This is a genomic window from Erwinia billingiae Eb661 (assembly GCF_000196615.1).
Taxonomy (GTDB): domain Bacteria; phylum Pseudomonadota; class Gammaproteobacteria; order Enterobacterales; family Enterobacteriaceae; genus Erwinia; species Erwinia billingiae.
Genome location: NC_014306.1, coordinates 1,603,715 through 1,660,577 on the forward strand (window position 1 = coordinate 1,603,715; position 56,863 = coordinate 1,660,577).

The 56,863-nt window shown below is 55.2% G+C and carries 54 protein-coding genes and 2 pseudogenes (2 of these 56 cut by a window edge); 35 read left to right on the forward strand and 21 right to left on the reverse strand.

Going from position 1 to position 56,863, the window contains the following annotated elements; translation table 11 throughout:
- Positions 1-515: the 3' end of an imidazolonepropionase gene (gene hutI / locus EBC_RS08835; protein WP_013201443.1), read on the forward strand. Its footprint begins 706 nt before the window's first position; only the last 515 of its 1,221 coding nucleotides appear in the window; the start codon falls outside the window, past its left edge; the stop codon is at positions 513-515.
- Positions 512-1,291 carry an N-formylglutamate deformylase gene (hutG, locus tag EBC_RS08840; RefSeq protein ID WP_013201444.1) on the forward strand — a complete coding sequence of 260 codons (780 nt, stop codon included), beginning with the start codon at positions 512-514 and terminating at the stop codon, positions 1,289-1,291. Before hutI ends, hutG begins: the two co-directional genes overlap by 4 nt.
- Before the next feature lie 39 nt (positions 1,292-1,330).
- On the opposite strand, the gene hutC is transcribed toward hutG, so the two are convergent.
- A complete protein-coding gene (gene hutC / locus EBC_RS08845) occupies positions 1,331-2,059 on the reverse strand; it encodes a histidine utilization repressor (protein ID WP_407919945.1) in 729 nt (242 codons plus the stop codon).
- A 461-nt stretch (positions 2,060-2,520) separates the two neighbouring features.
- On the opposite strand from hutC, the gene EBC_RS08850 reads away from it, so the two are divergent.
- Genes EBC_RS08850 through EBC_RS08870 form a run of 5 tightly spaced genes read left to right on the forward strand, consistent with a single transcriptional unit; the run spans position 2,521 to position 7,147 of the window.
- Positions 2,521-3,378 (forward strand): transporter substrate-binding domain-containing protein, encoded by an 858-nt coding sequence (locus EBC_RS08850; protein ID WP_013201446.1) that lies wholly within the window; start codon positions 2,521-2,523, stop codon positions 3,376-3,378.
- Between the two features lie 16 nt (positions 3,379-3,394).
- Positions 3,395-4,111: an ABC transporter permease gene (locus EBC_RS08855; RefSeq protein WP_013201447.1), complete on the forward strand. Its 717-nt coding sequence runs from the start codon at positions 3,395-3,397 to the stop codon at positions 4,109-4,111.
- A 12-nt stretch (positions 4,112-4,123) separates the two neighbouring features.
- The gene (locus EBC_RS08860) at positions 4,124-4,867 is read left to right on the forward strand and encodes an ABC transporter permease (protein ID WP_013201448.1); all 744 of its coding nucleotides are present in this window, start codon (positions 4,124-4,126) and stop codon (positions 4,865-4,867) included.
- The gene (locus tag EBC_RS08865) at positions 4,860-5,642 is read left to right on the forward strand and encodes an ABC transporter ATP-binding protein (RefSeq protein WP_013201449.1); all 783 of its coding nucleotides are present in this window, start codon (positions 4,860-4,862) and stop codon (positions 5,640-5,642) included. The genes EBC_RS08860 and EBC_RS08865 overlap by 8 nt, the downstream gene beginning before the upstream one ends.
- Positions 5,643-5,644: 2 nt before the next feature.
- Positions 5,645-7,147 (forward strand): HAL/PAL/TAL family ammonia-lyase, encoded by a 1,503-nt coding sequence (locus tag EBC_RS08870; protein ID WP_013201450.1) that lies wholly within the window; start codon positions 5,645-5,647, stop codon positions 7,145-7,147.
- A gap of 330 nt (positions 7,148-7,477) precedes the next feature.
- On the opposite strand, the gene EBC_RS08875 is transcribed toward EBC_RS08870, so the two are convergent.
- The gene (locus EBC_RS08875; RefSeq protein ID WP_013201451.1) at positions 7,478-8,107 is read right to left on the reverse strand and encodes a flavin reductase family protein; all 630 of its coding nucleotides are present in this window, start codon (positions 8,105-8,107) and stop codon (positions 7,478-7,480) included.
- 126 nt (positions 8,108-8,233) lie between these two features.
- On the opposite strand from EBC_RS08875, the gene rlmF reads away from it, so the two are divergent.
- Positions 8,234-9,166 carry a 23S rRNA (adenine(1618)-N(6))-methyltransferase RlmF gene (rlmF, locus tag EBC_RS08880; protein ID WP_013201452.1) on the forward strand — a complete coding sequence of 311 codons (933 nt, stop codon included), beginning with the start codon at positions 8,234-8,236 and terminating at the stop codon, positions 9,164-9,166.
- Here the strand turns inward: rlmF and ybiO are convergent.
- The 7 genes from ybiO to rhtA form a co-directional block, all read right to left on the reverse strand.
- A complete protein-coding gene (gene ybiO / locus EBC_RS08885) occupies positions 9,163-11,430 on the reverse strand; it encodes a mechanosensitive channel protein (protein ID WP_013201453.1) in 2,268 nt (755 codons plus the stop codon). The two genes, rlmF and ybiO, sit on opposite strands and share 4 nt — an antisense overlap.
- 133 nt (positions 11,431-11,563) lie before the next feature.
- Positions 11,564-12,286, reverse strand: coding sequence for a glutamine ABC transporter ATP-binding protein GlnQ (gene glnQ / locus EBC_RS08890; protein ID WP_013201454.1), 723 nt, complete (start codon positions 12,284-12,286; stop codon positions 11,564-11,566).
- Positions 12,283-12,942, reverse strand: coding sequence for a glutamine ABC transporter permease GlnP (glnP, locus tag EBC_RS08895; protein WP_013201455.1), 660 nt, complete (start codon positions 12,940-12,942; stop codon positions 12,283-12,285). The genes glnQ and glnP overlap by 4 nt, the downstream gene beginning before the upstream one ends.
- Before the next feature lie 88 nt (positions 12,943-13,030).
- Positions 13,031-13,777 carry a glutamine ABC transporter substrate-binding protein GlnH gene (gene glnH / locus EBC_RS08900; RefSeq protein ID WP_013201456.1) on the reverse strand — a complete coding sequence of 249 codons (747 nt, stop codon included), beginning with the start codon at positions 13,775-13,777 and terminating at the stop codon, positions 13,031-13,033.
- Positions 13,778-14,074: 297 nt separating this feature from the next.
- Entirely contained in the window at positions 14,075-14,338 is a 264-nt protein-coding gene (locus tag EBC_RS08905) for a DksA/TraR family C4-type zinc finger protein (protein ID WP_013201457.1), read from the reverse strand.
- An 88-nt stretch (positions 14,339-14,426) separates the two neighbouring features.
- Entirely contained in the window at positions 14,427-14,930 is a 504-nt protein-coding gene (gene dps / locus EBC_RS08910) for a DNA starvation/stationary phase protection protein Dps (RefSeq protein ID WP_013201458.1), read from the reverse strand.
- A gap of 386 nt (positions 14,931-15,316) precedes the next feature.
- Positions 15,317-16,210, reverse strand: a complete 894-nt coding sequence (gene rhtA, locus EBC_RS08915) for a threonine/homoserine exporter RhtA (RefSeq protein WP_013201459.1) — start codon at positions 16,208-16,210, stop codon at positions 15,317-15,319.
- Positions 16,211-16,575: 365 nt separating this feature from the next.
- Here rhtA and ompX point away from each other — a divergent pair, with 365 nt between their 5' ends.
- The 7 genes from ompX (at position 16,576) to EBC_RS08950 (ending at position 25,106) form a co-directional block, all read left to right on the forward strand.
- Entirely contained in the window at positions 16,576-17,091 is a 516-nt protein-coding gene (gene ompX / locus EBC_RS08920) for an outer membrane protein OmpX (RefSeq protein ID WP_013201460.1), read from the forward strand.
- A 190-nt stretch (positions 17,092-17,281) separates the two neighbouring features.
- Complete coding sequence (gene mntR, locus EBC_RS08925; protein WP_013201461.1) at positions 17,282-17,734, forward strand: manganese-binding transcriptional regulator MntR; 453 nt, start codon at positions 17,282-17,284, stop codon at positions 17,732-17,734.
- A 25-nt stretch (positions 17,735-17,759) separates the two neighbouring features.
- Entirely contained in the window at positions 17,760-18,875 is a 1,116-nt protein-coding gene (locus tag EBC_RS08930; protein WP_013201462.1) for an SLC13 family permease, read from the forward strand.
- 198 nt (positions 18,876-19,073) lie between these two features.
- Positions 19,074-20,228 (forward strand): HlyD family secretion protein, encoded by a 1,155-nt coding sequence (locus EBC_RS08935; protein ID WP_013201463.1) that lies wholly within the window; start codon positions 19,074-19,076, stop codon positions 20,226-20,228.
- Positions 20,225-21,793 (forward strand): DHA2 family efflux MFS transporter permease subunit, encoded by a 1,569-nt coding sequence (locus tag EBC_RS08940; RefSeq protein WP_013201464.1) that lies wholly within the window; start codon positions 20,225-20,227, stop codon positions 21,791-21,793. The genes EBC_RS08935 and EBC_RS08940 overlap by 4 nt, the downstream gene beginning before the upstream one ends.
- A 1-nt stretch (position 21,794) precedes the next feature.
- Complete coding sequence (locus tag EBC_RS08945; protein WP_013201465.1) at positions 21,795-23,348, forward strand: efflux transporter outer membrane subunit; 1,554 nt, start codon at positions 21,795-21,797, stop codon at positions 23,346-23,348.
- 165 nt (positions 23,349-23,513) lie between these two features.
- Positions 23,514-25,106: an ABC-F family ATPase gene (locus EBC_RS08950; RefSeq protein ID WP_041691954.1), complete on the forward strand. Its 1,593-nt coding sequence runs from the start codon at positions 23,514-23,516 to the stop codon at positions 25,104-25,106.
- Between the two features lie 51 nt (positions 25,107-25,157).
- Here the strand turns inward: EBC_RS08950 and EBC_RS08955 are convergent, their stop codons facing one another.
- From EBC_RS08955 to moeA, 3 genes are all read right to left on the reverse strand, one after another.
- Positions 25,158-26,720: a sensor domain-containing diguanylate cyclase gene (locus tag EBC_RS08955; RefSeq protein WP_013201467.1), complete on the reverse strand. Its 1,563-nt coding sequence runs from the start codon at positions 26,718-26,720 to the stop codon at positions 25,158-25,160.
- Positions 26,721-26,857: 137 nt separating this feature from the next.
- On the reverse strand, positions 26,858-27,610 hold the full coding sequence (moeB, locus tag EBC_RS08960; RefSeq protein WP_013201468.1) for a molybdopterin-synthase adenylyltransferase MoeB: 753 nt from the start codon (positions 27,608-27,610) through the stop codon (positions 26,858-26,860).
- A gap of 1 nt (position 27,611) precedes the next feature.
- Complete coding sequence (moeA, locus tag EBC_RS08965; protein ID WP_013201469.1) at positions 27,612-28,844, reverse strand: molybdopterin molybdotransferase MoeA; 1,233 nt, start codon at positions 28,842-28,844, stop codon at positions 27,612-27,614.
- Between the two features lie 252 nt (positions 28,845-29,096).
- Between moeA and EBC_RS08970 the strand changes: the two genes are divergently transcribed.
- From EBC_RS08970 to EBC_RS08995, 6 genes are all read left to right on the forward strand, one after another.
- Positions 29,097-30,059, forward strand: a complete 963-nt coding sequence (locus EBC_RS08970; protein WP_013201470.1) for an isoaspartyl peptidase/L-asparaginase — start codon at positions 29,097-29,099, stop codon at positions 30,057-30,059.
- A 9-nt stretch (positions 30,060-30,068) separates the two neighbouring features.
- Entirely contained in the window at positions 30,069-31,925 is a 1,857-nt protein-coding gene (gene gsiA / locus EBC_RS08975; RefSeq protein ID WP_013201471.1) for a glutathione ABC transporter ATP-binding protein GsiA, read from the forward strand.
- Positions 31,926-31,973: 48 nt separating this feature from the next.
- The gene (gene gsiB, locus EBC_RS08980; RefSeq protein WP_041692250.1) at positions 31,974-33,509 is read left to right on the forward strand and encodes a glutathione ABC transporter substrate-binding protein GsiB; all 1,536 of its coding nucleotides are present in this window, start codon (positions 31,974-31,976) and stop codon (positions 33,507-33,509) included.
- 66 nt (positions 33,510-33,575) lie between these two features.
- Entirely contained in the window at positions 33,576-34,496 is a 921-nt protein-coding gene (gsiC, locus tag EBC_RS08985) for a glutathione ABC transporter permease GsiC (RefSeq protein ID WP_013201473.1), read from the forward strand.
- A gap of 9 nt (positions 34,497-34,505) precedes the next feature.
- Positions 34,506-35,411, forward strand: coding sequence for a glutathione ABC transporter permease GsiD (gene gsiD / locus EBC_RS08990; protein WP_013201474.1), 906 nt, complete (start codon positions 34,506-34,508; stop codon positions 35,409-35,411).
- A gap of 77 nt (positions 35,412-35,488) precedes the next feature.
- A complete protein-coding gene (locus tag EBC_RS08995; RefSeq protein WP_013201475.1) occupies positions 35,489-35,938 on the forward strand; it encodes a DUF4385 domain-containing protein in 450 nt (149 codons plus the stop codon).
- Between the two features lie 51 nt (positions 35,939-35,989).
- Here the strand turns inward: EBC_RS08995 and rimO are convergent, their stop codons facing one another.
- Complete coding sequence (gene rimO, locus EBC_RS09000; protein ID WP_013201476.1) at positions 35,990-37,318, reverse strand: 30S ribosomal protein S12 methylthiotransferase RimO; 1,329 nt, start codon at positions 37,316-37,318, stop codon at positions 35,990-35,992.
- A 250-nt stretch (positions 37,319-37,568) separates the two neighbouring features.
- On the opposite strand from rimO, the gene EBC_RS09005 reads away from it, so the two are divergent.
- From EBC_RS09005 to EBC_RS09015, 3 genes are all read left to right on the forward strand, one after another.
- Positions 37,569-37,898, forward strand: coding sequence for a DUF1493 family protein (locus tag EBC_RS09005; RefSeq protein WP_013201477.1), 330 nt, complete (start codon positions 37,569-37,571; stop codon positions 37,896-37,898).
- Positions 37,899-38,103: 205 nt separating this feature from the next.
- Entirely contained in the window at positions 38,104-38,766 is a 663-nt protein-coding gene (locus EBC_RS09010; RefSeq protein ID WP_013201478.1) for a DUF3313 domain-containing protein, read from the forward strand.
- A gap of 115 nt (positions 38,767-38,881) precedes the next feature.
- Positions 38,882-39,994, forward strand: coding sequence for a PQQ-dependent sugar dehydrogenase (locus EBC_RS09015; protein WP_013201479.1), 1,113 nt, complete (start codon positions 38,882-38,884; stop codon positions 39,992-39,994).
- A 68-nt stretch (positions 39,995-40,062) separates the two neighbouring features.
- Here the strand turns inward: EBC_RS09015 and EBC_RS09020 are convergent, their stop codons facing one another.
- Positions 40,063-40,719 (reverse strand): HAD family hydrolase, encoded by a 657-nt coding sequence (locus EBC_RS09020; protein WP_013201480.1) that lies wholly within the window; start codon positions 40,717-40,719, stop codon positions 40,063-40,065.
- A 273-nt stretch (positions 40,720-40,992) separates the two neighbouring features.
- Between EBC_RS09020 and EBC_RS09025 the strand changes: the two genes are divergently transcribed.
- Positions 40,993-42,195: a serine hydrolase gene (locus EBC_RS09025; protein ID WP_013201481.1), complete on the forward strand. Its 1,203-nt coding sequence runs from the start codon at positions 40,993-40,995 to the stop codon at positions 42,193-42,195.
- A 53-nt stretch (positions 42,196-42,248) separates the two neighbouring features.
- On the opposite strand, the gene EBC_RS09030 is transcribed toward EBC_RS09025, so the two are convergent.
- Together EBC_RS09030 and ybjG are read right to left on the reverse strand one after the other, a co-directional pair.
- Positions 42,249-43,532 (reverse strand): HAAAP family serine/threonine permease, encoded by a 1,284-nt coding sequence (locus EBC_RS09030; protein WP_013201482.1) that lies wholly within the window; start codon positions 43,530-43,532, stop codon positions 42,249-42,251.
- Between the two features lie 492 nt (positions 43,533-44,024).
- Entirely contained in the window at positions 44,025-44,630 is a 606-nt protein-coding gene (gene ybjG / locus EBC_RS09035) for an undecaprenyl-diphosphate phosphatase (protein WP_013201483.1), read from the reverse strand.
- A gap of 876 nt (positions 44,631-45,506) precedes the next feature.
- Here ybjG and ybjM point away from each other — a divergent pair.
- Positions 45,507-45,872 (forward strand): inner membrane protein YbjM, encoded by a 366-nt coding sequence (gene ybjM / locus EBC_RS09040; RefSeq protein ID WP_105759691.1) that lies wholly within the window; start codon positions 45,507-45,509, stop codon positions 45,870-45,872.
- A 125-nt stretch (positions 45,873-45,997) separates the two neighbouring features.
- On the opposite strand, the gene EBC_RS09045 is transcribed toward ybjM, so the two are convergent.
- Positions 45,998-46,261 (reverse strand): GrxA family glutaredoxin, encoded by a 264-nt coding sequence (locus EBC_RS09045; protein ID WP_013201485.1) that lies wholly within the window; start codon positions 46,259-46,261, stop codon positions 45,998-46,000.
- 200 nt (positions 46,262-46,461) lie between these two features.
- Between EBC_RS09045 and EBC_RS09050 the strand changes: the two genes are divergently transcribed.
- The 8 genes from EBC_RS09050 (at position 46,462) to potI (ending at position 53,541) form a co-directional block, all read left to right on the forward strand.
- Positions 46,462-46,743, forward strand: coding sequence for a DUF1418 family protein (locus EBC_RS09050; RefSeq protein WP_013201486.1), 282 nt, complete (start codon positions 46,462-46,464; stop codon positions 46,741-46,743).
- The gene (gene nfsA / locus EBC_RS09055) at positions 46,727-47,449 is read left to right on the forward strand and encodes an oxygen-insensitive NADPH nitroreductase (RefSeq protein WP_013201487.1); all 723 of its coding nucleotides are present in this window, start codon (positions 46,727-46,729) and stop codon (positions 47,447-47,449) included. The genes EBC_RS09050 and nfsA overlap by 17 nt, the downstream gene beginning before the upstream one ends.
- 17 nt (positions 47,450-47,466) lie before the next feature.
- Positions 47,467-48,369, forward strand: coding sequence for a 30S ribosomal protein S6--L-glutamate ligase (rimK, locus tag EBC_RS09060; RefSeq protein ID WP_013201488.1), 903 nt, complete (start codon positions 47,467-47,469; stop codon positions 48,367-48,369).
- An 86-nt stretch (positions 48,370-48,455) separates the two neighbouring features.
- Positions 48,456-48,935, forward strand: coding sequence for a YbjN domain-containing protein (locus EBC_RS09065; protein ID WP_013201489.1), 480 nt, complete (start codon positions 48,456-48,458; stop codon positions 48,933-48,935).
- 429 nt (positions 48,936-49,364) lie between these two features.
- A complete protein-coding gene (potF, locus tag EBC_RS09070; RefSeq protein WP_013201490.1) occupies positions 49,365-50,474 on the forward strand; it encodes a spermidine/putrescine ABC transporter substrate-binding protein PotF in 1,110 nt (369 codons plus the stop codon).
- A gap of 121 nt (positions 50,475-50,595) precedes the next feature.
- Positions 50,596-51,729: a putrescine ABC transporter ATP-binding subunit PotG gene (potG, locus tag EBC_RS09075; protein WP_157868053.1), complete on the forward strand. Its 1,134-nt coding sequence runs from the start codon at positions 50,596-50,598 to the stop codon at positions 51,727-51,729.
- A gap of 10 nt (positions 51,730-51,739) precedes the next feature.
- The gene (gene potH, locus EBC_RS09080) at positions 51,740-52,702 is read left to right on the forward strand and encodes a putrescine ABC transporter permease PotH (RefSeq protein ID WP_013201492.1); all 963 of its coding nucleotides are present in this window, start codon (positions 51,740-51,742) and stop codon (positions 52,700-52,702) included.
- Positions 52,699-53,541: a putrescine ABC transporter permease PotI gene (gene potI / locus EBC_RS09085; protein WP_013201493.1), complete on the forward strand. Its 843-nt coding sequence runs from the start codon at positions 52,699-52,701 to the stop codon at positions 53,539-53,541. The genes potH and potI overlap by 4 nt, the downstream gene beginning before the upstream one ends.
- Before the next feature lie 79 nt (positions 53,542-53,620).
- Here potI and EBC_RS09090 read toward each other — a convergent pair whose 3' ends face one another.
- From EBC_RS09090 to EBC_RS09095, 3 genes and pseudogenes are all read right to left on the reverse strand, one after another.
- Positions 53,621-54,724: a M20 peptidase aminoacylase family protein gene (locus EBC_RS09090; protein WP_013201494.1), complete on the reverse strand. Its 1,104-nt coding sequence runs from the start codon at positions 54,722-54,724 to the stop codon at positions 53,621-53,623.
- Positions 54,725-54,748: 24 nt separating this feature from the next.
- Positions 54,749-54,993 (reverse strand): annotated as a pseudogene (locus tag EBC_RS25735) (hypothetical protein).
- A pseudogene (locus EBC_RS09095) lies at positions 54,979-55,284 on the reverse strand (nucleoside recognition domain-containing protein); the annotation flags it as partial. The pseudogenes EBC_RS09095 and EBC_RS25735, both read right to left, overlap by 15 nt.
- A 399-nt stretch (positions 55,285-55,683) precedes the next feature.
- On the opposite strand from EBC_RS09095, the gene EBC_RS09100 reads away from it, so the two are divergent.
- Positions 55,684-56,163, forward strand: a complete 480-nt coding sequence (locus EBC_RS09100; RefSeq protein ID WP_013201496.1) for a YbjO family protein — start codon at positions 55,684-55,686, stop codon at positions 56,161-56,163.
- Between the two features lie 60 nt (positions 56,164-56,223).
- Here the strand turns inward: EBC_RS09100 and EBC_RS09105 are convergent, their stop codons facing one another.
- Positions 56,224-56,863, reverse strand: partial view of a transporter substrate-binding domain-containing protein gene (locus tag EBC_RS09105; protein ID WP_013201497.1) — the 3' portion only. Its footprint extends 98 nt past the window's final position; only the last 640 of its 738 coding nucleotides appear in the window; the start codon falls outside the window, past its right edge; its stop codon occupies positions 56,224-56,226.

Consider the following 56,863-nt stretch of genomic DNA (forward strand, 5'->3'; position numbering starts at 1 on the left):
GGATGCCGGTGAAACTGCATGCCGAACAGCTCTCTTCCCTCGGTGGGAGTTCGCTGGCGGCGAAGTTTAACGCGCTGTCTGCTGACCACCTGGAATATGCCACCGAAGCGGATGTGGCCGCGATGGCCGCAAGCGGCACCGTGGCCGTCTTGCTACCCGGCGCTTTCTACCTGCTGCGTGAAAAACAGGTGCCGCCGGTGGCGCTGTTCCGCCAGTACAAAGTGCCGATGGCGCTGGCCAGCGATGCCAATCCGGGCACCTCGCCCGCGCTGTCATTACGCCTGATGCTGAATATGGGCTGCACGCTGTTCGGTATGACGCCGGAAGAAGCGCTGGCGGGAGCCACGCTGCATGGCGCAAGGGCGCTGGGCCTGGCGGATACGCAGGGATCGCTTGAGACCGGCAAATACGCTGATTTCGTTCACTGGCCGCTCAAGCGCCCGGCGGAACTGGTTTACTGGCTTGGCGGGCAATTGCCTTGTCAGGTGATCTTCAGAGGAGAGGCAATTCGATGAAACCATTTGAGTTTACCCAGGGTTCGCTACCCTTACTGGTCAGCATCCCGCATGCCGGCACCGCGCTGACACCCGAAGTCGAACAGGGCCTGAGTGAAGCGGCTCGCGGCCTGCCGGACACCGACTGGCATATCCCCCAGCTGTATGATTTTGTCCGTGAGATGGGTGCCAGCGTGCTGGTGGCCAACTATTCCCGTTTTGTAATCGACATGAACCGACCGCCGGACAACGAGGCGCTGTACACCACCGCCACCACCGGGCTCTATCCCGAAACGCTGTTTGACGGTACGCCAACCTTCAAGCCCGGCATGACGCCGAGCGATGCGCAGCGGCTGGGCTATCTGGCGACTCTCTGGACGCCATACCATCAGCAAATCCAAAAGGAGCTGGCGCGAATTAAGCAGAAGTTTGGCTATGCACTGCTGTTTGATGCGCACTCCATCGCCTCGGTGATCCCGCGTCTGTTCGACGGCCAGCTGCCGGATGTGAATCTGGGTACCAATGGCGGCCTGAGCTGTAGCCCGGCCATCGCCGAAGGGTTGACGGAGATTTGTGCCGCGCAATCCAGCTTCAGCTGGGTGATGAACGGGCGCTTTAAGGGTGGCTACATCACCCGCGCTTACGGTAAGCCGGAAGAAAATCAGCATGCGGTGCAGCTGGAGCTGGCCCAGTGCAATTACATGGATGAGACGCCGCCGTTTAACTGGCGCGGCGATAAGGCCAGCACGCTGCAACCGCTGCTGAAGCAACTTATCGACCGGATGCTAAAGCGCTAACCTCACTAGCCTGTTCAATCAGCAGGCTGGCTTAATCCCCTAATTCTGCGGCTGGAAACGGCCGAACATCTTATAGCGCGCGCCCGGATACAGCAGGCGTGCGCAGGTCACCACCGCCTGCTGATGCCAGGTGCGGCGCTGAATTTGCAGGCAGGGTTCGCCCACCGCAATCTGCAGCAACTGCCGCTCCTCTTCCGTGGCGCTCACCGCTTCCACCACATGCTCGCCGGCGGTTAACGGCGCAATCCCGGTCAGATAAGCAAAGGGCGTTCCCTGGGTAAAATCCTGCTGAAGATAGTCAGGGGCGACCCGCGGATTAACCTGACGATCCTCTAACTGCACCGGTATCTCGTTATCAAAATGGATAATGCGCGAGTGAAACAGGACTGCCCCCACGCTGATGCCCAGCGCCTGGGCGGCGACAAACTCGGCCTTTTCCTCACGCAGGAACAGCACCTCGCTGGCGTGACGATGTCCCCGGCTGGCAATCTCATCGGCAATGTTATGCACCTCCAGCATCGGCGTGAACGCCTTTAACTCGGCGACAAACGTGCCGACGCCCTGCAGGCGCATCAGAAACCCTTCGCTGGTCAGCTCCCGCAGCGCACGGTTGATGGTCATTCTGCTGACGCCCAGTTCCACCACCATTTCACTTTCCGAGGGAACGCGCTGATGGGGTTGCCAGTGTCCGGCGCGGATCAGGTTGATGATGCCTTGTTTGACCTGTTGATAGAGCGGGGCGGGTTCATTGCTGAGCAGGGTAATCATCTCGGAGAGCGCTTTGTGGTCTGACACTGCGGATACCTTTTTGCGGGCTGAGGAGAAAGTGTACACAGTGTATCTGACGGTACAACAGACATTTTTTGCCGCCGTTAGCCGCACTTAACCGTGCCGTTTTGGTGCGTATTGCCTTCTTCTGGTGCAAAAGGTTGATGTCGTTACCAGGCTAAACGGCTGTTTGGCTCAGACGTGTCTTGTTTTAGCAGGGGTGAGCCGGTAAGGGTGAAAATGGCATAAAAATTGCTCTGGTTGTATGTACAAGACATAACAACTGATGACAACAAGTCATTAACATAGAGTGCGTCACAGTTTTGTCTTTGGTCGCGGGAATAGTCACGGCTTTACTTGTATATACATGACATAGCTACTTCACCTCTGTGCGGGTTTAACAGAGACAAACTCAGGGTTGCGCCGTCAGTTGTGCCACCCCTTTTCTCCAGGAGCGCTTGATGAAACATCCGTTAGTCCGTCGGGTACTGGTTACCTCCCTTGTTACTTCAGCCTTGCTTTGCGCCGTCTCTGTTCAGGCGAAAGAGTGGAAATCGATCACCATTGCCACCGAAGGCAGCTACGAACCCTGGAACATGACGTTGCCAGGCGGCAAGCTCAGCGGCTTTGAGCCAGAGCTGATGGCTGACCTGTGCCAGCGGATGAAAATCAGCTGCAAGCTGGTGGTGCAGAACTGGGATGGGATGATTGCCGGTATGCAGGCCGGGAAATACGACGTGATCATGGATGCGATCGTCATCACCCCGGACCGCCGCAAGGTAATTGACTTCACCGTGCCGTACGCCTCAACGCCGGCCAGCTTTATTACCACCAAAAGCGGCGGCGTGCTGCCGGCGGGCACCGGCGCTGCCGGGATCATCAAACTGCATGACGATGCGAAAGAAATCGAACCGGCGATTGCCAGCCTGAAAGCGGCGCTGAAGGGCAAAACCATCGGCATCGCCTCCGGCACGGTGTACACCCCATTTATTGATAAGTACTTCAAGGATGTGGCGACCGTGCGCGAGTACAACGCGTCGGCGGATGCGATCCTCGATTTGCAGGCCGAACGTATTGACGCGGTGTTTGACGATGTGACCTTTGCCACCTCGATTCTCAGCAAGCCGGAGAACAAGGATCTTCAGCTGGGCGGCACGCAGTTGGGCGGTCCGATCTGGGGTGAAGGCGAAGCGCTGGGCATCCGTAAATCTGACAACGATCTGAAAGCCAAACTGGATGAGGCGATCAAAGCGGCGCTGGCGGATGGCACGGTGAAAAAGCTCAGCCAAAAATGGTTTAAAACTGACGTAACGCCGTAGGCGGGGAGAAGCAACAATGGCCAATCTTGGGTTTGGTGAAAATGGCTGGGGAGGCTTAATCCTGAGTGCAACGCTGACCACATTACTGCTTTCGCTGGTGGCGATGATGGTCGGTGCGGTAGTGGGCAGCGGCGTGGCGGCAGCCAAGCTTTCTCCCAGACGTCCGGTGCGCTGGCTGGGTGACGGCTATTCAGTGATTTTCCGCGGCATTCCGGAACTGCTGATTATCTACCTGTTCTATTTCGGTGGCTCCGGGCTGATTACCCAGATTGGTCAGATGTTTGGTGCTGATGGCTTTATCGAGGTGCCGCCGTTTCTGATTGGCGCGCTGGCGATCGGCCTGATTTCCGCCTCGTATCAGGCGGAAGTCTTTCGCGCGGGCCGACTGGCGCTCAATTCCGGCGAGATCGAAGCGGCACAGGCCATCGGCATGCCGAAGTGGCGCATTCTGCAACGCATTATTCTGCCGCAGGTGGTGCGTTACGCGCTGCCGGGCCTGTCCAATGTCTGGCAGATGAGCCTGAAGGATTCGGCGCTGATCTCGGTGACCGGCATCGTGGAGTTGATGCGTGCCAGCCAGGTGGCGGCCGGTTCCACCCGGCAGTACTTCACCTTTTATCTGATTGGCGGCACCTGTTATCTGCTGCTGACGGTGCTCTCGAACACCGCCTTTAAAAAGGCGGAACAACGGCTGGGGCGCGCACATCAAAGCCGCACTGCGGCCCACAGCTAAAGGAGAGGCCCGATGATTGATTTTGCTTTTTTGACCGATACCTTCCTCAAACTCGCGGCCGCGCTGCCGGTGACGCTGGGGCTTTTTTTCGCGTCATTTGTGCTGGGCGGTCTGCTGGCACTGGTGATCCTGGCGATGCGTATGAGCCGCAACCCGCTGCTCAGCGGCTTCGCCCGTCTGTATATTCTGGTTTTCCGCGGCTCACCGCTGATGATCCAGCTGTTCCTGATCTATTACGGCCTGGGGCAGTTCGAGGTGATCCGCCACAGCTTTGTCTGGCCGGTGCTGCGTGAGCCGTTCTTCTGCGCCGTGGTGGCGCTGGCACTCTGTACCGCGTCTTACACCGCCGAAATTTTCCGTGGTGGCCTGCTGGCGATCCCTTCCGGGCAGATTGAAGCCGGAATGGCCTGCGGCATGTCCCGCTGGCTGCTGCTGCGCCGGATTATCGCGCCCATCATGCTGCGCTATGCGCTGCCGGCCTATTCTACCGAAGCGATCCTGCTGGTGAAGTCCACCGCGCTCGCCAGCCTGGTGACGGTATGGGATGTCACCGGCGTGGCGCAACAGATTATTCAGCGTACGTACCGCACGATGGAGGTGTTCGTCTGTGCGGCGCTGATTTACCTGATCCTCAATTTTATCATCGTCCAAATCTATGCCTGGATTGAGCGCAGGCTGTCGCCACGTCTGCGCCCGGTGGAGGCCGATGTGCCGCTGCCTGTTCCCCCTGTGATTGCCGGAGAGAAACATGACTGATTACGCCCCAATTACCCTGTCGATGAACGACATCCGCAAGTCTTTCGGCTCGCTTGAAGTATTAAAAGGCATTTCGCTGGAGGCGAGAAAGGGCGACGTGATCTCGATCCTCGGCGCAAGCGGTTCCGGCAAAAGTACCTTTCTGCGCTGCATCAATCTGCTGGAAACGCCGGACTCGGGCGTGGTCAGCGTGGCGGGCGAAACTATCGAGATGAAGCGCCACGCGCGCGGGCATCAGCTGGCGGCCAACCATCGCCAGGTGGAGTCGCTGCGTTCCCGGCTGGGAATGGTCTTTCAGAGCTTCAATCTGTGGTCGCATATGACCGTGCTGCAAAACGTGATTGAAGGGCCGCTGTATGTGCTGAAGCGCAGCAAGAAAGAGTGCATTGCGCAGGCGGAAAAAATTCTCGACCGCGTCGGATTGCTGAACCGCAAAGATTTCTATCCTTCGCAGCTGTCGGGTGGTCAGCAACAGCGGGTGGCGATTGCCCGCGCGCTGGCGATGGAGCCGGAAGTGATGCTGTTTGATGAGCCGACGTCCGCGCTGGATCCCGAGCTGGTCGGCGATGTGCTGAAAGTGATGCGCAGCCTGGCCGAAGAGGGCCGTACCATGCTGGTGGTTACCCATGAAATGGGGTTTGCCCGTAACGTGTCGAACCGCGTGGTGTTTATGCATCAGGGCACCATCGACTGCCAGGGCACGCCGGAAGAGATGTTTGGCGAACAGGGATCGCCGCGTTTCCAACAGTTTATTTCCAGTCATCGGGCGGGCTGACCATGAGCACAACAGAGCAGGTCACCTGGGGCGATACGCGCCTGAACTGGCAGGACGTGGTGCAGGTGGCGAAATCCTCCGCCAGCCTGCAACTGAGTGCCGCCGCCTGGCAGCGCATCTATGCCGCGCGCGACATTGTCAGCCGCATCGTCAGCGATAAGCAGATCGCCTATGGCATCAACACCGGACTGGGCGCGCTGTGCAATATCACTCTGGAAGACGATCAGCTCAGCCAGCTGTCACGCAATACGCTGCTGAGCCATGCCTGTGGCGTTGGGCCTAAACTGCCGGATGTGCAGGTCAGGGCGATTATCTGCGCTGCCATTGGCAACTACAGCCACGGTAAATCCGGCGTTTCGCCAGAAATTGTGCAGGGGCTGCTGTCGTTACTGAATCGCGGCATTACCCCACAGGTGCCGACGCAAGGATCGGTTGGCTACCTGACGCATATGGCCCATGTCGGGCTGGCGCTGATTGGCGTCGGCCACGTCAGTTATCGCGGGCAAATTGTGCCGGCCACGGAAGCGCTGGCGGCCGAAGATTTGCCGCTGTGTCGGTTAGGCGCGAAAGATGGCCTGAGCCTGGTGAACGGCACGCCCTGTATGACCGGACTCTCCTGCCTGGCGCTGGAAGAAGCAAGCCGCTTATTTGCCTGGGCAGACGTCACCGGGGCGATGAGTTTTGAAGCCTTGCGCGGCCAGCTCGACGCCTTTGATGCCGAGATCCTGGCACTCAAAGGCAGCGCCAACGTGCAGATTGTGGGGGAACGGCTGCGTGGCCTGCTGGCGGGCAGCCAGATTATCGCCGAGAGCAAAGGTATCCGCACCCAGGATGCTCTGAGCCTGCGATCGATGCCGCAAATCCACGGTGCCAGCCGCGATCAGTTTGATTACGCGGCCCGGCAGATTGAAACAGAGCTGAATGCCGCCACTGACAACCCGCTGGTGCTGGGAACGGCTGAGCAGTGGCGCGTGGTGTCACAGGCCAACCCGCACGGTCAGTCCGTGGCGCTGGCCGCCGATGCGTTAGCCATTGCGGTGGCCGAAGCCGGCAGCGTGGCGGAGCGCCGCCTCGATCGCCTGATCAACCCGCTGGTCAGCGGCCTGCCCGCCTTCCTGGTGGCTGAACCGGGCGTCAACTCCGGCATGATGATTGCGCAATACGTTGCCGCCTCACTGTGCGGCGAGAACCGCCAGCTGGCACAGCCCGCGGTACTGGATAACTACGTCACCTCCGGCCTGCAGGAAGACCACCTGAGCATGGGCACCAGCGCGGCATTAAAGCTGCTGAAACTCACCGACAACACCGTACAGATTTTGGCTATCGAATACCTGCTTGCCGCCCAGGCGCTGGACTTCCATAACTCTGAACACGCGGGCGAGGGCACGCAACGTGCCTGGCGATTGCTGAGACAGACTGTCGCAACCTGGCGGGAAGATCGCTGGCTGGCACCCGAGATCGAAAAAGCCGCCCACCTGATCCGAACCCAGCATATTGCGGTGTGAAAGTGACTACATATGAACGCTCATGTCGGTCTTAAAACTTTCCCACCCAGCCACAATCTCCACAACAACGCCGAACCACGGAGCAGGTTTTGACCTGTGCAGCCACCCAGCTCCCCAACAACACAGAAGCTTAAGGGTGGCGGCATAGGGCACCTTAGCCGGGTGTATGCAGCAGGGATGCTGCATCCAAGCCTACAAGGATGTATTTACGGCGTCCCGGATAAGGTGCCCTATGTCGACGCCGAACTACGGAGCAGGTTTTGACCTTTGCTGACGCCGTACCCCGGAACAGGTTTTGACCTGTGCCCTTAACCTCATTCCTCAAAAACCCTATCGACGCGCATCCGGCCGAATCAAATCGAAACGCAACTCCTCGCTGATCCCGTAATACGCACTTGGCCCACCGGCCCTCAGAATCGGATTGGCCTTCGCCGTCTGGTAAATGCCGTCTTCCAACAACCTCGGATCAATGTGGATCGCGACCACTTCGCCAAACACCATCCACTGCTCCAACTTCTCGCCGTTGACCCCTTCCAACTGCAACACCTGCGTCAACTTGCACTCAAAATTGACCGGACTTTCAGCGACCATGCTCACCGCCACCTGCGTGCCCGGCAACACGGTTAACCCGGCCAGCGCGAACTCATCCTCATCTCGCGCAACCGAGGCAGAACTCTCGTTCATCGCTTCCGCTAACTCACGCGTCGCCAGATTCCAGACAAACTCGCCGGTTTCAACAATGTTGGCCACACTGTCTTTCCAACCCTGACTCGAAAAGCCAATGATCGGCGGCTTATAGTTGAAACAGTTGAAAAAACTGTATGGCGCCAGATTGCGATCGCCGCTGGCACTCTGTGAACTGATCCACCCTATCGGCCGCGGACCGATAATGGCGTTTAAAGGATCGTGCGGTAAACCATGACCAAGACGGGGTTGATACGAGTAACGGGATTGGGACATCAGGACACCTTTATCTTTACGGGAATCGCACAGTGTAGAACAACTGTTCGCGGAAAAAAGTCGGGAAGTGTTTACGATCTTTACCTTAGCAGGTATCTTACGCGGCTTCAGACAAGAGAGCCGCTCATGAAATACACCGCCGAAAAAACACAGCTTCATCCCCGTAACCGTCACCGCGCGCGTTATGACTTCCCCGCGCTGATCGCCAGCTTTCCTCCGCTGGCAGACTTTGTGGCCGTTAACCAACACGGTGATGAATCGGTGAACTTTGCCGATCCGGCGGCGGTGCGTACCCTGAATCAGGCGCTCCTGCAGCACTTTTATCAGATCGCTAACTGGACCATCCCGGAAGGCTTCCTTTGCCCACCGGTGCCGGGCCGCGCTGACTATGTTCACCATCTTGCCGACCTTTTGGCGGAAGATAATAAGCGTTCTGTGCCGCGCGACATCACCGTACTGGATATCGGCTGTGGCGCAAACTGCATCTATCCACTGATCGGTTTCCGCGAATACGGCTGGCGCTTCACCGGTAGCGAAGTTAATGAAGAAGCGATGAAGGCCGCAAACGCCATTATTGCCGCTAACCCAGACCTCAACCGCGGCGTTCGCCTGCGTCGTCAGAAAGACAGCAGCCTGATGTTCAGCGGCATCATCCACAAAAACGAATTCTTCCATGCGGTGATGTGTAATCCGCCGTTCCACGCCTCTGCCGGCGATGCCCAACAGGGTACCCAGCGTAAAGTGCGTAACCTTGGCTTGGCGAAAAACTCTCCGCTCAACTTCGGCGGCCAGCAGGATGAACTCTGGTGTGAAGGCGGCGAAAAAGGCTTTATCAGCCGCATGATCGCCGAAAGCGTTAACTTCTCCCGCCAGTGCGTCTGGTTCACGTCTCTGGTATCCCGCAAAGAAAACCTGCCGGACATCTGGCGCGCACTGGAAGAGCACGAAGTCGTTGCCTACCGCACCATCGAAATGGCGCAGGGGCAAAAACAGAGCCGCATCATCGCCTGGACCTTTATGGAAAAACCGGCGCGTGAACGTCAGATGGGCCGCGTTTAATCCGGCGCAGGTAACGACTGGACGCTGGCGGCACCGTCAATCTCGCTACCGGTCTGCATCACCTGCACGGTCTGATGCGGCGCTCTGATACCGGCCGCATCAAAATGTTTCTTCACCATGTTGTCCAGCGCGAAGCGAACCGTCCACTGCTTCAGCGGCTGCGTGGTGAAAGACACCCGCACCGTAAAGCCCTGATTGGTCAGCCCAACCAGCCCGGCAAAGGACGGCTCGCCAATCACCATCCCGCGAATATCCGTATCCTGCATCAACTCCTCAACGGCCGCCTGTAAAATGCTGTTCACCCGCTCGCTGTCCTCCCGCCGATCGACATCGTAATTCGCCACGAACGAGCCAATGCCACGCACAAAGTTGGCGAAGGTGGTGATCGAAGACCAGGGAATGATGTGATACGCACCGGTATCCTGCCGCACGCCGACCGAACGAATCGACATCCGCTCTACGGTGCCGGTGATCGCGCCGATAGTCACCAAATCCCCGGTATTCATGCCGTTCTCAAACTGGATGAAAATCCCGGTGATAATATCTTTCACCAGCGTCTGCGAACCAAAAGAGACCGCCAGACCTAACGCTCCGGCACCCGCCAATAATGGCGCAATGTTTACACCAATTTCTGACAACAGGATCATGATGGTAATGGTGCTGATCACCACCGCCAGTGCATTGCGGAACAGGGTCAACAGCGTGCGTGTTCGGGCGCTGGGCATCGGGCGACCGTGGGAATCGGACGCCAGACGGCTCTCAATCAGACTCGCCAGCAGCGTCCAGCCGACGGCGGAGAAGAACAGGATCATCACGATGCGGATAATCACATCCACCAGCTTCACGCCCGCGCCGACCGTCAGCCAGTGCCAGAGATCAAACAGATTCCACGCGTTCAGCAACAGCAAACTCACGGCGAACACCGTCAGCGTGCGCGCCAGCTTTAACATCACCGAAATCCAGCCGTTCACCCGCTGCTGTAACTCGGGATAGTTGCGCCGTAAGTCAGGCGACAGAATGATGGTTTTGGAAATCCAGCGGGTCAGGATGCCCGACACCAGTGCGCCGATGCCGATAATCGCCAGCGAACGCACCGTTGCGGACATCATAAACTTCAGGCTGTCGCCGGGATTGAACATCGAAAACAGGAACAGGGCGATAAAATAGGCGCTGGCCAGCCAGTGCCAGACCAGCGCAAACGCGCGGATAAACAGCGAGAAGAACGACAGGGAACGGTCGGCAAGATTCACCAACTCGCGCTGAATATTGCGACGGTTGTGGAAAATCAGATACAACGCCCAGACGGTAATCAGCCCCATCACAATCACGTTAACCAGCGCGGCCACCTGGACATTGACCTGATTGGAAACAATCGGCACCACCACTAGCAAACCATAGCCAATCAGTCCGCTCAACCAGCTCAGGCGCGTGTTCCAGTACGCGGCGCGGTCATCAGCCAGATGGAAGAAACGCAGCTGAGGATAGCGTGGACAGAACATCAGCCGCAGGATCGCCTTAAAGAATTCAATCAGCGCAAAGGCATTCAGGAACAACCCTTGCTGATAGGCAATGGTGCGGTTGCCGGCATTCAGCGCGTCACTGAGGATTTGCCCGACAAACAGCGCGATACCCAACAACAGCAGATCGATAATAAACGCGCCAAGGATCATGCCGGGCAGATGCAGCCAGTTGGTGCGGTCGCTGTTTTTCACCCGTCCCCATTGCCCCATCCGGCGGTAAACCGGCGTCATTGCCCAACCGATCAGCCAGTAAAAGGCGAACAGCGCTACGGCCAGCATCGAAAAGTGGCTCAGGGCGGTGAAGAACGTGTGCTGATTAAAGGGTTTGTGCGGGGCATCGGCAATATTGCGTTGCAGCGTTTCGACTTTGGTCAGGAACTCCCCGCCAAAGTGGCGGCTGACGTCGGTAACGCTCTCCAGCACCGTTTTATCATCATCCACTGCAGGTGGTGTCAGTACCGGTTCCGGCGCGCTGGCAGGCGTCTCTGAGGCGCTTCTGAGCTGGTCAATCAGCGCCTGACGCGACCGATCGTTCTGCAGGATGTTGGCTAACGCGGCATAGGCGGCCTTTTGCTCGGCAGGGTCAGGTTGATCCTGCTGGCTGGTCGCGCTGTGTTGCTGGGTTTGCGAAGCCGCCACGGCAGCGGCGGGAAGCGACACGGCGTGCGTCGGTGCGGTAAACAGTGTTACGACAAAAAAAAGCCACCTGAAGGCATAGCGCCAGGGTGGAGAGGGTACCCACATCGTGTTCTCCAAGTGCGGCGCGAGAAAGCATCAGCCAGAAAGTATAGTCGGCTCAGCGTCAGCAAAAGGTAAAGAGGGCACGTTAAGATAAGGTGGGTGAAAAACAGGGCGAACCGATGTTCGCCCCGGGGGATCAGGAAACGTGCTGCAGGAATTCGCGCAGACGGGCACTCGGCGGGTTGTCGATCAACTCATCCGGGTTGCCATCTTCCGCAATACGGCCTTTATCGATAAAGATCAGACGCGAGGCGACCTTCTTGGCAAAGCCCACTTCGTGGGTGACGATCACCATGGTCATGCCTTCTTCCGCCAGATCCTGCATCACTTTCAACACTTCATGACGCAATTCCGGGTCCAGCGCCGAGGTCGGCTCATCAAACAGCATCATTTTTGGCTTCACCGCCAGCGCACGGGCAATCGCCACGCGCTGCTGCTGTCCACCGGACAACTCAGACGGGAAGTGATGGGCACGTTCGGCCAGGCCAACTTTGCCCAGCAGCTCTTTCGCCAGACGATGCGCCTCGGCTTTTTTAGTGCCGCGCACGCGGATGGGGCCAAACGCCACGTTATCCAGCGCGTTCATCTGCGGGAACAGGTGGAACTGCTGGAACACCATGCCGGCTTCCTGACGGATCAGGCGCTCGTCGACTTTCGGGTCGTTAACCTTCAAACCATCAACAATCAGCTCGCCGCTGGTGATCTCTTCCAGCTTGTTGATGCAGCGCAGCAGAGTAGATTTACCGGATCCGGACGGGCCGATAATCACCACCACTTCGCCCTGCTGAATGGTCAGGTCGATGTTGTGCAGCACCTGGGTTTCGCCAAAATGCTTGGAGACGTTTTTAAATTCAATCACAGGATTTTCATCCTTTTCTCAATGCGACGCAGAATGAAGCTCAGCATCAGGGTAATAAACAGATAGATAACGGCCACGGCGCTCCAGATTTCCAGCGCACGGAAGTTTCCGGCAATAATTTCCTGTCCCTGACGGGTCAGTTCCGCCACGCCAATCACAATAAACAGCGAGGTGTCTTTGATGCTGACAATCCACTGGTTACCCAGCGGCGGTAACATACGACGCAGCGCTAACGGCATAATCACGTAGCGCAGCGTTTCGCGACGGGACAGGCCCAGCGCCAGACCCGCTTCACGGAAACCGTTATGGATAGACAGCACCGCACCGCGCGTAATCTCAGCGATATAGGCGCCGGAGTTGATCATGATGGTGACCACAGCTGCACTGAGCGGGTCAATGCGCAGGTCGGTGAAGGCCATTGGCAGGGCAAAATAGATGAACATCACCTGCACGACAATTGGCGTACCGCGGATCAGTTCAATAAATACCAGTGCGATATTGCGGGATATCCAGCCGCCATAAGCACGGGCAAAGCCGGCTACCAGGCCAATTATCAGACCGCCGACTAAACCGAGGACCGAAATCCACAGCGTCAGTCGGGCGCCTTCAAGCAGGGCCGGAATCGAGGGCCAGATAGCGCTCCAGTCAAACTGCATGCTTTATTTCTCCGGATCAAAAAACATATTCTGGTGGTGGTGAAAAAACGCAGGCCTGAGCCTGCGTTAAAGACTGCAAAAAATTGAATTATTTAGGCTCGCTGCCGAACCATTTTTTATACAGCGTGTTGTAGGTACCGTTCTCGCGCAGGACTTTCAGTGCGCCATTCACTTTTTCACGCAGCTCGTCGCTGCCTTTCGGGAAGGCGATGCCGTACTGCTGAGCGGAGATCGACTCGCCTACCGCTTTGAACTGGCCTTTGCCGGCGGTGTTGATGAAGTACAGGATGTTTGGCGTGTCGTGCAACACGGCGTCAGCACGGTTGGTGCCCAGCTCCATGTAGGCGTTGTCGATGTTCGGGAACTGGTGCAGTTCTTTGGATTTGATGTGCTCTTTGGCGTAATCCACCGAACCGGTGCCGCTCTTCACTGCCACCACTTTACCGTCGAGGTCGGCAATGCTTTTGATCTTATCGTTGTTGGCTTTCACCATCACCAGCAGGCCGCTTTTGTAGTAGCCATCGGAGAATTCAATCGCCTTTTCGCGTTCCGGGGTAATGGTGATACCGGCCAGCGCCAGATCGATATTACGGGTCTGCAGCGCAGGGATAATGCCGCTGAAGTCCATTGGCTTCAGGGTGTATTCGATGTTCAGCTGTTTGGCGATAGCGGCCCACAGATCTACATCAAAGCCAACGTATTCGTTGCCCTGTTTAAATTCGAAAGGAACGAAGGCGGTGTCAGTTGCGACAACCAATTTCTTTTCTGCGGCGGTAGAAGAGACGGCAAACGCCAACGTCAGCGCAGCCAGGGAAAACTTAACAATCGACTTCATCTTTTTATCCTTTTTGCCGTCAGGCAAGGTCTTTGCCTGATTGAGTGCCAGCAGCCATATGAAAATATTATGCCAACTTTTCAAAATATATTGAAAACAGCACGTTGAGTCAATTTAAGCCGGGCTGGAAAGCAGGGAAATCCACGATGCATCATTATGGTGCGCCACTTTGGTGCAGTGTAACCATTATGGTGCAGGGTTTCTTTTAACAAACTGAGGGATAAAAACAACTGATAGTGAAGGAGGAAATTGAATAAGTGTTAACGAAGTCTTGTTTAGCTGTGAAAAGCGTGGGGACTAGCGCAACTGGCTGTCTTTACTGCCACGGCGATTATACAGCGATGCCGCCTGCTGGTTGTCGCGCTGCTGCTGACACTGTACGCAATATTGCACGCCGGGCAGGGCCAGTCGGCGAGCTTCGGGGATTGGCTCACCGCAATGTTCACAATATTCCGCGCTGACACCGTGATGGATAGCCCGTCGCGCGCGCGATACGGCATCATCAATGGTGGAATCGATCTGTTCCTGAACGGCATCGTCACGTGCCCATCCACTTGCCATACTGACCTCCAGATGCAAAAGAGCAGATGGAAAACGCCATCTGCTCTGTAATCGCTCTATCAAGCCGCGCTAAACGCGGCGACCGACATTATTCGATATTGGATTCGATGAACCACAGGAATTTATCCAGATCGCGGGATGCCGCGGTAAAGATATCTGCTGTGTCTTCATCTTCTACTTCAGAGATTGCCTTGCGGGTATCATTTGCAACGACGGCATAACGTTCTGCCAGCGCTTTAAGATGATCCTGCACGCTGTGGATATTGAGCGGGTAACTTTTCAGCGGTGTTCTGTCGTTAACAATCTGGGTGGTGCCCAGTGCCACGCCACCTAACTGCACAACACGTTCTGCAATCGTATCCTGATGGTCGGTAATCGCGGTACGGAAACCGTCGAGCATCTCATGCACACCGATAAAGTTTGCCCCGCGCATATTCCAGTGCGCCTGCTTGGTGATCAGGGACAAATCAATGAATTCCGTAACTATGCGATTAAGCACCTCGATGGTGGCTTTTTTCTCGTCGTCGGCCACGTTGTTGCGGGTGTAAATCAGATCAGGAGATTTTGCTTTAACCAGTTTAGCGGTACTCATCATTAATATCCTCTTAATTGTGGTTGTCCTAATTAAGTACGAGATTAAGTATAGCAGCGGTTTTTAACTCTGCCGGAAAGTTACTGCCTATTAGTTGTATAGAGCAGGCCTTTCACGTCCAGGCGGTTGGATATTAAACGAATTCAGACAAATAAAATGCGAGTGATAAATATTCTCACTCAAGGTTGTTTTTATAAGGTGCTAATTTATAGGGCTTTTAAGGGTGTTATTAAACCCCAGTCAACTCGCGCGTTATTTTTAATGAATAACCCTTGCAGGATATTTCTGCCCGTTGAATCAACACGATGGTCCGCTATTAATAACCGTCGTGTTACATGATGATTAAAATCCTTACCCCACTGCAGGGGCAAGAATTATCTGAAGTTTTATTCGCGGATCTCACTGACCGGATCTATTTTCTGCTTTGAAGAACGCATGGTTAGCGTTGAACCTGCGGAGGCCAGAATGATCGCCAGCAGGCCGAGCCACTGAACGAAATTGAGGATCTCGCCGAGGAACAGCATGCCTGACAGCGCAGCCATCGCCGGCTCGAGACTCATCAAGGTGCCAAAGGTTTTAGCAGGTAAGCGCGTTAACGCCATCATTTCCAGCGAGTAGGGCAGTGCGCTGGACAGCACCGCAATCAGTAACGCGACCGGGATCAGCGACAGGCTCCACAGCCCGGCGCTGGCAAACGCCAGGCCAACCGGCACATAGATCACCGAGGCGATCAGCGATCCCATCGCCACGGTCGCCGGACCATGCTCAGACCCTGCACGCTTACCGGCCAGGATATACACGGCCCAGAAGGCGCCGGCCACCACCGCCAGTAATGCCCCTTTCGGATCGACGCTTGAAATGTCCTGACCAATCGGCAGCAGGAAATACAACCCAAGTAACGCCAGCAACACCCAGACGAAATCCAGCGGTCTTCTTGAGCCGGCCAGCGCTAACGCCAGCGGACCGGTAAACTCCAGCGCCACCGCAATGCCCAACGGCACGGTGCGCAGCGCTAAATAGAAGGTGTAGTTCATGCCGCCCAGCGCTAGGCCATACAGGAACAGCGGTAAAAACTGCTGCCGACTGAAGCGTAAACGCCAGGGTTTGAAGATAATGCAGAGGATGACGGTGCCCAGCCCCAGTCGCAAGGCGGTAATGCCGGGCGCGCCAACCACAGGGAAAAGGGTTTTCGCCAGCGCCGCGCCGCCCTGAATAGAGGTCATGGCAATCAGCAGAACAACAACAGGGAGCCAGAGTGGAGATTTATCAGCAGAAGACATCCGTGAACCAACCTTATTCGTCCATCATTTTGGGAAAAAGTTCCGTTGAGTGTACTGGAAGGGGGCTAAAAACGGATCTAAAGGCGGATAAAAAAGTCCAGAAACTGTCAAAAACAGGGCCGTTTCAGTAAAGAAACGTCAGATTTTAGTAAGAATAATCTGAGTGCACATTTTTTTACATTATGATGACAAGGTGAAGGGAACTCGATAATCATAAGAGAAAAGAATGACATACGAACCATCATTAACGTCCTGTTACACCAAACATTGTGTTGGACAACAAAATCTAGGCAGAGTTTCTGGCTAAGTTTTGTTATATTTTCAGCGTTGTCAGGAGAATAAGTATTTTCACATTTGAGGTGGTTATGAAAAAAATTGCATGTCTTTCCGCACTGGCTTGTGTACTGGCCGTTTCAGCTGGTTCAGCAATGGCACAAAGCACCGTTTCTGGCGGCTACGCTCAGAGCGACTACCAGGGCGTTGCTAACAAAGCAAACGGCTTCAACCTGAAATATCGTTACGAAAACGGCAGCGATCCACTGGGTTGGATCGGCTCTTTCACCTACACCGAAAAAGATAACACTGACGCTGGCATCTATAACAAAGGCCAGTACTACGGTATCACTGGTGGTCCTGCTTACCGTCTGAACGACTGGGCAAGCATCTATGGTGTTGTAGGTATCGGCTACGGTAAATTCCAGCAGAACTCTACTACCAGCCGTGACAAATCTGATTCAAGCGACGTAGGTTTCTCCTACGGTGCTGGCATGCAGTTCAACCCAGGCATTCAGGATGTTGCCCTGGACGTTGGTTACGAGCAGAGCCGCATCCGTAACGTTGACGTTGGCACCTGGATTGCTGGCGTAGGTTACAGCTTCTAAGTTGTCACCCTCAAGCCCAGCCTGGCTGGTGCTATAAAAAATCCGCCCTCAGTGGCGGATTTTTTTTGTCTGTCTGCAGTAACTGACGCTTTTAAGCGAATATTTGTGCTTCTATGAGCTTAGTTTACAATGTGGCACCCGCTGCCGTTATGCGCTACCTGGGTATCCGAGAATAAGAAGAGGAAGCTGAATGAGTCGTCGCGCCAAAAGTGCAGCGCCCGCGCCACTAAAAGATATCGAAGAGCATGTCGAAGGCTTCCGCCAGGTACGTGAAGCCCATCGTCGCGAGCTGATTGATGACTATGTTGAGCTGATTTCCGATTTAATCCGCCAGTATGGCGAAGCCCGTCAGGTGGATATGGCTGCCCGGCTGGGTGTGTCACAACCGACCGTGGCTAAGATGTTGAAAAGACTGGCCATTGGTGGGCTGGTTGAGCAAATTCCTTATCGTGGCGTGTTTCTGACGCCGGAAGGTGAGGCGTTAGCGGAAGAGAGCCGCAAACGGCACTATATTGTTGAAACCTTTTTACTGGCGTTAGGGATCAGTCCTGACACCGCGCGCCGTGATGCGGAAGGGCTGGAGCATCATGTCAGTGATGAAACACTGGCTATTTTCCAGAAGTTTTACGAAAGCCGTCAATAACCCGATCCCTTCTCAGTGAGTCCTTATGGCAACGCTGCTCAGACCTTTTTTGCAAGACCGCTTTTTGCATTTGTTAGTTCTGTTGGGCCTGATACTGGCCTTTTTTGCTCCATTCTCACTGCAGCAGCTTCCCCGGGCGGTTGACTGGCCGACCATCATCACCCTGTGTGGCCTGCTGATGCTCACCAAAGGCATCGAAGCGAGTGGTTACTTCGATGTGCTGGGTCGCAGGCTGGTCAAACGCTTCCATCGCCAACGCACGTTGGCATTGTTCCTGATTGCCGCAGCCGCCTTGCTGTCGACCTTTCTGACCAATGATGTCGCCCTGTTTATTCTGGTGCCATTGACGCTGTCGCTGCGTCGCTACTCTACGTTACCCATCGCCAGGCTGATCATCTTCGAAGCGCTGGCCGTTAATGCCGGCTCGTTATTAACCCCCATCGGCAATCCGCAGAACATTCTGATGTGGCGCCACGGTGAGGCCGGATTCGCCGGTTTTGTCTGGCAGATGCTGCCGCTGGCGGCCGTGATGGTCGCCAGCCTGCTGCTGTTAACCGCACTCTGTTTTTCCGCCAGGAAAATTGAGCTGTCAGGTGAGCAGGACAGTCCGCAGTGGCAGCGCCCGTTGATGATCGCCAGTGTGATCCTGTATGGGCTGTTTATCGTCGCGCTGGAGTTGGATCAGGCGATCTGGGGTCTGGCGTTGGTATTTGCGGTGTTTATGCTGATGGCGCGGCGGATTCTACTGAATATCGACTGGAGTCTGCTGGCGGTCTTTATCGCGATGTTTATTGATGTGTTTTTACTGACGCGATTGCCCGCGCTGCAAAGCTCACTGCACCACATTACCCAGTTGTCCGCAGGAGGTCAGTATCTTCTGGCCATCGGATTGTCTCAGGCGATCAGTAATGTCCCGGCGACGATCCTGTTGCTGAGCAGCCTGCCTGCCACCACGCTGATGGCCTGGGCCGTCAACATCGGTGGCTTTGGGCTGTTACCCGGCTCGCTGGCGAATCTGATTGCCCTGCGCATGGCAAAAGACCGCAGCATCTGGTGGCATTTCCATCTCTATTCGGTGCCGATGCTGGCCTGGGCGATGGCGGTAGGCTGGGGACTGCTTTTGATATTAAATGCGGTCTGATCTGAGGAAAGTCTGAGTTCACACCGGCCGGTCGGCCATTAAATGCGTCAGGTTGCCTACTAGGGCTGTCTGGCGCTCTTTCCTGCCCTGATTTTCATCCTGTATAGTGTCGTAAAGCTGTGTTTGATTTTGTCAGTTTTCCTTCTATTGTTAAGACAGCTTGAGTGACTTCAGGCCCGGTATGGGCTTCGCTAACTGATGAGAATTATGGCTAATCAATCGAATAATGGGTCAGATGACGACCAGCGTCAGCAGGATGACAACCAGCAGCAGGACAACAACCCGCAACAGGACAATAACGAGCCACCCGAACGTAAACGCCCCGGCAAAAAACCGCTGATTATTCTGGCGGTGGTGGTGGTGATAGCGATCGTTGTGGCGCTGTTCTTCTGGTTCACCACGCGCAATATAGAAACCACAGACGATGCCTTTACGGAATCGGATGCGATCACCATCGCGCCTAAAGCGTCCGGGTATGTCACCGAACTGCGGGTCAGAGATAACCAGCGGGTGAAAAAAGGCGATTTGCTGGTGGTGATCGATCCGCGTGACAACAAAGCGCAACGCGATCAGGCACAGGCACAACTCGGGCTGGCTGTCGCACAGCTTCACCAGGCGCAGGCTTCACTGGAGCTTTCGAAGGTGCAGTATCCGGCGCAGAAAGATCAGGCCGTGGCCCAGCAGGCGAAAGCGCAGGCCAATTACATGAACGCGCAGGAAGATTACCGGCGTCAACGCGGTGTCGATCCCCGTGCCACCTCGCAGCGTAATATCGATGCCGCCAATTCGCAGTTAAGAAGTGCGGCGGCTGAACTCGAAAGCGCCAAAGCGCAGGTCGAAGTCGCTTCGCAGATTAAACTGCAGATCCGTCAACAGGAAACCAATGTTGAGGCGCGTCAGCAGCAGGTCGAGCAGGCCCAGGCCCAGCTGAATACCGCCAATCTCAATCTCTCCTATACCGAAGTGCGTGCGCCTTATGATGGCTTCGTCACCAAACGTAATGTGCAGGTGGGGACGCTGGTTCAGGCGGGCACCGCACTGTTCTCGCTGGTGTCACCGGACGTGTGGATCACCGCTAACTTCAAAGAGTCGCAGCTGGAACGCATGAAGCCGGGCGACAAAGTCGATATCACCGTGGATGCCTGGCCGAATATGAAGCTGGAAGGGCACGTCGACAGCATCCAGATGGGATCGGGCTCGCGCTTCTCTACCTTCCCATCGGAGAATGCCACCGGCAACTACGTGAAGATTGTGCAGCGCGTGCCGGTCAAAATCGTGATTGATAAAGGTCTGGATCCGAACAAGCCGCTGCCGCTGGGCCTGTCGGTTGAACCGAAGGTGACGGTGGAATGAGTCACAGCGAAAGCTGGAAGCCGGCCAGCAATCCCTGGCTGGTCGCCATGACGGTGACGCTGGCGGTGTTTATGGAAATCCTCGACACCACCATCGTCAACGTGGCGCTGCCGCACGTGGCCGGATCGCTCTCTTCCAGTTACGATGAATCCACCTGGGTTCTGACCTCTTACCTGGTGGCCAACGGCATCGTGTTGCCGATTTCGGCCTTCCTCAGCCGCATGTTTGGCCGCAAGCAGTTCTTCCTGATCTGCATCGTGATGTTCACCATCTGCTCCTTCCTGTGCGGCATTGCCACCGAACTGTGGCAAATCATCCTGTTCAGGGTGTTGCAGGGCTTTTTTGGCGGTGGTTTGCAGCCGGTACAGCAATCGGTGCTGTTGGATTACTTCAAACCGGAAGATCGCGGCAAAGCGTTTGGCCTCTCGTCGATTGCGATCATCGTGGCTCCGGTGTTGGGTCCGACGCTCGGCGGCTGGATCACCGATAACTACAGCTGGCGCTGGGTATTCTTTATCAATATCCCGGTGGGGATTTTCAGCGTGATGGCGATCTATCAGCTGCTGGAAGATCCGCCGTGGGAACGCAAATGGGCGAAAGGTAAGCTCAATATCGATTACATCGGTATCGGGCTGATTACGCTGGGCCTTGGCTGTTTGCAGGTGATGCTGGATCGCGGGGAAGATGATGACTGGTTCAGCTCGAACTTTATCATTACCTTTGCCGTGCTGACCGCCATCGGGCTGGTCGGTGCCGTTTACTGGCTGTTGTATGCCAAAAAACCGGTGGTGGATCTGCATGTCCTCAAGGACAAGAACTTTGCCGTGGCCAGCCTGCTGATGGCCGGGATGGCGGCCATTCTGTACGGCAGTTCGGTGGTGATACCGCAGCTGGCGCAGCAGGATTTAGGCTACACCGCCACCTGGTCGGGGTTAGTGCTGTCGCCCGGCGCGGTGCTGATCGTGCTGTCGATCCCGCTGGTGCTGAAGCTGATGCCGATTATTCAAACCCGGTGGATCATTGCCTTTGGCTTTACCTGCCTGTTTGTCTCCTTTGTCTATTCGGCAACGCTGACGCCCAACGTCGATTTCACCACGCTGGTGCTGATGCGCAGTGCGCAGACGATTGGGCTGGGATTCCTGTTTGTGCCGCTGACCACCATCGCCTTTGTCACGATCCCGCAACGGCTTAACGCGGACGCCTCCGCGTTGTTTACCATGTGTCGAAACGTCGCGGGCTCTATCGGCATTTCGCTGTCAACGGCGATGATCACCGAACGCGCGCAGGTGCGCAGCGCCAATATGGTGCATAACATGTCGCCGCTGAATGAGCCGTTCAATCTGACCGTCGAGCGCTGGGCGCAGGGCGTCCGGGATTTCACCACGGCGGTGGGCGATCCGGTCACCATTGCCACCGGACAGTTGTATAAAGAGATGATTGCTCAGGCGCGTATTCTGGCCTATGTCGACGTCTTTATGGGCCTCAGCCTTGTCGCCCTGATCCTCATTCCATTTTGTTTACTACTTTCGCCGATTAAGAGCGAGGGCAGTGCTGGAGCACACTGACATGAACGTTTATCTTCCTTTTTTGCGTTCGCGGCTTAGCGCGGTGGTGGCCACGCTGGCCCTGTCTGCCTGCTCGGTCGGGCCTGATTATCAGGCGCCGAAGCCGTCAACGCCTGCGGCCTTTAACAGCATCAAAAACGACAGCGGCTCCAATCCCCAGGCCAGCGCCACCAACGCCAACTGGTGGAAATCGTTTAACGATCCGCAACTTGACAGCCTGATCGACCGGGCCATTGCCGGCAATCTGAGCCTGCAGCAGGCGGTACTGCGTATTGCCGGTGCGCGTCAGCAGCTGAATCAGGCGCGCGGTGCGTGGTATCCCTCGGTCAATGCCAACGCCTCGGCGAAACGCGAACAGCTGGGCCTGAAGGGCGAGCTGGAGTCCAATGGCGTCTATGATCAGGCCGATAATGTTGATCCGCAGGTCAGCTCGGCGCTGAACGGCCTGACCAAGCCGGTGGCGCTCTACCAGGGCAGTTTTGATGCCTCCTGGGAGCTGGATCTGTGGGGCAAAGTCCGGCGTCAGGTCGAAATGGCCGATGCTCAGCAGCAGGAGTCGGTCGAAAGCCGCAACGATGCGCTGGTGTCGCTGGAAGCCGAAGTGGCGAGAACCTATTTGCAGCTGCGTGGCGCGCAGTCCGTCAGCCAGACCTTGCAAACGCAGATCGATGTTGCTCAGCAGACGTTTGAGCTGACGCAAAGCCAGCAGCGTAATGGCCTGGCGCCGCAAATGGACGTGGAAAATGCCCGCGCGCAGTTGAATTCGCTGCGAGCCCAGCTGCCGCAATACGAGTCGCAGGTCCATCAGGCCCTGAACGGTCTGGCGGTGCTGATCGGTAAGCCGCCGGGCGCCCTCGACGCAGAGCTGATCGCCAGTAAACCTTTACCGCCGCTGCCGAAAGTGGTGCCGGTCGGTTTGCCGTCGACGCTGGCCAGAAGGCGACCTGACGTGCGTCAGGCGGAAGCGAAGCTGCATGCCGCCACCGCCAATATCGGCGTCTCGGTGGCGCAGCTGTTCCCGGATTTGTCACTGACCGGGCAGTTTGGCATGCGTAACTCGGATATCAGCTATCTGGATAACTGGAGCAGCAATTTCTACAGCTTCGGGCCATCGGTATCGATTCCGATTTTCCAGGGCGGCAGATTGATTTCCAGCGTCAAGCTGGCCCGAGCGGATCAGGCCAGTGCCGCGTTAGGTTACCGTCAGACGGTGCTGACGGCGCTTCAGGACGTGGAGAATGCGCTGGTCAGCTACCGTACCGATCAGCAGCAGGTGGAAGGGCTGGATCGAACTGTCGAGGCAATGCAGAACGCCTTCGACCTGGCCAGCGACAGCTACAAACAGGGGCTTTCAACCTTTATTGACGCGTTGGATGCGCAGCGTCAGCTGGCACAGGCCAAGCAGCAGGCCGCCCAGGCCCGCGTGCAGAGCAGCCTGGATCTGGTTGCGTTGTATAAGGCGCTCGGCGGCGGCTGGGAGCTTTATCAGAACGTGAAGATGCCGGACTATTCGGTATTCGGCCCGGCGGAGAGCGCCGACAAGCCGATTAATTAACCTTCATGTCCGAACGCTGAAGTTTACCAGCGTGTTCATGGCGAGCTGAAAGCCATTAAACTGAACTAAAGACAGTGGAAAGGGTGGCGGTGTATTCGCCGCCCCTTTTTTTTGGCATAATGCGCGCTGGTTCACATACTCACATCGCAAACGAAAGGCAATCCTGTGCTAGTTTCCAGCAACGTCACCATGCAGTTTGGCAGTAAGCCGCTGTTCGAAAACATCTCTGTCAAATTTGGCGGCGGCAACCGCTATGGCCTGATCGGTGCCAACGGTAGCGGCAAGTCCACCTTTATGAAAATCCTCGGTGGGGATTTGGTTCCTTCTGCCGGCAACGTATCGCTCGATCCTAACGAACGCATCGGTAAGCTGCGCCAGGATCAGTTCGCCTTCGAAGAGTTTTCCGTGCTGGATACGGTGATCATGGGCCACGGCGAGCTGTGGGCAGTGAAAGAAGAGCGCGACCGCATTTATGCGTTGCCAGAAATGACCGAAGAAGACGGCTATAAAGTGGCCGATCTGGAAGTCAAATATGGCGAAATGGACGGTTACACCGCAGAAGCCCGCGCTGGCGAACTGCTGTTAGGCGTGGGGATTCCGCTGGAGCAGCATTACGGCCCAATGAGCGAAGTGGCACCCGGCTGGAAGCTGCGTGTGTTGCTGGCGCAGGCCCTGTTCTCCAACCCGGAAATCCTGCTGCTCGACGAACCGACGAACAACCTGGACATCGATACCATTCGCTGGCTGGAGCAGGTGCTGAACGAACGTAACAGTACCATGATCATCATTTCGCACGACCGTCACTTCCTGAACATGGTCTGCACCCATATGGCCGATCTGGACTATGGCGAGCTGCGCGTTTATCCGGGCAACTATGATGAATACATGACCGCGGCAACGCAGTCACGTGAGCGTCTGCTGTCTGAGAACGCCAAGAAGAAAGCGCAGATCAACGAACTGCAGTCTTTCGTCAGCCGCTTCAGCGCCAACGCCTCGAAGTCCCGTCAGGCGACCTCCCGTGCCAAGCAGATCGACAAGATCAAACTGGATGAAGTGAAAGCCTCCAGCCGTCAGAACCCGTTCATTCGTTTTGATCAGGACAAGAAGCTGTTCCGTAATGCGTTGCAGCTTGAGTCACTGACCAAGGGATTCGATCAGGGTCCGCTGTTCAAGAACGTTAACCTGCTGCTGGAAGTCGGCGAGAAGCTGGCCATTCTGGGCCCGAACGGTATCGGTAAAACCACGCTGCTGAAAACGCTGGTCGGTGAATTGCAGCCGGATAACGGTGAAGTGAAATGGTCTGAGAATGCCCGTATCGGCTATTACGCACAGGATCATGCTCACGACTTCGCCAACGATCTGAACGTGTTCGACTGGATGAGCCAGTGGAAGCAGGAAAGCGATGACGAGCAGGCTGTGCGTGGCATCCTCGGTCGTCTGCTGTTCAGCCAGGACGACATCAAAAAGCCCGCTAAAGTGCTGTCCGGTGGTGAGAAAGGCCGCATGCTGTTTGGTAAGCTGATGATGGAAAAACCAAACGTGCTGATCATGGATGAACCGACCAACCACCTGGATATGGAATCCATCGAAGCGATCAATATGGCGCTGGAGATGTATGAAGGCACGCTGGTGTTCGTTTCCCATGACCGTGAATTCGTCAGCTCGCTGGCAACCCGCGTGATCGAAATGACGCCAGGCAAATTCAACGATTTCACCGGTAACTACGAAGACTATCTGCGCAGTCAGGGCATCAACTGATTTCGACTCAGAACTGACAGAACGCAACAAGGGGACCTTCGGGTCCCTTTTTTATTGGGTTGCGTGCAGTTCTCCCATCTCAACCCGGTTTTTACCGGACATTTTCGCCTGGTACAGCGCCTTATCGGCCTGACCAATCAACGCATGGCGTGAGTTTTCCGGCAGGCCACCCTGCATTACGTGGACGCCAATGCTGATGGTGACGATTTTAGCCGCGTGCTGGCTATTCTGATGGGGGATGGCCATGGCCGCCACCGATTCAAGGGCTGAGCGGGCAAAGCGCAGGGCGCCTTCACCCTCGCAGTCTGGCAGGATCACCGCAAACTCTTCGCCGCCGTAACGGGCGATCATATCGTCCGACCGGTGTGACACCTGCAGTAGCGCATCACCGACGCGTTTCAGGCAGTCATCGCCGGACAGGTGCCCATAGGTGTCGTTGAAGTTCTTAAAGGAGTCGACATCAATCATCAGCAGCGCCAGCGGTTTTCGCAGCTTATTGGCGCGTTCCATCGCCCGATCCAGATAGAGGTCAAACTGTCTGCGATTCGCTAACCCGGTCAGGCTGTCTACCAGTGCCAGCGTTTGCAGCGTGCGGTTCATGCTGGTGAGCTGTTCACGCACCTGAGCCAGTTCGGCCTGATCGCGGATATTCTGGCTAAGATTGCGCAGCAGGAAATAGCCCAGCACAAAAATCGCCAGCAGCAGCAGACAGCAGAGGATCAGATAGATCAGCAGGTCGGTAAACCAGGCGTGAACCAGCTGCTTACGATCGTAACCGACGGTCACCACCAGCGGATAACGTTTGAGGCTGGCATAGCCAAACACCCGTTCCACGCCGTCTAATGCCGACTTATAGGTTGCGGTCCCATTCGGCGAGGTTTTAAGCAGATCGGTAAATAACGGGCTATTGGCAATATTGCGGTTGATGGTGCTGTCAGGGAAGGGACGGGCGTAAAGGATAGTGCCGTTATTGACGATCAGCGCAATTAAACCTCGCTCGCCAAGATTGTAATAGCCAAATATCTGCCGGAAATAGTCGATGCGCAGGGTCGCCAACAGCACGCCACGGAAGGAGCCATCGCTATTATTCAGCCGCATGGAAACCGGAATAATCAATGCGCCGGTAGTGCGGCTACGGATCACCTCACTGATATGCACGCCGGGATCGGTATGCTGCTGATGATAGCGAAAGTATTCACGATCCTGATTGTTGCTGTGCTGCTTTAGCGCGCCTTCTGACGTCACCACCCAGTTGCCCTGACTGTCATACACAAACAGCCCGTGCAGCTGTGGCAGTGACGCCTTGCGATCGGTAATCAGCGAACGCAGGTATTCCTGCCGCTCTTTATCCAGACCCACCAGGGTAATGCGATCGCGCAGATCCTGTAAGGTCAGTTCGACCTGCAAAAAGGAGTCTTCCGCCTGTCGGGAAACGGATTGCGACAGGTTGCGCGCATCGTTTTGCGTCTCGTCGACCATCCGTTCCCAGGTGTTGAACACCACCCAGGCCGTGACCATCACCACTGCACCACCAATCACCAGCAGAAAGACAATCAGCATCTTTCTCAGGTTGAGCAGGTTGACGTCTGGCTGTGGACGGGGCTCCGCGGTCATAAACAAAACGCTCCTTTAGTACCGGCATTAACTCGCCTAACTATAGTGGCTGCGGGTAAAGGGCGTTGTTTTAACTGTGGAAAAAGAGCAGAAGTGGGCGCTTAGTAGCAAAAACGCCCAACAAGCAGAGGAAAATATCAGTGACCGCAGACCTCACAGGCCGGATCTTTCGCCACCTTCATTTCGCGGAATTGCAGCGTCATCGCGTCATACATCAGCAGTTTTCCCGGCACCGGGTTGCCAAAGTCGCTCAGCACGCGAATCGCTTCCATCGCCTGCAGCGAGCCAATCACCCCGACCAACGGCGCCATCACGCCTGCTTCGACGCAGCTGAGCGTGGCATCGCCAAACAGGCGGCTGATGCAGCGATAGCAGGGTTCATCCTGCTGCCAGCGAAAGACGGCGATTTGCCCTTCCATACGGATGGCTGCGCCCGACACCAGCGGCGTTTTGCTGGCGTAACACAGCCGGTTTAGCTGTTCACGGGTGGCCACATTATCGGTACAGTCCAGCACCACATCCTGCTGGCCAATCAGCTCAGCCAGTTGCGCATCATCCAGCTGCTGGTTGATGGCGTCGAGGCGGATATGCGGGTTGATCTGGCTTAACTGCTGGCGGGCAGAATCGACTTTCGCCTGGCCAATCGCACTGTCGCGATGCAAAATTTGCCGCTGCAGATTGGAGAGCGAAACCGTGTCGAAATCGAGCAGCGTAAGCTGGCCCACGCCAGCGGAAGCGAGGTAGGGCGCGGCGGCACATCCCAGCCCGCCCAGTCCGACAATCAGCGCTTTAGCGGCTTTCAGCTTCTCCTGGCCGTCAAAGTCAAAGCCGCGCAGCACAATCTGGCGATTGTAGCGCAGGCTCTCTTCGTCGCTGAGTTCAGGCAGCATGTCAGCCCTCCAGCAGGCTGTTAAACGGCTCGATCTCGACCCATTCACCTGCTTCAACGTTGCCACGATCACGCTCCAGCACGACAAAGCAGTTGGCCTGGCTGAATGAACTGAACACATGGGAACCCTGCGGGCCGGTGGAGTGCACCTCCAGTTCGCCGTCTTCGTTGCGCTGCACGAATCCGCGCTGGAAGTCGAGGCGGCCAGGGGATTTTTTCAGCGCGGTTGCCGTTTTCACCGTCTGGCGAGGCGGCAGCGCCGGTCCCTGTTGCCCGGTCAGTTTTGCCAGCAGTGGCTGAACGAGCTGATAGAAGGTGAGGACGGCGGAAACCGGATTGCCCGGCAGACCGCAGAACCAGCTGTTGGTCAGACGGCCAAAGGCAAAGGGTTTGCCCGGCTTAATCGCCAGCTTCCAGAAGCTGATTTCGCCTAACTCTTCCAGCATGCTTTTGGTGTAATCCGCTTCGCCCACCGAGACGCCACCGCTGCTGATCACTACATCGGCCTGACTGTCGGCCTGGCGGAAAGCCTCACGTAGCGCCTGCCGATCGTCACGGATGATCCCGAGGTCAATCACTTCGCAACCCAGCTTGTCCAGCATCAACCGCACGGCAAAGCGATTGGTGTCATAAATCTGTCCTTCCGCCAGCGGCTGGCCGACAGGTTGCAGCTCATCGCCGGTGGAGAACACCGCGACCCGCAGCTTGCGCAGCACCTTCACGTCTGCCACACCGAGAGACGCCAGCAGCGGCAGTTCGGCGGCACCTAAGCGGATACCCTGTTCCAGCACCGTTGCGCCTTGCAGGATGTCATCGCCCGCCAGGCGGATATTTTGCCCTTCGGTGACGTCGGCCAGAATGCGGATCGCATCGCCATCCTCGCCGGTCTGTTCCTGCATCACTACGGCTTCAGTGCCGGGCGGCACCGGCGCACCGGTCATAATGCGCAGGCAGGTGCCCGCGGGCCATTCACCTTTGAACGGGGCGCCGGCAAAGGCTTTACCGGCAATTTTCAGCGGCTGTCTGGCAAGGTCTGCCATTCTTAAGGCGTACCCATCCATCGCCGAGTTCGCAAACGGCGGCACGTCAATCGGCGAGGTCACCGCACAGGCGGTGATGCGTCCGACGGCCGCGGACAGCGGCAGGGTTTCCGTCTCTGTCAGCGGGGTAATCGCCGCCAGCATTTTCGCCAGCGCATCGTCCAGCGAGATCAATCCCGCAGTAAAGGCTTCCATAATGTCTCCAGCGTGCCCGAAGCGTCGGGCCGTCATCCAGTCAGTTGCCATTATTATGGCGTGAATTCGCGGTCTGGTCACGCCTGCACCGAAGGCGGTTATGACATAGAACCTTTCGTTATTATCAGCCAGCGAACATTCTGCTTTACATCACTTTACAGCCTGCCTATAGTCGAAAACGACGCAGACCTTAACAATTTCATTCTAACTCAGTGTTTTTCATGCTGATTTAGCACCCAGGGTAATCGGATTATGGCCAGAGCAGTCATCGCGATCCACGGCGGTGCGGGCGCAATTGCCCGCGCCAGCATGAGCGCAGAGAAAGAACAGCATTATATTCAGGCCCTGTCGGGGATTGTTGCCAGCGGACAGGCGGTGCTGGCGGCGGGTGGCAGCGCGCTAGATGCCGTAACCGAAGCGGTGCGCTTGCTGGAAGAGTGCCCGCTGTTTAACGCCGGTAAGGGCGCCGTCTTCACCCATCAGGGCACCCACGAGCTGGATGCCTGCGTGATGGATGGCCGCTCGCTGGACGCCGGTGCGGTTGCCGGGGTGAATACCTTGCGTAATCCGGTACTGGCCGCCCGTGCCGTGCTGGAAAACAGCCCGCACGTGATGTTTATCGGTGAAGGCGCAGAGAAATTTGCCGCTGAGCACGGGCTGGAACAGGTTCCGCCTGACTTCTTCTCCACGCCTGAGCGCTGGGAACAGCTTCAGCGCGCGCTGCATTCCGATCATGCCGTGCTCGATCATGATGGCGCGGCGCAAAGCTCTGACGATCCTCTCGATCCGGATCGCAAGTTCGGCACGGTGGGCGCGGTGGCGCTGGATTTATCCGGTAATCTTGCCGCGGCCACCTCGACCGGCGGCATGACCAACAAACAGGCCGGACGCGTGGGCGACTCGCCGATTGTTGGCGCGGGTTGCTATGCCAATAACGCTAACGTTGCGGTCTCCTGTACCGGCACCGGCGAAGTCTTTATGCGCACGCTGGCGGCTTACGATATCGCCGCGCTGATGGAGTACGGCGGCTTGTCGTTAAAAGAAGCCAGCGATCGCGTGGTGATGGAAAAAATCCGGGTGCTGGGTGGCAGCGGCGGCGTGATCGCCGTCGACCGCGAGGGCAATGTCGCCCTGCCATTCAACAGTGAAGGCATGTATCGCGGCTACGGCTATGTGGGTGATGCGCCTAATGTCGGTATTTACCGCGAAGAATAAGGAAGCAGGATGCCGGTGATCACGGACCTGCCTGCCGGGCAGGTATTATCAGTCAGAAACCTCAGCGTCAGCTTCCGTCAGGAAGAGGGCGTGGTGCAGGCGGTGAAAAACCTGTCGCTGGATGTGCAGCGCGGTGAGACGCTGGCGATTGTTGGCGAATCAGGTTCCGGGAAATCGGTCACCTCGCTGGCCTTAATGCGGCTGGTGGAGCAGGGCGGTGGCAGCATCGACAGCGGCGAAATGTGGCTGCGCAGACGCAACGATCGCATCGTCGATCTGGCCAGCGCGCGCCAATCCCAGCTGCGCACCATTCGCGGTGCGGATATGGCGATGATTTTCCAGGAGCCGATGACCTCGCTAAACCCGGTGTTCCCGGTGGGCGAGCAAATTGCCGAGTCGATTCGCCTGCATCAGGGGAAAAGCCACCGCGAGGCGCTGCAGGAAGCCGAGAGAATGCTGGATCTGGTGCGCATCCCGGAAGCGAAAAACGTCCTCACCCGCTTTCCTCATCAACTCTCCGGCGGGATGCGGCAGCGGGTGATGATCGCGATGGCGCTCTCCTGTCGTCCGGCGTTGCTGATTGCCGATGAGCCGACCACCGCGCTGGATGTGACCATTCAGGCGCAGATATTACAGCTGATCCGCGTGCTGCAGAAAGAGATGCAGATGGGGGTGATTTTTATCACTCACGACATGGGCGTGGTGGCCGAAATGGCCGATCGCGTGCAGGTGATGTACCGCGGCGATGTGGTGGAAACCGGCACCGTGGACGAGATTTTCAGCTCGCCACAGCAGCCCTACACCAAGGCGTTGCTGGCCGCCGTGCCGAAACTCGGCTCCATGACTGGCCAGGCGTATCCGGCCAAATTCCCACTGATTTCACTGGAGAGCCGCGACGAAATCGTGGTGCCTCAGGATACCGTTTCACCCGACGCGGAGCCGGTGTTGCAGGTTCGCGACCTGGTGACGCGCTTCGATGTCCGTGGCGGCATTTTTAATCGCGTCATCCGCCGGGTTCATGCGGTGGAGAAGGTCAGTTTTGACCTGCGGCCCGGTGAAACACTGGCGCTGGTGGGCGAATCCGGCTGTGGGAAATCCACCACCGGTCGCTCATTGTTGCGGCTGGTGGAAAGCCAGGGCGGCACCATTACCTTTGATGGCCAGCGCATCGACACCCTTTCCGGTTCGGCGCTTTCGCATCTGCGGCGGGATATTCAGTTTATTTTTCAGGATCCCTACGCATCGCTCGATCCCCGGCTGACGGTCGGCTTTTCGATAATGGAACCGCTGCTGGTGCACAAGCTGGCAAAAGGGCAGGCGGCAGAAGATCGGGTGGCATGGCTGCTGGAGCGCGTCGGTCTGTTACCTGAACATGCGCGGCGTTATCCGCATGAGTTCTCCGGCGGCCAGCGTCAGCGAATTTGCATCGCCCGCGCGCTGGCGCTGAATCCTAAAGTGGTGATTGCCGATGAGTCGGTCTCCGCGCTGGACGTGTCGATTCAGGCGCAAATCGTCAACCTGATGCTGGATTTGCAGCGTGAATTCGGCATCGCGTTCCTGTTTATTTCCCACGATATGGCGGTCGTCGAGCGCATCAGCCATCGCGTGGCGGTAATGTACCTCGGGCAGATTGTTGAAATTGGCCCGCGTCAGTCCGTATTTGAAAATCCCCAGCATCCCTACACGCGCAAGCTGATGTCAGCGGTGCCGGTGGCCGATCCCCGCCATCGCCGCCGTGAACGAGCGCTGCTGGTGGACGAAATTCCCAGCCCGATCCGTGCCCTTGGGGACGAACCGGTCGTGGCACCGCTGATTGAGGTGAGTGCCGGACACTATGTTGCCCGTCATGCGATTGGCGGTGCCTGATATTGCTGCACAACAACAACAAGGACTTCAGGAGATGAACGCACAATGATGATTCATAGCAAACGTAAGTTACTGTTAACCGCAGGTTTATTGAGCAGCTTTGCCGCTGTGCCTGCCTGGGCGGCGAAAGATGCGGTGATCGCGGTGGGTTCCAACTTCACGACATTGGATCCCTACGACGCAAACGATACCTTGTCGCAGGCGGTGGCCAAATCTTTCTATCAGGGCCTGTTTGGCTTTGATAAGGACATGAAGCTGGTCAACGTGCTGGCTGAAAGCTCAGATGCCAGCAAAGATGGCCTGACCTACACCATCAAACTGCGTAGCGGCATCAAATTCCAGGATGGCAGCGATTTCAATGCCGAAGCGGTGAAGGTCAACCTCGATCGCGCCAGCAATCCTGATAGTCACCTGAAGCGCTACAACCTGTTTAAATCCATCGCGACCACCGAGGTTATCGATCCGCTGACGGTGAAAATCACCCTCAAGCAGCCGTTCTCGGCCTTTATCAACACGCTGGCCAGTCCGGCTGCCGCGATGATTTCGCCAACGGCACTGAAGAAATACGGTAAGGAGATTGGCTTCCACCCGGTCGGTACCGGCCCGTATGAGCTGGATACCTGGAACCAGACCGATTTCGTGAAGGTGAAGAAATTTGCCGGCTACTGGAAGAAAGGCTATCCCAAGCTGGATACCATCACCTGGCGTCCGGTGGTGGACAACAACACCCGTGCGGCGATGCTGCAAACCGGTGAAGCCAACTTTGCCTTCCCAATCCCTTACGAGCAGGCAAAGCTGCTGGAGAAAAACAGCAAGCTGGATCTGGTGACCTCGCCATCCATCATGCAGCGTTACATCAGCTTTAACGTCACCCAGAAGCCGTTCGATAATCCGAAGGTGCGTGAGGCGATCAACTACGCCATTAACCGTCAGGCGTTGGTGAAAGTGGCGTTTGCCGGTTATGCCACGCCAGCAACGGGTATCGTGCCGCCAGCGATCCAGTTCGCCCAGACCTATCCGGCCCCGGAATATAACCCGGCTAAGGCGCGTGAGCTGCTGAAGGAAGCGGGCTTCCCGAACGGCTTCACTACCACCTTATGGTCATCCCACAACCACAGCACCGCGCAGAAAGTGCTGCAGTTCACTCAGCAGCAGCTGGCTCAGGTGGGCATTAAAGCCACCCTGACCGCGATGGATGCGGGACAGCGTGCGGCAGAAGTGGAAGACAAAGGGCAGAAAGAGAGCGGTGTGCGGATGTTCTACACCGGCTGGTCGGCTTCCACCGGGGAGGCTAACTGGGCACTGACGCCGCTGTTTGCCACCCAGTCCTGGCCGCCAACCATCTTCAACACCGCGTTTTACAGTAATGCCAAGGTTGACAGCGATCTGGCCGATGCACTGAAAACCACCGACGGCGAGAAGAAAGCCGCGCTGTACAAAGATGCTCAGGACATTATCTGGAAAGAGCAGCCCTGGGTACCGCTGGTGGTGGAGAAACTGGTTTCAGCCAACACCAAAAACCTGACGGGCTTCTACGTGATGCCGGACACCTCGTTCAGCTTTGACGACGCCGATCTGAAGTAAACCCCGCTCACGGTGACCGCGCCTCCCGATATGGGAGGCGTGGTTGTCTTAAGCGCAGGATGACGCATGCTCAATTATTTTATCAGACGCTTACTGGGACTGATCCCCACACTGCTGATTGTGGCGGTATTGGTGTTCCTGTTTGTACATATGCTGCCGGGCGATCCCGCCAGGCTGATTGCCGGTCCAGAAGCCGATGCAACGGTAGTGGCACTGGTTCGTCAGCAGTTAGGCCTCGATCAGCCAATGATCCAGCAGTTCTGGCACTTTATCAGCAATGCAGTGCAGGGCGATTTTGGTCAGTCGATGGTATCAAAGCGGCCGGTTTCGGCGGAAATTGCCGCGCGATTTTTACCCACTTTGTGGCTGACGTTAAGCAGCATGGTGTGGTCAGTGATTTTTGGCATGGGCATCGGCATTACCTCCGCTGTCTGGCGCAACCGCTGGCCAGACCGGCTTGGCATGACGCTGGCCGTTTCCGGGATTTCGTTCCCGGCATTTGCGCTGGGGATGCTGCTGATGCAGGTGTTCTCGGTTGAATTAGGCTGGCTGCCCACGGTGGGGGCGGACGGCTGGAAGCACTATATTTTACCGTCCATCACCCTGGGCGCCGCGGTTGCGGCAGTGATGGCGCGCTTTACCCGCGCCTCGTTTGTTGAGGTGATGCAGGAAGATTATATGCGCACCGCGCGGGCCAAAGGCGTGCGTGAGACGCTGGTGGTGGTCAAGCACGGCCTGCGCAATGCGATGATCCCGGTGGTCACCATGATGGGCCTGCAGTTTGGCTTCCTGCTTGGCGGCTCAATTGTGGTGGAAGTAGTATTCAACTGGCCGGGACTGGGGCGTCTGCTGGTGGATTCGGTCGAGATGCGTGATTACCCGGTGGTGCAGGCCGAGGTGCTGCTGTTCTCGCTGGAATTTATTCTCATTAACCTGGTTGTGGACATGCTTTACGCCGCCATCAACCCCGCGATTCGTTACAAATAAGGACCGGCGATGAAAAACTGGCGACGTAGCGCGGCGCTGTCCGCGATGCCAACGATTAACCAACATCGCGTGCGGACACCCTGGCGGGAATTCTGGCGGCGATTTAAAAAGCAGCCGGTGGCGATGGTGGCCGGGGTGTTTGTGCTGCTGCTGATTGTGGTGGCGGTGATTGCGCCGTGGATTGTGCCATTCGATGCAGAGAACTATTTTGACTACGATCGGCTGACCGAAGGCCCGTCGATGATGCACTGGTTTGGTGTGGATTCGCTCGGTCGCGATATCTTCAGCCGGGTGCTGACCGGCACGCGCTTGTCGCTAATTTCCGGCTTCTTCTCGGTGGCGATCGGCGCGGCAATTGGCACCTTGCTGGGGCTGCTGGCCGGCTACTATGAAGGCTGGTGGGATCGGATCATTATGCGCGTCAGCGATGTGCTGTTCGCCTTTCCGGGGATCCTGCTGGCGCTGGCCGTGGTGGCGATTTTAGGCACGGGGATGTCCAACGTGATTGTGGCGGTGGCGATCTTCAGTATCCCGGCCTTTGCCCGTCTGGTGCGCGGCAACACGCTGGTGCTGAAGCATATGACGTTTATCGAGTCGGCCCGCAGTATTGGTGCCTCCGATTTCACCATCATCATGCGGCATATTCTGCCGGGAACGATTTCATCGATCGTGGTCTATTTCACCATGCGTATTGGCACCTCAATCATTACCGCAGCCAGCCTGTCGTTCCTTGGATTGGGCGCACAGCCGCCGACGCCGGAATGGGGGGCGATGCTCAATGAAGCCCGTGCCGATATGGTGATGGCCCCGCACGTGGCGATTTTCCCCAGCCTGGCGATCTTCCTGACGGTGCTGGCGTTCAATCTGCTGGGGGATGGCCTGCGCGATGCGCTGGATCCTAAACTGAAGACCTGATGTCGCTGAGTGCGTGCCCTGTCGGCGCGCGCTGCAGATTTCTGTGCCATGCTTGCTTCTTTCTTAGTGGGGTGGCAATGAAAGAATTCGACTATCAGCAGGATTTCAAAACAATCGACTTTCGTAAGCATCCCGAGTTGTATCAGGTGGGGCGCGGGGAACAGGGCGTGTTAATGGTTGAGCCCTATAAAAGTGAGATCCTACCGCACTGGCGGTTTAAGACACCGGATATTGCGCAGGTGTCAGCCACGGCGATCATGGCGCTTTTTGAGCAGTATCGGAAAAATGATGAGTTTGTCGGCATGGATATGGCCCGCAAATTTATCCAGATGGGCTACACCCGCGCCAGACGCTATGCCAACCATAAGGGCGGGAAGAAATACGATGAGAAGCGCGAGCTGTTGCCCTTCGAGCTGAACGAAGAAAAGGCGGCCTCAGCGGCGATTTTCAAAGGGTATTGGGACCAGATCCGCGCCGATAAAGACTATCTTCAGCGCAAAAAACAGCATCAAAAAGAGTACGGCTAACGCGGAAAGTGAAAAGGGCCAGCCCATTCCGGCCGGCCCTTTTGGCAGGTATTAAATCTTGGACGCCCACAGGTCGTATTCGTCGGCGTTATCCACCTTCACACGCACCACATCGCCTGGCTTCAGGGATTTCTCGCCGTTGAGATAGACGGCACCGTCAATCTCAGGTGCATCAGCCATACTGCGGCCAATCGCCCCTTCTTCATCCACTTCATCGATGATTACCAGAATTTCACGACCGACTTTTTCCTGCAAACGTTCGGCGGAGATCGCCTGCTGCAGCTGCATAAAGCGATCGTAACGTTCTTCCTTCACCGACTCCGGTACCGGATCCGGCAGCTGATTGGCGGTCGCGCCTTCAACCGGGCTGTATTTGAAGCAGCCGACGCGATCCAGACGCGCTTCCTTCAGGAAGTCGAGCAGCATCTGGAAGTCTTCTTCCGTTTCGCCAGGGAAACCGACGATAAAGGTCGAACGCAGCGTCAGGTCCGGGCAAATTTCGCGCCAGCGCTTAATGCGCTCCAGCGTACGTTCAACGGCACCCGGGCGCTTCATCAGCTTCAGGATGCGCGGGCTGGCGTGCTGCAGCGGGATATCCAGGTAAGGCAGCAGTTTCCCTTCCGCCATTAGTGGAATGACATCGTCCACGTGCGGGTACGGGTAAACGTAGTGCAGACGCACCCACACGCCCAGTTTAGCCAGCTGTTCGCACAGGCTGACCATGCTGGTTTTTACCGGCGATCCATTCCAGAAACCGGTACGGTGTTTCACGTCCACGCCGTAAGCCGAAGTATCCTGGGAGATCACCAGCAGCTCCTTCACGCCGGCTTCAGCCAGACGCTTGGCTTCATCCAGCACCGAGCCAATCGGACGGCTGTCCAGATCGCCACGCATGGAAGGGATGATGCAGAAAGTACAGCGGTGGTTACAGCCTTCTGAAATCTTCAGGTAAGCGTAATGGCGCGGCGTCAGCTTCACGCCCTGTTCCGGCACCAGGCTCAGGAACGGGTTATGCGCTGGCTTAGGCACATAGCGGTGGACGTGCGACAGCACCTGCTCATAGCTGTGCGGTCCGGTGATTTCCAGCACCTTTGGATGCACTTCACGGATCTGGTTCTCTTTCGCACCGAGGCAGCCGGTGACGATCACCTTACCGTTTTCATTCAGCGCTTCGCCGATCGCTTCCAGCGATTCTTGTACAGCGCTGTCGATGAATCCGCAGGTGTTGACGATGACGATTTCGGCATCGTCATAACGTGGAACCACTTCATAGCCTTCGGTGCGCAGCTCGGTGAGGATGCGTTCAGAGTCGACCAGATTTTTCGGACAGCCGAGAGAAACAAATCCGACACGCGGCGCCATAGTTGTATTTTGCGACATTACTCATTTCCTGTTTTGCACAGCAATTTTGCGCGGGATTCTACCCATCTCTACGTAGAATTTATACAGCAATATGAAGTGTAGGGGGATTCTTCTGACCGACGGGCATTCCCGGCCGGATTGAGGGAGATCAAAACAAGCGGGATTAGGGGCGGCATTTGTTTGATTTGCTGGGATTTTGACCGGTATAACAGTGGCTGCAAACAGTATTGTTGAGGCTGTTGGCGTTATCAATGGACAGTGACAAGTTATGGTAGACAGCATTGAACAGCGGGTTATCGAATTCGTGACCCGCCGGAGTGGCGTGTATATGTTCAGGAAGAAGAAATACGAGACCTACACCGCGTCCTCAAGCATTCATTTTGACGTGAAGTTAGATCAGGATGATGTTGAAGAATTGATCGATGACTTCTCGGAAGAATTCAATGTGGATATGTCCAGCTTCCATATTGAAACCTATTATCCTGACGTTCATTTTTCCTGGAATCCCTTTAATAAATCCGAACCGGTGGATATTCCCGATTTCACGGTCGGAATGTTGATCGATTCAGCAAAAGCCGGAAAATGGTTGTATGACTAGCTTAAATTAGCGCAGAACGCGCGGCTTAGGTTAATCCCACAGGAATGTGAGCCCCATTGCAAAGGCAAGAATTGAGCAGGGTACGAGTAAAAGTATGGCGACATAACGTTTACTCTTACGCTTTCTGGTGATGCGCGGAAGACGCGCTATGCTTCAGTTGTCCTTACGTTTTTTTGCCTAATCCTCTGTGAAAAAGGAACACCCCATGCGTGTGTTACGTCTTGGTCTTGTTGCCGGACTTGCGATTGCGGTTCTGGCCGGATGCTCTTCAAAAGTAACGGAATCCCATCAGTATTCTGGGTTTCTCTCCGATTATTCCAAACTGAAACCAACCGAATCTCCGAGCGGGCATCCAACGCTGCGTTGGATCTCGCCAGACTATAAAGCTTCTGATTATCGCGGGATCTATTTCACCCCGGTGGTCTATTACCCTGCGGCGAAACCTACCGAACGCGTTAGCCAGCAAACGTTGGATAGCCTGAGAAGCTACGTAGATACCCGGTTGAAAGCGGCTGTCGCTAAGCAAATGCCGCTGGTCAGTTCCCCGGGCCCAGATACGTTAATTATGAAAACCGCGATTACCACCGTCAGTGCTGAAAACCAGGACATGAAGTTCTATGAAGTCGTGCCGGTCGCTGCGGTGATTGCCGGAACCATGGCGGCCTCTGGCCACCGGACGCAAAATAGCGTGCTTTACCTTGAAGCGCAGCTGATTGATGCCAAAACCGGTAAGCCGGTGGTGGAAGCGGTGCGTAAAGCCTATGGCAAAACCGTACCTAACAACTCGGCACCTGTCACCCTGGAAGACCTTAAGCAGGGCGCTGATGACATGATTAACGACGTCACCACCTTCCCGCATCAACCTTAATCGTCACCTTCCATTAAGCGCCGCACCCTTGCGGCGCTTAATGTTTTGTAAAAACAGCCCCGTCTTCAGCCTTCTTCACTAAATTTAACGAACATTGACCTGAAGGAGTGAAGGTATGTCTCGTCTGTTTCCCCTCTGTTTGCTCGCCAGCGCCGTCCTGTTTTCCCATCCCGTACTGGCCGAAAAGGTCAGTGTCGAGCAGTTACAACAAGGGCTTGATCATCCCTGGGCGATGGCTTTTTTGCCCGACAATCAAGGCATATTAATCACCGAACGATCGGGCCAGCTACGGCACTGGCAACAGGGGAAAGGACTCTCGCAACCGATTACCGGCGTGCCGAAAGTCTGGGCGCAACGTCAGGGCGGCCTGCTGGATGTCGTACTGTCTCCCGACTTTGCGCAAAACCGCCGCGTCTATCTGACCTGGACCGAAGCCGATGACAACGGGCGTGCAGGCGCAGTGGTGGGCTCCGGATTGCTCAGCAAAGATCTGACGCAGCTGACCGATTTTAAAGATTTACTACACCAGCAACCGAAACTCTCCAGCGGGGCCAATTTAGGGTCGCGACTGGCCTTTGATCAGGCAGGTTATTTGTACGTCACCTTTGGCGATAACTTCCAGGCCGCGTCAGCGCAGGATTTAACCGCCTTAACCGGTAAGGTTATTCGCCTCAATGCGGATGGCAGTATTCCAAAAGATAATCCTTTTGTCGGTAAGAAGGGCGCCAGACCTGAAATCTGGAGCTATGGTATGCGCAATCCACAAGGGCTTGCCTTTAATCCGTGGAGCAAGGAGATGTGGGAAAGTGAACACGGTCCACGCGGTGGTGATGAGGTGAATATTCCGCGAAAAGGCCAGAATTACGGCTGGCCGCTGGCGACCTGGGGAATTGATTACAGCGGTGAGAAAGTGCCAGGCTCGAAAGGAGGAACCGCGCCAGGCACCGTGCAGCCGGTGTTCTGGTGGAAGGTGTCTCCGGCGATCAGCGGCATGGCCTTCTATAACGGCCACTTCCCGCAATGGAAAAACTCGCTATTTATCGGGGCGCTGAAAGATAAAAGTCTGATCCGTCTGACGGTCAATGGCGATAAGGTCGAAGAGAAAGAGCGCCTGTTGAAGGATCGCGGTGAGCGTATCCGCGATGTCCGGGCTGGCCCGGATGGCTATCTTTATGTGCTGACCGACGAGTCGGACGGCAAGCTGCTTAAGGTGGGATTAGCGAAATAACGGCAGGCTTGACGGTATGGTCAGCAAAATCGGGAGGGCTGATTCAGCCTTCCCGATTTTTGTCAGGCTTATCTTACCCAGTGACACACTTCCCAGCCACGCTGTTCGGCAAGACTGTGCAACTGTTCGCCGGGGTTAATGACATGGGCATGATCCGCATGTTCAAGTAACGCGAGATCGTTAATTGAGTCGCTGTAGGCCCAGGTTTTCCCAAAGGTGGTTTCGTTCTGATCGGCCAGCCAGTCATTAAGACGGGTGACCTTGCCCTCTTTGTAGGTCATGGTGCCGTAGGTCTGGCCGCTGTAGCGGTCATCGACGATTTCCACTCCAATCGCCAGCGCGCCATGGGCACCCAGCTGTTCGGCAATCGGCACCACCAGATGTTCTCCGCTGGCGGACACCACCATCACCTTATCACCGCGTTCCTGATGCCAGGCCATTCTCTCGCGGGCGGAAGGATAAACCCGTGGCAGAATATCCCGCTGAATAAAGCGACGGACCCAGCCCGTTACCGTAAGCGTGCCCATGCCGGTTATTGGCGACAGGGTGGTGGACATGTACTCTTCCATTGACAGCGAACCCTGATAATACTGGTCCATCAGCGCCCGTTCCTGCTCAATCAGCGCGGCCGGTGCAAAGCCCTGGGAGACTAAATAACGAAGCCACAGGCCGGTGCTGTCTTCGCAGATCAACGTTTCATCAAGATCGAACAAAGCTAAATCCATGGTCATTACTCCTGAGGCAAACTTTATTCAGGTTAGCGGAAAAATGTGACTGACTTAACTGTTCTACGAAAAATCGGAATTTCACCTGGTGCTGTTGGCCGCAAACGGCGAAAAAAAGCGCAGCGAAACGGCATATCCCAGATTTATCTAATAAACTCTGAATAACTTTACAGTAATGCTGTTCTTTTTAAGGCCAGAAACCGTTAGCGTGTCAGGGTTTCCGCCGCCGCGCTGCAAAACACTTGTCTTTCAAATGGATACTTGGGTCTCGTCATGAAGAAATCACGCCTTTCCGCCGGTGCTTTGACACTGACTGCCACCACTTCACTGTTGCTGTTCACCTTCTCAACCCGTGCAGAAGAGGCGCCCGCAGCGCCACAAATCGATGCTAAAGCCTGGATCCTGATGGATTACAACAGCGGTAAAGTGCTGGCGGAATCCCATGCAGATGACCGTCTTGACCCTGCCAGCCTGACAAAAATGATGGCCAGTTACGTGGTAGGGCAGGCCATCAAAGCCGGCAAAATTACCAACGACGATATGGTGACCGTCGGCAAGGATGCCTGGGCGACGGGTAACCCCATTCTGCAAGGTTCCTCGCTGATGTTTCTGAAGCCGGGCGATCGCATTCCCGTTTCAGAACTGAACAAGGGAATTATTATCCAGTCTGGCAATGACGCCAGTATTGCACTGGCCGATTATGTTGCGGGCAGTCAGGACTCCTTTGTCAGCCTGATGAATAACTATGTGCAGGCGCTCGGACTGAAAAATACCCACTTCAAAACCGTGCACGGACTGGATTCTGACGGGCAATACAGCACGGCCAGAGATATGGCGCTGATTGGCCAGGCGTTAATCCGCGACGTTCCGCAAGAATATGCGCTGCACAAAGAGAAAGAGTTCACCTTTAACCGCATCCATCAGCAGAACCGCAACCGCCTGTTGTGGAGCAGCAACCTGCAGGTTGATGGCATCAAGACCGGGCATACCGCGGGCGCGGGAAATAATCTGGTGGCTTCGGCGGTCAGTGGCGACCAGCGCCTGATTTCAGTGGTGTTAGGCTCCCCGACCGATGCCACGCGTTTTCGCGAGAGTGAAAAGCTGCTGACCTGGGGATTCCGCTTCTATGATACGGTCACGCCAATCAAAGCCGACAAGCCGTTTTCCACCCAGCGGGTGTGGTATGGCGAAAAGAAAGAGGTCAATCTTGGCGTCGCCAGCGATGCCTCAGTGACCGTGCCGAAAGGGCAGCTCAAGAACCTTAAAGCCAGCTTTACCCTCTCACAGCCTCAGCTAACCGCGCCGTTGAAGAAAAATCAGGTGGTGGGCAATATCGATTTCCAGCTTGATGGCAAAACGATTGAACAGCGACCGCTGGTGGTAATGGAAGACGTGAACGAGGGGGGATTTATTAGCCGCATCTGGGATTTCGTGATGATGAAAATGACCGGCTGGTTCGGCAAATGGTTTGCCTGACGCGCGGTAAGAAATGAAAGGGGCGAAGAGATTCGCCCCTTTTTTTATCTCTGTCAGACCAGATCGTATGCGATAGCGGAAATCGCGATTAATCCCACCAGCACCACAAAGATATTGCTGATTTTACCGCTGTACTGACGCATTGCCGGCACTTTATTGATGGCATACATCGGCATCAGGAACAGCAGCACGGCAATCACCGGGCCACCCAGGGTTTCAATCATTCCCAGAATGCTTGGATTCAGGGTAGCGACCAGCCAGGTGGTGATCAGCATAAAGATGGCGGTGATGCGGTTCAGCTTCGCTTCCGGCAGCTTTTTCGCTTTCTCACCGAGGGACTTAACCATCAGGCCATTGAAGCCTTCACGCGCGCCAAGATAGTGACCGAGGAAGGATTTGGTAATGGCGACCATGGCGATGATCGGTGCCAGCCAGGCCATCAGCGGCGTATCAAAGTGGTTCGCCAGATAGGAGAGGATCGAGATGTTCTGCGCTTTGGCTTCGGCAAGATTCTCCGGAGACAGGCTGAGTACGCAGCTGAACACGAAGAACATCACCGTTACCACCATCATCAGATGGCTGCGGGCCAGAATGCGTGAGCATTTCTTCTCGGCTTCCTCGCCATATTCCTGACGTTTGGCCACCGCAAACGCGGAGATGATCGGCGAATGGTTAAAGGAGAACACCATCACCGGTATCGCTAACCACAATGTCATCCACAAGCTGCTGCCGCTGCCCGCTAAGCTGACGTGCTGGAAAACGGAGCTGTTCCAGTGAGGAATCAAAAACAGCGCCAGTGCCATCAGCACAATCACAAACGGATAAACCAGCACGCTCATGGTTTTGACGATCATCTCTTTGCCAAAACGCACAATCGACATCAGACCGACAATCAGGATTAAGGCCAGCAGCGCCCTTGGCGGCGCCTGCATATGCAGCTGGTGGGTCATAAAGCTCTCAACCGTATTGGTGATCGCCACGCTGTAGACCAGCAGAATCGGGTAGATCGCGAAGAAGTAGAGCAGGGTGAGCAATTTACCGGCGCCCTGACCGAAATGCTCTTCAACCACACCGGTGATGTCTTCACCCACTTCACGGCCGGACAGCACAAAGCGACACAAACCGCGATGGGCAAAGAAGGTCATCGGGAACGCCAGAAGCGCCATAATCAGCAGCGGGATCAACCCGCCGATACCGGCGTTTATCGGTAAGAACAACACACCGGCACCAATCGCCGTGCCGTACAGGCCCAACATCCACATGGTGTCGCTTTTGCGCCAGCTGGCTGCCTCTTCGGCGCTGGCGAGGGGCAGTGAAGCCGTTTTGGATGAATCCATGATGATCTCCAGTTTGAAAACAGTAAAGTAAAGTGCGCTATACAGCGAAAACGGCGGCGAACCAGCGCAATTTAATTTAAGGCTCTGCCTGAAAGGCCGACACTCTACCATCTGAAATGGAAGAAGGAAGGGGGCGAAAACGAATTTCTGGCGATCTGAATCACAATACCAATAATATTATTAGTGATAAATGCTGGAGGGGATTTTTAAGGTGGGCAAATACGCTGGTTTTATATTGCTGCTGTGGTTTTTTAGACTGGGATTTTACTGATTGGAGTTGGTTAAATAATGTTCATCTGATCGTTTTTTAACGATTTACCAACATTAAATATGATGTAAATCAATACAATAGATTTTAAGGCGGGAGCAAAAGTTAACTAATATCCTGGCTTGCGCAACACGAGAGCTAAATTCACCGAATATGAGATCGCGTTGCGCAATAAAACTGCCGCTTCTTTAACCATGCAGCGAATAAGCACTTATCCGCAACCGCTAATTGCGCACCCAGCCTTTACGAATGGGGAAGGCGAACAGCAGTCGATATATCGTCGAGATATTCTGTAACAGGCGGCGGCCACAAAAAAGCCAGGCAACCTGCGCAAACAAACAGGAGAGCGCACCCACCAGCAATCCTCCCAGCATATCCATTGGCCAGTGTACGCCAAGGTAAATACGGGACCAGGCAATGGCGGCACCCATCAGCAATAACACGGCACCTGACCAGCGACGATGCCAGCAGAAGAAGGCAATGGCGAAGGTGAAAATGGCGGTGCCGTGGTCACTTGGGTAAGAGTCATCTGGCGCATGCGGCAGGAACTGATGACCCAGACCCACCACAAAAGGTCGCGCATGGGGGAATAAATTGCCGATGCACCAGGAGATAGTCAGCGCATAACCCAGCGCTATGCCCGTTTTCAACACCAGCTTACGCTGTGAACCCACTTCGCGCTCTGGTCCCCACAGCCACATGGCGACTATCAACACAGGCACAATGGCAATCAGGTCGCGCGCGATAAACGTTGCCAGGGAAATCAGCCAGTCCGGTGAGGCCGGCATTGCGTTTATCCACAGAAAAAGCATGCGGTTCAGCGCTTCCATCGTTATTTATTCCTCGTTTTAAAAAGGTGTAAGACACACCTAAAGTCCATCTCTCCAGCCAAACCTGTCAGCCAGTTGATCAAAGGGGTAAAAGGCGTTCGGCAGCGGCGCCTAACGGCGATGCCAGTACGCTGTCCTGCGTGACATCGAAGGCAAGTGGCCTGCAGGATCAGTCAGATAAGATAAAAGCACCGCACAAGAAGATAAATAGACTCTCTCCTATTTGACAGTCTGGTTGTGCTTTTGTTAAGAATTGATGACAGTTTACTGTCAGCCCGAGAAAGGGAGAGCAAAGATTTGGGTGGGGTTAAAAAAGGGATCATCATGCGGAATAACTAAGATTACTCTGAAGTAGAAAGAAAAAAACCCGCCAATCATATGATTAACGGGCTCCACAATTTAGGGGATTTCAAAGAAAAGCAGTGGCACTAATTAGGACTGCGGCAAAATGCAAAAGTTCTGATCTGCACAGAAATATTTTTTTTCGCATAAGGAAGAAGGGGTAACCGGAAATTAGGGGAATTTGGCGCTTAAGAAATTTCTCAATAAAACCGCAGGTTAGGCTTAAGTCTGCACCACTCATAAACACCATGTCATTTCGATTTAACAACTTTGCGACCTTTTACTGCCTCATGTAACGTCCTGTTTACCAGTAACCTGTTGAAGTTAATCGGGATTTATCTTATATTGCGTCGCTGCCAGCAGAGTAGCGGTAATATTCCGGGATACCCTGAATAACAGCCAGCAATCAAAAACTGTTTTTGACACTTTCGTATCACTTTTTCAGCCAGTCATCGCCGCGACGTAAGTTACGGTAGTTTTTTACTCGTTAACTGCATTACATAGCCGGGAGAAGATCCTATGGTATTTAAAGGGATGTCCTGGACAGGCGTCATTGCTTGTTTTGTCCTTTACTGCCTCGTTTTTGTCGCCGTGAGATATGAAATGAGTGTCGACAGCATTATTCAGGAAAAACCCCGCCTGGGCCTGCTGATGTTTGCCTTGCCTGGGGCAATTGCCGCCTTAACCTCGAAAGAAGCGCCGCTGACGGTGGCGCTGGCGGGAGCCCTGCTGGCCACGCCTGTTTTCTGGCTTATTCTGCATTTTTCGCTGGCGGCAGCCAGCCCGGTATTACAAGAACTGGCCTTTATCACCAGTGCGATTTTCTGGTGTGGATCCGGTGCGCTGTTGGTGATGCTGTCCCGCACGTTGCTGGGCGATGAAGATCATACCCGGCACTGACAGCCTAAGCGCCGGCTGCGGTAAGAGCAGGCAAAAGTGACAAACTGCAGGCAATAAAAAAGGTCGATAAATATCGACCTTTTTTTACGTCTTCAGCAGGCTTATAAACAGCCAGCGGAGAAATCTTACTGGAACAGGCCCAGGTTCTCTTTGGCGTAAGCTTCGAAATCAGTGCAACCACCAATGTGTTTCTCGTCGAGGAAAATCTGCGGCACAGTTTCGACTGGCTTGCCGACGGTTTTTTCCAGGTCCGCTTTGGTGATCCCTTCGGCGTGGATGTCCACATAGCTAAAGGAGAAGTCTTCGCGCTCGGCGGTCAGCTTTTCAGCCAGCTCTTTCGCACGGACACAGTAAGGGCAGCCAGGGCGTCCAAAAATCACTGCAAACATAGGTTTCTCCTCAAAGGTCAAAATTTATGTGATGTACATCACACTTCATCAGTTAATGCCGAATATGATGCCCGCTTCACGCAGGGAAGGGAAGAAGGAATTACCTGTTGATCTGATTCGTACAGGCTATGCACAACGCTGCGGGATAGGCTTTAATAACCTGATAAAGGATAGAGCACCCCCTACAGAGGAGATACGCCATGCGTGCTTTTAGTCAGCTACCCAAATCCATTCTACTGCTGGAAGGGCTGGGGGGTATTTTGCTGGTGCTCTCTTACTTCACGCTGCACCGGATGCTACCCTTACCGGCACCTTTTTCCGGCCCGCTGGCCGCCACCGTGATGATTTTCGTCGGGATTGCGATGATGCTACCCGCGGCGCTGATGATGATGTGTCGCACGGCTAAAGCGATGGCGCCGGAACTTTTTAACGCTAAGCGTGATGATGTTAAACCAGGAGAGAAGCATGACCCCGACCATTGAGCTACAGCGCTCGCACCGATCGATTCGATCGTTTACCGACCAGCCGATGTCTGACCCGCAACGCGAGGCCATCCTGTCGGCGGCTCAGTCAGCCTCAAGCTCAAGCTTTTTGCAGTGTTCATCCATTATCCGCATTACCGATAAGGCGCTGCGTGAAAAACTGGTTGGCCTGACCGGCGGTCAAAAATATGTCGGAACGGCTGCGGAGTTCTGGGTGTTCTGCGCCGATTTTAATCGCCTGCTGCAGATTTGCCCTGAAGCCCAGTTAGGCCTGGCGGAACAGCTGCTGTTAGGCAGCGTAGACACGGCATTGATGGGACAAAATGCGATGCTCGCCGCAGAATCCCTCGGCCTGGGTGGCGTCTTTATTGGTGGTATCCGTAACAGCATCGCCGAAGTGACCGAACTCCTGGGCCTGCCGAAATTTGTGCTGCCGCTGTTTGGTCTTTGCCTTGGCACGCCCGCGCAGACGCCACAGTTGAAACCGCGTATGCCGTTGGCGATGCTGGTGCACGAGAACCATTACCAGCCGATTGATGCGCAGGTGCTTGCCGCCTACGATGGCGAGCAGGAAGAATATTATCTTTCCCGCGAGAGCAATCCGCGTCGCGAAAGCTGGAGTGAGCACATCCAGAAAACCATCGTTAAAGAGAGCCGTCCGTTTATGCTGGACTACCTGCATAAGCAGGGTTGGGCAACGCGTTAAGTTCCCTGGAGGCAGCTGTGAAAATAGCGATTCTTTCCCGAGATGGCTCGCTTTACTCGTGCAAACGTCTGCTTGAGGCCGCGCGAAAGCGTGGCCACAGCGTCGAAGTGATCGATCCGCTCTCCTGCTATATGAACATCAATCCCGGTTCGTCGGCCATTCATTACCGTGGCAAGCAGCTGGCCCATTTTGATGCGGTGATCCCGCGCATTGGTTCGGCGATTACCTTTTATGGCACGGCGGTGCTACGCCAGTTTGAAGTCTGTGGCAGCTATCCGTTGAATGAGTCTGTGGCCATCACCCGCGCGCGTGACAAGCTGCGGTCGCTGCAGTTGCTGGCGCGGCAGGGCATTGATATGCCGGTCACCGGCTTTGCCCATTCGCCTGATGACACCAGCGATTTGATTAAAATGGTCGGTGGCGCACCGCTGGTGGTGAAGCTGGTAGAGGGCACTCAGGGAATTGGTGTAGTGCTGGCGGAAACGCGTCAGGCAGCCGAAAGCGTTATCGATGCTTTCCGTGGACTGAATGCGCATATTCTGGTGCAGGAATTCATTAAAGAAGCTGAAGGTCGGGATATTCGCTGCCTGGTGATTGGCGGTGAAGTAGTGGCGGCCATTGAGCGGTCAGCGAAAGAAGGGGATTTCCGTTCTAACCTTCATCGCGGCGGCACCGCACGCAGCATCGAAATTACCGGACGCGAGCGCGAAATGGCGATTAACGCGGCGTCCACGCTTGGACTGGACGTGGCGGGCGTGGATATTCTGCGGGCGAAACGTGGGCCGCTGGTGATGGAAGTGAACGCCTCTCCCGGGCTGGAAGGAATTGAAAAGACAACCGGTTTGGATATTGCCGCAATGATGATTGGCTGGATTGAGCAACAGGCGCGCCCCGGCTTCTGTCTGAAAACCGGCGGATAAGCGCATATTTCTGTCACAATCGTGGTGTTTAACGGCGTTTTTCCGTAAGCTAGGCCGCAATTTTAAGGCGGTAAGAGAGAAAGCACATGGATTCACTCGTCGTTCCAGATATTGACGTGATACGACGTTGGCTGGATCAGCAAAGCATCACCTGGTTTGAGTGCGACTCTTGTCAGGCGCTTCACCTGCCGCATATGCAAAATTTCGACGGGGTGTTTGATGCCAAGCTCGATTTGGTCGACAACGTCATTCTGTTTTCAGCGCTGGCTGAGGTTAAACCCACTGCGCTGATCCCGCTGGTTGGCGATCTTTCGCAGATCAACGCCAGCTCGCTGACCATTAAGGCCTTCCTGGATATTCAGGATGACAACTTGCCTAAGCTGATCGTTTGCCAGTCATTGACGGTCGCTGCGGGCATCACCTACGGGCAATTTGCGCACTTTATGAAGCAGAGTGAAGAGCAAATCTCGATGGTGGTTCTGGAAGCGTTTGCCAACCAACTGTTGATCCCAGGCGAGGAAGACGACCGTACCGAAATCGTCTCTTCCCATTCGATCCTGCACTAAATTCCATCCTCTCTTCTCTGTCGGGTTGATCGCTGATTAACCCGTCCTCCGCTTTGCCCGCCGTTTATTTATTCACTCTCCTTTAACTGTTGCTATTTTCCCCAGTTGATTCGCCTGAACAACCATTTTTTATTCTGCTTTATAGCCTAAAATGCCAGATATCTGTCGCCGTTTATGCCGCCTTTGGCGTATCACATAGAGGAAACATGCATTAAAAATCGATAAAAGGCGTTTTTTACGCGGAGGGCTGGCCTGAGGGCAGCAGGGGGGCTATTCTTGCCAGGCTGCATTTCGCATGCAACGTCGCTTCAGGTATAGGTTTTTTCTATTTAACAGCACCATGAATAGTCATTCATTATAGGGCCATGTTCTGGCCGGCTGAGCCTGTGCCTCTGTTTGTAATTATCCCTGTTCAGGAGAATGGAAAACATGTTCAACCAACGTAAGAAATGGTTGTCAGGTGTGGTTGCTGGCGTGTTGATGGCGGCTTCCGCTGGCGCAGGTGCTGCTGATAAGACGCTGCATGTCTATAACTGGTCAGACTATATTTCCCCGGATACCGTACCGAACTTTGAAAAACAAACCGGTATCAAAGTGGTCTATGACGTGTTTGACTCCAACGAAGTGCTCGAAGGCAAGCTGATGGCCGGTAGCACCGGTTATGACGTGGTGGTGCCGTCTTCCAGCTTCCTGGCGCGTCAGCTGCAGTCCGGCGTCTTCCAGCCTCTGGATAAGAGCAAACTGCCTAATTACAAAAACCTCGATCCGGACATTTTGAAAAAGCTGGATCAGCACGATCCGGGCAACAAATACGCCATCCCTTACCTGTGGGCGACCACCGGTATCGGCTATAACGTTGATAAAGTTAAAGCGGCGCTGGGCAAAGATGCCCCGGTCGACAGCTGGGATCTGGTGCTGAAACCGGAAAACCTGGAAAAACTAAAAAGCTGCGGCGTGTCGTTCCTCGATGCACCGGAAGAGATCTTCGCCACCGTACTGAACTACCTCGGCAAAGATCCGAACAGCACCGATCCTAAAGATTACTCTGGTGCGGCCACCGACCTGCTGCTGAAGCTGCGTCCGAGCATCCGTTATTTCCACTCTTCTCAATACATTAACGACCTGGCAAATGGCAACACCTGCGTGGCGATTGGCTGGGCGGGTGACGTTCTGCAGGCGAAAAACCGTGCGATTGAAGCGAAAAACGGCGTTCACCTGGCGTACAGCATTCCTAAAGAAGGTGCGCTGGCGTTCTTCGATATGCTGGCGATCCCTAAAGATGCCAAAAACGTCGATGAAGCTTACCAGTTCCTCAACTATCTGATGGAGCCGAAGGTCATTGCTGACGTCTCTAACAAGGTGTTCTATGCCAACGGAAACAAAGCTTCCGTTCCGCTGATCAATGAAGATATCCGCAACAACCCTGGCATCTTCCCAACGCCAGAAACCATGGCGAAACTGTTCGTGCTGAAAGTACAGGATCCGAAACTTGACCGTGTGCGTACGCGCGCATGGACTAAAGTTAAAAGTGGTAAGTAACAGACATTAGTGGATTTGACTCACTTTTGATCGTGCAACAGAGGCGCAGTGACTGGCCTCTGTTTTGTCTTTTATACGGCTGAGATGCCGTATTCTCTCAAGCCGCCGGAGAGTAATGGTAGTGAACGACGCGATCGCCCGTCCGCAACAAAAAGCAGCCAAGGCCTTAACGCCACTGCTCGAGATCCGCAATCTGACCAAGTCTTTCGACGGTCAACATGCGGTTGATGATGTCAACCTGACGATCTACAAAGGTGAGATTTTTGCACTGCTTGGCGCCTCAGGCTGCGGCAAATCGACGCTGCTACGTATGCTGGCAGGATTCGAGCCGCCAACCTCCGGGCAGATTATGCTGGATGGCCAGGATCTCTCCCACGTGCCGCCTTACCAGCGCCCAATTAATATGATGTTCCAGTCTTACGCGCTGTTCCCACACATGACGGTGGAGCAGAATATCGCCTTCGGCCTGAAGCAGGACCGGCTGGCAAAAGACGAGATCACCAGCCGCGTGGCAGAAATGCTGACGCTGGTGCATATGCAGGAGTTTGCTAAACGCAAACCGCATCAACTTTCTGGAGGACAGCGCCAGCGTGTGGCGTTGGCCCGCAGCCTGGCTAAACGTCCTAAGCTGCTACTGCTGGATGAGCCAATGGGCGCGCTGGATAAGAAGCTGCGCGACCGTATGCAGCATGAAGTGGTCGATATTCTGGAGCGCGTCGGTGCAACCTGCGTAATGGTGACCCACGACCAGGAAGAAGCGATGACCATGGCCGGCCGTATTGCGATCATGAACCGTGGCAAGTTCGTGCAAATCGGCGAGCCGGAAGAGATTTATGAGCATCCGACCACCCGCTACAGCGCGGAATTTATCGGATCGGTAAACCTGTTCGAAGGGATTTTACGTGAGCGTCAGGCCGATGGTCTGGTGATTGAAAGCCTAGGGCTGATCCATCCTCTAAAGGTCGATTCTGATGCCTCCGTGGTGGACGGCGTGCCGGTGCACGTCGCGCTGCGTCCTGAGAAAGTCATGCTGTGTGAAGAGGTTCCGGCAGACGGTTGCAACTTCGCGGTCGGTGAAGTGGTGCACATTGCCTATCTGGGCGATCTGTCGATTTACCATGTGCGCCTGCGCAGCGGTCAGATGATCAGTGCTCAGTTACAGAACGCCCATCGCTTCCGCAAGGGTGCGCCAACCTGGGGGGACGAAGTGCGTCTCTGTTGGGAAGCGGACAGTTGCGTGGTTCTGACGGTGTAGTGGGGGAGTGATGAGCGAGAATTCTTCGAGAACGACCGAGCCACCAACCCGACAGCAGGGTGCTTTTAGCGCGCTTCTCGGCCGGTTGCAGATGAAACAGGGCCGCAAGCTGGTTATTGCACTGCCTTATTTGTGGCTGATACTGCTGTTCCTGCTGCCATTTTTGATCGTGCTGAAAATCAGCTTCGCTGATATTGCGCGCGCGATCCCACCGTATACCGATTTAGTGACCTGGGCCGATGGTCAGCTGACCATGGTAATGAATCTGGGCAACTACATCACGCTGACAGACGATCCGCTGTACGTGGATGCGTATCTGCACTCGTTGCAGGTCGCCGCGATCTCGACGGTTGTTTGTCTGCTGATTGGCTACCCGCTGGCGTGGGCAGTGGCGCACAGTTCACCGTCAACGCGTAATATTCTACTGTTACTGGTGATCTTGCCTTCCTGGACCTCGTTCCTGGTGCGCGTGTATGCCTGGATGGGCATTCTGAATGACAACGGTATTCTGAACCGCTTCCTGATGTGGACCGGCATTACCGATCATCCGATCGCCATTCTGTATACCAATCTGGCGGTCTATATCGGCATCGTGTACTGCTATTTACCGTTTATGGTGTTGCCGATTTATACCGCGTTAACGCGTATCGATTATTCGCTGGTGGAAGCGTCGCTGGACCTTGGCGCGCGTCCGATGAAAACCTTTTTTAGCGTGATTGTGCCGTTGACCAAAGGCGGCATTATCGCCGGTTCCATGCTGGTGTTTATCCCTGCGGTGGGTGAGTACGTGATCCCCGAACTGCTGGGCGGCCCTGACAGTATTATGATCGGTCGCGTGCTCTGGCAGGAGTTCTTTAATAACCGTGACTGGCCGGTAGCGTCGGCACTGGCGGTGATTATTCTGCTGATTTTGATCCTGCCGATTATCTGGTTCCATAAGCATCAGAATAAAGAGCTGGGGGAAACGAAATGACTACCTTACCCACCATTCGTTCTCCATGGCGCACGGCGATCCTCGTGGTGTGCTTCTTCTTCCTGTATGCGCCGATGGCGTTGCTGGTGATCTATTCGTTTAACTCCTCGCAACTGGCGGCATGGGAGAGTTTCTCCCTGCACTGGTATAACGTGTTGTTCCATGATGATGCGATGATCAGCGCGGTGACCCTGAGCCTGAGCATTGCCGCGCTGGCGGCAACGGCGGCGTCGGTCCTGGGCACCATTGCGGCGGTGATTATCGTGCGGTTTGGTCGCTTTAAAGGCTCAACCGGATTTGCGTTTATGCTGACCGCACCATTGGTGATGCCCGATGTGATCACCGGCCTGTCGTTACTGCTGCTGTTTGTTGCGATGGCCAATACCTTTGGCTGGCCTGCCGACCGCGGAATGCTGACTATCTGGCTGGCGCACGTCACCTTCTGTACCGCTTATGTGGCGGTGGTGATCAACTCGCGTCTGCGCGAGCTTGACCGCTCCATTGAAGAAGCGGCGATGGATTTGGGTGCCACACCGTTGAAGGTGTTCTTTGTGATTACCGTTCCGATGATCGCCCCGGCGATTGTCACCGGCTGGCTGCTGGCCTTTACGCTGTCGCTGGATGACCTGGTAATTTCCAGCTTTGTCACCGGGCCAGGTGCCACCACCTTGCCGATGCAGATCTTTGCAACGGTTCGCCGTGGCGTGAACCCGGAAATCAACGCGCTGGCGTCGTTAATCCTTTTTGTGGTGGGCATCGTGGGCTTTATCGCCTGGCGCTTTATGGCGCACGAAGAGAAGCAGCGGCTGCGTGATATTCAAAAGGCGCGAGGCGGTTAAGTAGCGTTAGCGCTCTGTAAGGCGATTTTTGCCGCCACCCACTGTCGTATTTGGGTGGCGGCAAACTGTCAGAGCGAGGCTATCCGAGGACCTTCTTCACGCAGGCTTTAAACACCTTGATGCCGACAGGCAGCGAGTTCAGGTCGAAATGCATATCGGGATGATGCAGGCCCGGCACTAATCCCGTCCCTAATCCCCAGAAACCGGACTTGACCTCAGGGCGCTGCACCGCATAGTGGAAGAAGTCTTCGCTACCCGGCGTGGAACGGACCGGCATCAACGCCTCTTCACCCAGCACCTCTTTGATTGACGCCGAAATCAGCGCGGTCATCTCATCATCAATCTCTGCCGCTGGCATCGATTTCAGAACGACGATATGCGCGGTTGCGCCATAAGCGGCGACGCTGTGCTGAACGGCTTTTTCTACCCGCGCCTGCAACACCTCCATATCTTCATTTTCCGCTGCGCGAAGATCGAATACCACGCGGGCTTCATCGGGAATGGAGTTGGTCACGCCGGCATCGCACAGGAAGCGGGTGGCTTTAGCACTCCAGCTCTTACCGGGTGCCATATGCACGCCATTAACGGCCTGCACCGCGGCGGCACCGGCATCAAGCGCATTAATCCCAAGGTGAGGGCGCGCGCCGTGTGCCGTCTGGCCGCGGATGGTCGCTTCAATGGTGACACAGGCGGAATAATAGACCGCCGGAATGGCTGTGCCGACTTCGCACTCTTCTGCCGGACGCAGGTGGAAGCCCAGAATCATGTCGACATCGTCGATGGCGCCGCCGGCAATCATCGCCAGCGCACCGGTGCCTAACTCTTCTGCAGGCTGGAAGATCAGCTTCAGGCGGCCTTTTTTCACCGCGCCTTCAGCAATCAACTCCTGCGCCGCAGTCAGCACAACCGAGGAATGGCCGTCATGACCACAGGTATGACGTGCACAGGCTTCGCCATTAATGATATGGCCCAGCGCATCCATGTCTGCCCGCAGAGCGAGGGTAGGGCCCGGCACGCCGCTGTCCAGCACGGCGACGATACCCGTGGTGCCATTAAAGTTGTCCTGCACCGCATAACCTGCTGCTTTAAGCTGCTGGCTGATATAGGCCGAGGTTTTAAATTCCTGGAATCCCAGTTCAGGGATCTCATGCAGATAAGCGTAATGTTCTAAAACTTTTAACACGTTAAGCACTCCATTTATCAGTTATCAGGCAACCACTCGCATGACCAACATCGAGATGACCGCATTCAGGATGCTGGTCACCAACGGCAGTGGCCAGTACTTCTTCGGCACGTCGGACACACCCAGCAGACGGCCCATGTATTGTCACTGTGCGGTGCAAACACCTTACCAATAAAGCCCATAATCCCGGGTAAATTTAGCATCTCCGCAATCACATACGCCATCACCACATTCGGCAATAAATTTTGAATGGCGATCCGCGGGATCAATACCGGAATCGACAGAGAAACAAATAGTGCTGAGCCAATGGCAAAATAGTTATTGATTAATCCCGCACCGGAATACTGCCAGGCCGCCATAATAACCCCGTCCTTTTTGCTGATTTGCTTCTCGTCATACAGTTCTTTGGTTAATGCTGCGCCTGCATCGGTACTTTGCAAATCGGTAATTAGCGCCAGGCCGGATCGACCCGGCAAACCTAAAACAGGTTTTAATAACGGCGTGAGTAATTTATGCGCAGCGCGGATGGCACCGTAATGGGTGAATATTTCCAGCAGACCCCAATGCCGACAGTCACTCTGGCTGGCGAGCACGTTATCTCTTCCTTCATCAACGTTTCTCCTCCCAAAAATAGAAAAATGCTAATAACGCAGCAAAAAAGGGGCCCTGAGTGGCACTCTTTCGGTAATTGCGCTAAAAATAACCTGTTAACTTTCAGGTAAGGATGAATTGCAGAGTTCGTGCCAGTGTGGCTGAATTAAACAAAATAACTGTCGATAAACCCTTATTACCGCCATCGTTGCGAATGAAGGCGTAATAAAAAAAACATCATGTAATGCCGACCTTCAATATTTATCCAGTCTTATTTATCGTAAAATCAGGCAACAGGTCGGTGGACCCCCACTATCGCGCACGTGCACTGTTTTGGGGCGGAGCAACAGGTTGGTCAGGAGAGTGTCATGTCAGAGGTGTTCAGAGAGGGTAAAGCAGTCCTGAAATCACCGTCTTCAATCCCTGTGGCGGTGCTGGTGGCGGGCATCGCGGCGATCGCTACGCGCGTACTCGGCGTGGCCTTGCAGGTGCATGACTTAGGTCTGGCAGAAGTCATGAGCTTTGTTTATCGCAGTGCTCAGGCGTGGAACTCGACGTTGATTTTTATCGCCAGCCAGCTGATCTTCTTTTTTGAGCTGCGTTGCGCGGTTGCGATGATGCATGGGAAAAACTGGGGACGCTGGGGCTTTGTGATTTCTCAAATCACCGTGTTGATCTATATGTTTTGCGCGTCGATGGGCTGGATCTATCCTGAACTGTTCAGCGTCAGTGGCGAGAACAACCTGCAAATTATTCATCTGCTGATCTCGCAGAAGTTGCCCGATCTGCTGATTATCCTGCTGCTGTTTATGCCTGAAAGCAGCCGGCGATTTTTTAGGCAGCACTGAACGGCGGCACGACAGACGCCGACCTTCTGTCGGCTGAGGGAGCAATAAACCTTTTTTAAGCTAAGCCGCTGCGCCAAACCAGCGTTGGCGAAGCTTTTCCAGCGTGCCATCGTCTTTCAGGCTTTGCAGGGCTTGATTCAGGCTGTCACGCAGCTCGGTGTTGCCTTTGCGCACGGCAATCCCCAATCCTGAACCAAAGAAGCGGCTATCGGTGATCGGATCGCCGACTTTGGCCAGATGTGGATTGGTTTTCAGTAATTCCTTCACCGCCAGCGTGTCGCCAAAAATGCCATCCAGCCTGCCGTTACGAATATCCAGTAAGGCATTCTGATAATTGTCGTAGGCGACGGTAATGATCTCAGGCCAGGCCGTCATTAAATAGGCCTGCTGAGTGGTTTCCGCACCGATACCGATACGCTTACCTTTCAGCTGTTCAATATTGCTGTACAGACCCGCCCTGGCGACCAGCGTGCCCGAATTCATAAAATAAGGCTGGGTAAACTCGACCGTTTTCTTACGCTCATCGGTGATATCCAGACCGGAAATGATCGCATCATAACGGCGGAACTTTAATGACGGCAGCAGGCGTTCGAAGGTGTTATTGGTAAAAATACACTGCTTTTGCATCCGGTCGCACAGGGCTTTCGCCAGATCGATATCGAATCCGACCAGCTGATTTTCAGCAGTAAGAAATTCAAAG

What these genes read in the sequence shown, in the direction of transcription:
- hutG (WP_013201444.1), top strand. Translation starts at nt 512, where the DNA reads ATGAAACCATTTGAGTTTACCCAGGGTTCGCTACCCTTACTGGTCAGC.
- hutC (WP_407919945.1), bottom strand. Translation starts at nt 2,059, where the DNA reads ATGATTACCCTGCTCAGCAATGAACCCGCCCCGCTCTATCAACAGGTC.
- EBC_RS08850 (WP_013201446.1), top strand. Translation starts at nt 2,521, where the DNA reads ATGAAACATCCGTTAGTCCGTCGGGTACTGGTTACCTCCCTTGTTACT.
- EBC_RS08855 (WP_013201447.1), top strand. Translation starts at nt 3,395, where the DNA reads ATGGCCAATCTTGGGTTTGGTGAAAATGGCTGGGGAGGCTTAATCCTG.
- EBC_RS08860 (WP_013201448.1), top strand. Translation starts at nt 4,124, where the DNA reads ATGATTGATTTTGCTTTTTTGACCGATACCTTCCTCAAACTCGCGGCC.
- EBC_RS08865 (WP_013201449.1), top strand. Translation starts at nt 4,860, where the DNA reads ATGACTGATTACGCCCCAATTACCCTGTCGATGAACGACATCCGCAAG.
- EBC_RS08870 (WP_013201450.1), top strand. Translation starts at nt 5,645, where the DNA reads ATGAGCACAACAGAGCAGGTCACCTGGGGCGATACGCGCCTGAACTGG.
- EBC_RS08875 (WP_013201451.1), bottom strand. Translation starts at nt 8,107, where the DNA reads ATGTCCCAATCCCGTTACTCGTATCAACCCCGTCTTGGTCATGGTTTA.
- rlmF (WP_013201452.1), top strand. Translation starts at nt 8,234, where the DNA reads ATGAAATACACCGCCGAAAAAACACAGCTTCATCCCCGTAACCGTCAC.
- ybiO (WP_013201453.1), bottom strand. Translation starts at nt 11,430, where the DNA reads ATGTGGGTACCCTCTCCACCCTGGCGCTATGCCTTCAGGTGGCTTTTT.
- glnP (WP_013201455.1), bottom strand. Translation starts at nt 12,942, where the DNA reads ATGCAGTTTGACTGGAGCGCTATCTGGCCCTCGATTCCGGCCCTGCTT.
- glnH (WP_013201456.1), bottom strand. Translation starts at nt 13,777, where the DNA reads ATGAAGTCGATTGTTAAGTTTTCCCTGGCTGCGCTGACGTTGGCGTTT.
- EBC_RS08905 (WP_013201457.1), bottom strand. Translation starts at nt 14,338, where the DNA reads ATGGCAAGTGGATGGGCACGTGACGATGCCGTTCAGGAACAGATCGAT.
- dps (WP_013201458.1), bottom strand. Translation starts at nt 14,930, where the DNA reads ATGAGTACCGCTAAACTGGTTAAAGCAAAATCTCCTGATCTGATTTAC.
- rhtA (WP_013201459.1), bottom strand. Translation starts at nt 16,210, where the DNA reads ATGTCTTCTGCTGATAAATCTCCACTCTGGCTCCCTGTTGTTGTTCTG.
- ompX (WP_013201460.1), top strand. Translation starts at nt 16,576, where the DNA reads ATGAAAAAAATTGCATGTCTTTCCGCACTGGCTTGTGTACTGGCCGTT.
- mntR (WP_013201461.1), top strand. Translation starts at nt 17,282, where the DNA reads ATGAGTCGTCGCGCCAAAAGTGCAGCGCCCGCGCCACTAAAAGATATC.
- EBC_RS08930 (WP_013201462.1), top strand. Translation starts at nt 17,760, where the DNA reads ATGGCAACGCTGCTCAGACCTTTTTTGCAAGACCGCTTTTTGCATTTG.
- EBC_RS08935 (WP_013201463.1), top strand. Translation starts at nt 19,074, where the DNA reads ATGAGAATTATGGCTAATCAATCGAATAATGGGTCAGATGACGACCAG.
- EBC_RS08940 (WP_013201464.1), top strand. Translation starts at nt 20,225, where the DNA reads ATGAGTCACAGCGAAAGCTGGAAGCCGGCCAGCAATCCCTGGCTGGTC.
- EBC_RS08945 (WP_013201465.1), top strand. Translation starts at nt 21,795, where the DNA reads ATGAACGTTTATCTTCCTTTTTTGCGTTCGCGGCTTAGCGCGGTGGTG.
- EBC_RS08955 (WP_013201467.1), bottom strand. Translation starts at nt 26,720, where the DNA reads ATGACCGCGGAGCCCCGTCCACAGCCAGACGTCAACCTGCTCAACCTG.
- moeB (WP_013201468.1), bottom strand. Translation starts at nt 27,610, where the DNA reads ATGCTGCCTGAACTCAGCGACGAAGAGAGCCTGCGCTACAATCGCCAG.
- moeA (WP_013201469.1), bottom strand. Translation starts at nt 28,844, where the DNA reads ATGGAAGCCTTTACTGCGGGATTGATCTCGCTGGACGATGCGCTGGCG.
- EBC_RS08970 (WP_013201470.1), top strand. Translation starts at nt 29,097, where the DNA reads ATGGCCAGAGCAGTCATCGCGATCCACGGCGGTGCGGGCGCAATTGCC.
- gsiA (WP_013201471.1), top strand. Translation starts at nt 30,069, where the DNA reads ATGCCGGTGATCACGGACCTGCCTGCCGGGCAGGTATTATCAGTCAGA.
- gsiB (WP_041692250.1), top strand. Translation starts at nt 31,974, where the DNA reads ATGATTCATAGCAAACGTAAGTTACTGTTAACCGCAGGTTTATTGAGC.
- gsiC (WP_013201473.1), top strand. Translation starts at nt 33,576, where the DNA reads ATGCTCAATTATTTTATCAGACGCTTACTGGGACTGATCCCCACACTG.
- gsiD (WP_013201474.1), top strand. Translation starts at nt 34,506, where the DNA reads ATGAAAAACTGGCGACGTAGCGCGGCGCTGTCCGCGATGCCAACGATT.
- EBC_RS08995 (WP_013201475.1), top strand. Translation starts at nt 35,489, where the DNA reads ATGAAAGAATTCGACTATCAGCAGGATTTCAAAACAATCGACTTTCGT.
- rimO (WP_013201476.1), bottom strand. Translation starts at nt 37,318, where the DNA reads ATGTCGCAAAATACAACTATGGCGCCGCGTGTCGGATTTGTTTCTCTC.
- EBC_RS09005 (WP_013201477.1), top strand. Translation starts at nt 37,569, where the DNA reads ATGGTAGACAGCATTGAACAGCGGGTTATCGAATTCGTGACCCGCCGG.
- EBC_RS09010 (WP_013201478.1), top strand. Translation starts at nt 38,104, where the DNA reads ATGCGTGTGTTACGTCTTGGTCTTGTTGCCGGACTTGCGATTGCGGTT.
- EBC_RS09015 (WP_013201479.1), top strand. Translation starts at nt 38,882, where the DNA reads ATGTCTCGTCTGTTTCCCCTCTGTTTGCTCGCCAGCGCCGTCCTGTTT.
- EBC_RS09020 (WP_013201480.1), bottom strand. Translation starts at nt 40,719, where the DNA reads ATGGATTTAGCTTTGTTCGATCTTGATGAAACGTTGATCTGCGAAGAC.
- EBC_RS09025 (WP_013201481.1), top strand. Translation starts at nt 40,993, where the DNA reads ATGAAGAAATCACGCCTTTCCGCCGGTGCTTTGACACTGACTGCCACC.
- EBC_RS09030 (WP_013201482.1), bottom strand. Translation starts at nt 43,532, where the DNA reads ATGGATTCATCCAAAACGGCTTCACTGCCCCTCGCCAGCGCCGAAGAG.
- ybjG (WP_013201483.1), bottom strand. Translation starts at nt 44,630, where the DNA reads ATGGAAGCGCTGAACCGCATGCTTTTTCTGTGGATAAACGCAATGCCG.
- ybjM (WP_105759691.1), top strand. Translation starts at nt 45,507, where the DNA reads ATGTCCTGGACAGGCGTCATTGCTTGTTTTGTCCTTTACTGCCTCGTT.
- EBC_RS09045 (WP_013201485.1), bottom strand. Translation starts at nt 46,261, where the DNA reads ATGTTTGCAGTGATTTTTGGACGCCCTGGCTGCCCTTACTGTGTCCGT.
- EBC_RS09050 (WP_013201486.1), top strand. Translation starts at nt 46,462, where the DNA reads ATGCGTGCTTTTAGTCAGCTACCCAAATCCATTCTACTGCTGGAAGGG.
- nfsA (WP_013201487.1), top strand. Translation starts at nt 46,727, where the DNA reads ATGACCCCGACCATTGAGCTACAGCGCTCGCACCGATCGATTCGATCG.
- EBC_RS09065 (WP_013201489.1), top strand. Translation starts at nt 48,456, where the DNA reads ATGGATTCACTCGTCGTTCCAGATATTGACGTGATACGACGTTGGCTG.
- potF (WP_013201490.1), top strand. Translation starts at nt 49,365, where the DNA reads ATGTTCAACCAACGTAAGAAATGGTTGTCAGGTGTGGTTGCTGGCGTG.
- potH (WP_013201492.1), top strand. Translation starts at nt 51,740, where the DNA reads ATGAGCGAGAATTCTTCGAGAACGACCGAGCCACCAACCCGACAGCAG.
- potI (WP_013201493.1), top strand. Translation starts at nt 52,699, where the DNA reads ATGACTACCTTACCCACCATTCGTTCTCCATGGCGCACGGCGATCCTC.
- EBC_RS09100 (WP_013201496.1), top strand. Translation starts at nt 55,684, where the DNA reads ATGTCAGAGGTGTTCAGAGAGGGTAAAGCAGTCCTGAAATCACCGTCT.